The organism is Mesoaciditoga sp. (genome assembly GCF_054006115.1).
In genome coordinates this window covers 1-57,671 of the sequence record NZ_JBPNHS010000027.1, presented here as the reverse complement: position 1 = coordinate 57,671, position 57,671 = coordinate 1, and the positions used below count along the sequence as shown (strand labels likewise).

Sequence of the window (57,671 nt, the reverse complement as noted above, 5' to 3'; positions counted from 1 at the left end):
TAGTGCCACTTTTCACCATCGAATTCAGAAAAGTACCACCATCCCTTTCTTGCCCTTCTCAACAAAATCGTGGGTTCATCAACGTTCAAACATTCAGCGTATGGAAGAGCGGATATTTTCAAAGAGTTCGCGAAAGCCATGGCTTTAACGCTTGCAAGCCCACTTCTCAATCCAGTGAAATGTCCTGGTCCGCTTACGCATCCCATTCCATCCAAGTCTTTCAAGGAGATATTAAGACTTCTCAAAAGATGATCAATTTCAACCATCAAAAAATCCGCTCGTCGATTGTAACGTAAATTCAGCGTCGCGACTTCATTGTTCGCCTGTATCGCGATTTTTATCCAGTTAGACGAGGTATCCAAAGCTAAAAAATTCAATTCTATCATCCTTTCAAGTGCTACAATTATAACATTCACACGGCAAGGGGTACAATTACTTTCAACATTTCTTTTCTTCTGAAAGATATGACGAAGAAGCATTTAACATGAATACTTCACCTTTAACGAACACCTTTTTTGCACAAACAAGGTTGCTCAATGCAATCCTGACTTCGCAAGATCTCTCATTTCCATTGCGGAGAAAAATTATTTTTTCATCCATAAGTGGTAAAAGCGCTTCTGTAATTTGAGATTCCGTCATAGCCTGCGTTTTTAAGAGCTCAAGTATGGCTTTCTCCACCGTTTCATCTCCTATTCGTAGAGAAATAAAAAACATCTACGAATCGTAGTATACATCTTTTTATCTATTTTTACAAGATTAATTTGACAAAAAAATCTATATAATGTAGAATTAGTTGAGGTGATAAAATGCCATCATTTTTCTCTTCACGATTAAAAACTTTAAGAATAAAGAAAAATTTGAGCCAAAAAGCCTTGGGGAAAATGCTCGGCTTAAGTGATAAGACCATTTCCGCTTACGAAAATGGAAGAAATGCACCCGACTTTCAAACACTTGTTAAAATTTCCAAAATTTTCGGTGTAAGCGTTGACTATCTTTTGGGCGCAACTGATATAGAAAAATCCGAAACAACTTTAAGGGAATACACGTTAAAGGACATACCCGTTTACGATGAAAAATCCATACTTAACGAAGAAGCGATAGAACGAATAAAGCTTCCAATATGGGCTGAATGCTCATATGGCTTTATCGTACCTGATGACTCGGAAGAGCCGGTGCTTTCTGAGGGTGATGTGGCTTTGATAAAAAAGGGACCCGCAATGGATGGAGATCTGATTTTGTGGAAGGGAGAAAAGATTCAGATAAGGCGTTTGTACATTCAAGGCGACAACGTAATTTTGAAGCCCGAAAACTCGAAATACAAACCTTCCATAGAAGACGTTTTGAAAATTTCATCGTCCATTCTTGGAGTGATCGTGGGGAGATGGCAAAAATTCAAATGATGTGGCCAAAATTATGTTGGAGGGATTCCATGTGGACGAGGAAAAAATGGAATTGTTTTTTATTTTATGGAAAAAAGGGTATATTTGGACAAAAAATGGAAAGCTCAGATCGGACGGAAAAATAGAGTTGTGGAAATCTGCAATTGAAAGGATGAGTGAAAATGCTAAGAAAGAATTGGATAAATGAATTTTCTCCGCAAAATGCGTTTGAGATAGAATACGAACTGTCAAGATTTCATCGCTCGAAAGGCGGAAGAGGATATTCAAGTGCGGTTGAACTTGTAAAAAGCGTTGTGGGAGACTCAAACATTTTAAAGTACCCTGCGGGCGTAAATTGCGAAGGATGGAAGATTCCGAAAGGTTGGAATCTCAATGGCGGATTTTTGAAGGTAAATGGAGAATACGTTGTATCAGATCTAAGACTTTCACCAATATCTGCGATCTTCATGTCATCTCCTACCAATGGAGTTCAAACCCTTCAGCTGGTTGACGTTGGCAGCGGAGAAAAAGCAAAAGATTACGAAGGAAAAAATGTGAAAGGAAAAGCCATTCTTGCAAATGGAGACATTTCAAGAGTTTACGATCTTGGAGTGGAAAAATTTGGGGCAAAATGCGTACTTTCATACTTTATGAGATTTCAAGTCAAATCAATAGAAAGAACTCCAGATCTGCTATCACACGCGGTTAATTACACATCTTTTCCTTCCCACGTTAGAGAAGGTATTTTTGGTTTTGCGCTCAGTTATGATCAGTACAAAAAGATAAAAAAACAATTGAAAAATGGTAATGTAAAAATAAAAGCGCTTATAGATTCGGATGAAGGCAATAACGTTTTGGAGGTGTTGGAAGCTAGGTTTGGAAGGAGAAATTCTAAAAAGCCTGTGATCTTGACCGCCCATCTCTGTCATCCACGCCCCGGTGCAAATGATAACGCCAGTGGCTCGGCATTGTTGGCAGAAATCACGAGGGTTTTAAGAAAAGTTGAAATAGACAGGGAAGTAATTTCCCTTTGGGTACCAGAAATGTATGGAACTATATCGTATTTACAAGATCATGATTACGATTTTGAATTTGGAATAAATCTTGATATGGTGGGTGAAGATCAAGCAAAAACGGGGGCAGTTTTACAAGTATCGTCAACACCTTGGTCTATTCCTTCTATTGTAAGCGATTTGCTTTACGCTAATCTTCAAAATGATAACTTCAAAATGGTAACGGGACGGTATTTTGAGGGCTCTGATCACTTCATATTCACCGACGCGACGATAGGAGTTGGAGCAACTTCATTAACTCAGTTTCCGGATAGATTCTATCACACGAGTGAAGACACTCCAGACAAATCTTCGATTGAATCTTTCAAATGGATAGGTGAGGGCGTTCTTAACTCGTTGTTTGATGTTACCTATGATTTTCCAAAAACGGTTTCTTCAAAAGTGCAAGCAAATATTGCCAAAGAATTCGTTGAGAATTACGTAAAAAGTGAAGTGCCTTTGGTGAAAAAATGGATTTCTCACATGGCACAGGAGAAGATGAAACAACTGGAAAAGTACACAAAAGTGGAAACGTTGAAAAAAATGCTTGGCCCATATTCAAAGGAGGCGGAGGAAGCCCAGAATCTTGTTAAGCCTCAACATTTAAGAAAAGTAAAAGGTCCAATTCAAGACGTGTGGATGAATGAAAAGGATAGAAAATGGTTTTTTGAAGTGACCAGACGCATTCCTGAATTCAGGAGCTTCAAATATGAACTGTTGAATTTCATGGAATTGGGGATCTCACTTGAAAATTCGATAGAGCTTTCAAAGCACGAATTTGAAATTGGTCAAGATGTTCTCCAAGACGCAAAGTATTACCTTAATCGATTGGCTGAAGAAGGCATAATTTGATACGGGAGATGATTAAAGTGGAAGTGACGTTTGAAAAGTTAAGTGAATCGTCTCTAAGCAAAGTAGTGGATATGGTAAACGAAATATTTTCGGACTACGTCATTCCTATAAAGTGGGATGTCATTTCTTTTGAACTTGATGTAGAAGAAAATTCCATTTCACTCGAAAACTCGTTTTTCATACTTATCAACGGCAAAGAAATTGGTCTTTCCATAAATGCGATCAGACCTCCAAGGGCGAGAATAGACGCTTTTGGAATATTGAAAGAATTTAGGGGTCATGGTTACGGTACGGCACTTTTAGAATACTCGTTAGACACTTTAAAATGGAAAAACACGAATAAGACGTTTTTGGAAGTGGCACAAGGCGATCCAGCAGTTTCTTTTTACGAAAGGTATGGCTTTAGATTTGAAAGAAAACTGACGTCTTATTTTCTAGATAAAATCACTGAAGAAAAGCCTGTAAAATTCGAAGAGGCAACGGCAGAAGAAATATACGAAATGGCAGCGCTAAATGAAAAAGAAAAAAGGAGATTTCCGAATTGGCAAAGAGAGGCGCTAAGTTTGAAGAATGCTCAGCAGAGATACAACAACCATTTTATAGTGGAAAATGGTGAAAAAATTGGATACGTGGTGTGGGGAATAAATTCAAATGGTGCTTACATTGTAGACACTGCTCCAAAAAAATGGGACGATTACACTCGCTTTTTCAAACGCGTAATTGCCAACATTCAAAATGAATTTTTTCCAAAGAGTATTTTAATAATGAACGTTCCAGACAACGATCCACTCAATGAAGCTTGTGTTAGCCTTGGAATGAAAGCGTTTTTTGAACAATTAGAAATGGTGAGATTTTGAAAATAAGAGTGCCAAAATTCAAAGCCCCGGATGAATTCGAAATAAAACATACCCATGCCTCTGTTATTTTGGGGAGCTACCCGCTAAGTGTAAAAGTGGGGAATGCCGTTGAATTTGGAAGCGGGAATGGAGTAGCATCTATCATGATGGCATTGCTAAATGCGCATCTTAAGATAAAAGCCATAGATGTAGACAAAAAAGCGTGTGAAGAAGCGAGAGTTTTTGTGAATTTGAATCAACTAGAGGAAAGAATTGAAGTGATAAATATGGACGTTTTAAAAATAACAGAACTCATAGGATACGAATCGGTTGAATTCGTGTTTTTCAATCCGCCATTTCACACAAGCGGAAAGGTCAGCAAAAATGAAAGGAGATTTTTGGAAAGAAATGAAAACGCCTTCGAAAAATTCGTCATTTCATCCTTTAAAATATTGAAAAACAAAGGATATTTTAGGATGGTAACATCTCCGATGAATTTGTTAACGCATGTGGAATTGCTCGAAAAAAACAGGTTAATACCGAAATTTTTTGTTCCGATCTACGGGAAAAAAGAAGTGAATTCAAAACTGATTTTAATTGAGGGAGTTAAAAACGGGAAAAAGACAGGAGTAAAGGTTAAATTTCCCGTTTTTTTAAACACCGATCTGGTAAAATAAATATGTGTAAAGGTACCACCTTTGGACGATGATATAATTTAGTGAGGTGATCGCCAACATGAAAGAAGAAAAAGTGGATATTGCCGTCATAGGTGGAGTAGCAGCTGGTACGAGTGCCGCGGCGGCGGCTGTAAGAGAAAATAAAGAGGCAAAGGTTGTCCTTTTTGAAAAAGATAGATTTATATCTTACGGTGGTTGTGGAATACCGTACTACGTAGAAGGTCTAACGAAAAGTTACAAAGACATAATTGTGTTCACACCTGAAGATTTTAAAAGAAGTAAAGGTGTCGATGTTAGAATACTTCACGAAGTTACCTCAATAGATCCAAAAAACAAGAGCCTGAGGGTTAAAAGATTAGAAGATTCGGAAGAAATAAATGTTTTTTTTGACAAGCTCATAATTTCAACTGGCGCAAAGGCCGTTATGCCACAGATCGATGGCTTAAAAGAAGGCGAAAGGATATTCAAAGTTAGAACTCTTCAAGATGCCATAAGACTAAAAACTTTTTTGGATGACAGCGCCCCCAAAGATGCCGTTATATTGGGAGGCGGTTATATAGGCCTGGAAATGGCAGAGGCGCTGTCTGCCAATGGAATAAATGTAACAATCATAGAAATGATGGAGCATGTCATGCCAACGGCAGATGTTCAAATGAGTGAAACCATCGAGCGTGAATTACTGAAAAACAATGTTAGAATTATGACCAAAACGAAACTCAACTTTGTGGAAGAAACCGAAGAGTCTTTGAGGTTAAGTACCACCAATGGGGTTTTGGAAAGTGATATGCTGCTCGTTACAATCGGTGTTGCACCGGAATCGGAATTGGCAAAGGCAAGTGGAATAACAACTTCAATTAAAGATGCGATAGAAGTAAGAGCTGACATGTCTACGAATTTCAAGGATGTGTATTCCTGTGGTGATTGCGCAACGGCACCTCACAGGTTAACAGGTGAAAGCGTGTACATTCCTCTGGGCACAACGGCAAATAAGCAGGGAAGAATTGCCGGAAGAAACGCGGCTGGAAAGTACGAAGAATTCAAAGGAGTTCTTGGCACGGCGGTTACAAAGATATTTGCCCTTGAATACGCGAGGACTGGTCTTACATACCGCGAAGCTTCCGAAAAGTTTAAAGCAGGCATGACACTTGTAACTTCAAAGTCAAAAGCTCATTACTATCCTGGAAACAGAGAAGTTCAGATAATGTTAGTCTACGAAAAAGGAAGTGGAAAACTTTTAGGAGCACAGATGGCAGGCGGGGAAATTTCAAAGCGAATAGATGTCGTGGCTTCAGCAATAACGGCAGGTATGACAGTTGAAGAACTTTCAACTCTCGATATGGCGTACGCGCCTCCTTTTTCACCCGTTTGGGATCCAGTTTTGGTGGCGGCAAATGTCGCAAAAAAGGATGTTTAACGATGATAGTAATAATAGGAGACAAAAGTGATGAAGGTCTTTTAATGGATTTGGTCGAGTCGAAATTGAATGCCTTATGTCATGACGAAAAAATAGTTAGATTGAGGCAAGTTGAATCAAAAGATGTCTACAGTGCCTCTTACATCTTAGAACGAATTGCTTACTACCTTCCAAAGGGCACGATCTTTTTAAGCGTCGTAGATGCCTTTAACGAAAGCGCGAGAATACCCATCGTTCTTGAAACAAAAGATGAAAAAATTTTTGTTGGTTTCGATAACGGCATGTTCACGGCGGTTATAAAGAGCTACGGAATACATCAGATCAGAAGAATAAAAAGCCCCGAGGGATTTTCGCTGTCTTTTTTTAGATCTTCTCTGAACATATTGGTTCCAACCGTATCTGATTTGAAAACGGGTAAAAAGGTATCAGAAGTTGGAGAGCTTTACATGACATATTACAGTTTGAAATATCACAAAGTGCTTCTCTTTCCCTACAAAGTAGAGGGGGAAGTGGCGTTTTTCGATGGTCAAAATGTGGAGACGAATATTCCATTTTCTCTCCTCAAAAAGTTGGATATTGAATCTGGTGATGAGATAATAGTTAAAGGAAAAAGCGTACTTGTAAGTGAAGATGAGCGTGACAGAGAAAATAAATCGCTCATTCTTCGAGAAGGCGCCGCTGGGTACGCCGAGATAATATCACAATTCAGTGCCGCTGATATTTTAAAAGTTCAGCTTGGAGAGAAATTAACGTTGGAGGTCTTAAAATGAATGATGTTGCCGTAGTTACCGGTGGAAGTAGGGGGATTGGGTTGGCCGTGGTAAGAAAGCTTTTGAGTTTGGGCTACGAAGTGGTCGCCACTTACGTCCATTCTGCCGGTGAGCTTGAAAAAACAGGTGCCCACTCAATTAAAGCGGATGTGAGCATTCAAAGCGATGTGGAAAAGACGGTGGACTTCGCAAAAAAACTTGGAAGAATAAAAGTACTGGTGAATAACGCTGGTATAACGGCGGATGATCTCCTTATGCGAATGAAGGACGAAGAATGGGAAAAAGTCTTGGACGTGAATCTAACCGGTACATTTAGAATGACAAGGGCCGTCATTCGTGATCTGATAAAGAGCAAAGGAAGTGTGGTTAACATTGCTTCTGTTGTGGGGCTTGTTGGAACAATCGGTCAGGCAAATTATGCGGCTTCAAAGGGAGGAATAATTTCTTTTACCAAGAGTGTGGCAAAGGAGTACGCTAAGAAAGGCGTAAGGGTTAACGCGGTTGCACCTGGATTTATAGACACCGCGATGACTGAAAAATTAGATGAAGCCCACAAAAAACAATATCTGAGCTTGATCCCGCTTGGCAGATATGGAAGGCCCGAAGAAGTTGCGGAGTTGGTGGCCTTTTTAATTTCGGACGCGGCATCTTACATAACCGGTCAAGTTGTAAATGTAGACGGTGGCATGGTGATGTGAAAAGTGAAATTATTACCTTTTTCTAAGGCTGAAAGTCACACTCGCCTTGGAAATGGAATGTTCATTTTTTTGTTTTCGGTTGTTTTTGCCTTTGAATTTTTAATATATTTTTTCTTTCTTCCCCCGGCACTCCTATATTTTTTAGTGGTAATAGCTTTCGATGCAGCGTTCTACGTTATTACCATTCTCTTTGTTTCCCACTTCGTGGATGAACCAATATTGACTCTCATAGGAAGGGTGAGAAAAACTTCTTTAACCCTTAAACCTTCCCGAAAAAAAGGGATAAAGGGAGAATTTGGAGAGATCCTTAAAGAAGTGGACAGATTGGCTGAAACTCTGAAAAGAGAAAGAGATGGCTTACTTGAAACGTACAACGAGTACAGAAACATAGTTGAATCCCTTGAAGAGGGAATAATAATGACCACAGCCAATGGCGAAATACTCATGATCAATCATGGTGCCGAAAAGATATTTTCTACTCATCGAGCGAATTGGAAGGGTAAAAACATAAATGAATTTTTCAGATTTTATGAAATTATTCCTGGGGAAATAAAAAAGATCATATCTTCAAAAAAAACGGGGAAAAAGCTTATAATACGACAAGTCTCCATGGAAGTTAGAGGAAAGTTCAATGCGCTTTACATATTCGAAGACGTAACTGAAGTGAAAAATCTTGAAAACGCATTGAGTAGAGCTGAAAATCTCGCTTTGCTTGGAAAGATAACTGCAAGCGTAGCGCATGAGATAAAGAACCCGTTAGCGTCGTTAAAGTTATCGGTCCAGCTTTTAAAAAAGCAGCTTGGAAGTTCCAATTCGGAAATTTTGGAAACCATAAACGTACTTGATAAAGAAGTAAGAAGGCTTGAGGAAAGGGCAAAGGGTTTTTTGGAATTTTCAAATCCAAAATACGAATTCAAAGCTTTAAACGTGATAGAAGTCGTTACGGAAGCCGTTAAGCTCGCAAGAATAAGGGCAAGAGATAGAAATATTCAAATAACGACCAACTACTCCGATGAAAATGTGGTTGTATTGGGAGATATGAACGCGTTGAATTCGGCATTTTTGAATGTTTTAGTTAACGCGATGGATGCCTGTGAAGAAAATGGAAAAATAAACGTAAAAGTAAAAAAAGAAGAGAAAATGGTTACCATTTCCTTCACAGACAATGGAAAGGGAATTTCTCCAGATGCGTTAGACTACATATTTGAACCTTTTTTCACGTTAAAAAATGGTGGAACTGGTCTGGGAATGAGCATTGTAAAAAGGGTCGTTACTTCTCATGGCGGTAAGGTAAAGGTTATGAGCAAGAAAGGAGAAGGGACGACGGTGAATTTGCACATCCCACTTTTAGGTGATGATAATGGCTGAAATATTGGTAGTGGAAGATGATACAAGTCTAAATCGTCTCATCTGCAAGGCACTTGAGATGGAAGGACATACGACAAATGGCGTTAAGAGCTTAAAAGAGGCTAGAAAAGCTTTCGAAAATTCATGTTACGATTTGACAATATTGGACTTAATGCTTCCAGATGGAAATGGGCTCGATATCATCGAAGAAGCGGTAGTAAAAAGCGAAGTCATAGTTATAAGCGCTCATGGTGACATAAATACGGCCGTTAAGGCGGTCCAACTCGGCGCCTTTAATTTTATTCCAAAGCCTTTTGAATTGGCAAGTTTAACAACGGAAGTCGAGAGGGCTTTGGAGAGCAAAGCGCTGAAGTTGGAAAATCTTTCTTTGAAACTGCCAACCAAATTGGTGGGCGAAAGCGCTGCCATGAGGAAACTGCGCGACGTGATAAACACTGTCGCATCTAAAAATGTTACCGTTCTCATTCAAGGTGAATCTGGTAGTGGAAAAGAAGTCGTGGCAAAATCCATTTGGAAGTTAAGTGATAGGGCTAACGAGCCATTTGTGGCCGTTAATTGTGGAGCGATACCAGAAGAGCTTTTTGAGTCCGAACTTTTCGGCTACGAAAAAGGCGCTTTCACCGGAGCCATGAAATCAAAAGCAGGAAAAGTTGAATTGGCAAATGGAGGGATACTCTTTTTAGATGAAATCGGAGAGCTTCCGAAAGCTGTGCAGGTTAAACTCCTGCGCGTTTTAGAAACATCCGAAGTTGAAAGGCTCGGAGGAACGCAACCAAAAAGGGTGAACGTGCGTGTGCTTTCTGCCACTAATAGAAATTTGGAAGAAGCCGTGAAAAAAAATGAGTTTCGTGAAGATCTGTATTACAGGATAAACGTCGTCAAAATAGACGTTCCACCTCTTAGAGAAAGAAAGGAAGATATCCCAATGCTTGTTGAACACTTCACCAAGCTTTTTTCAAAGCAATTGAACGTCAAAGCAAAACCCTTTAGTCAGGAGGCGTTAAGTGCCTTAAAGGAATACGATTTCCCTGGAAATGTGAGAGAGCTTCAAAATATCGTGAGATCTGCGTTGGTCTTTTCAAATGAAGGAGAAATCAAAGTTGGAGATCTTCCAATTCAATTGGACAATCCTTCAAGAGAATACGTTAAAGTCCCGATAGGCATCTCTTTAGAAGAGGCTGAAAAATTGGTGATTGAAAGTACTCTGAAAAAGTTTGGAGACAACAAGACAAAAACGGCGAAAATATTGGGAATAGGTTTGAGCACTTTACACATGAAATTGAAGCAATGGGGGATTAAAAGTGAAAAAAAAGATTGAAGTTCTTGACAAAGGTTTTGTAGAACTGATAGATGTTTTTGGTGGAGATAAAGCAGCCGCGCGTGCGGCACGAATATCTTACATGTCTAAATCAGATCCACAGGGAGATAAAAGGCTTATAGAGCTCTTGATGACAAATGGTCATGAATCTCCATTTGAACACATAGTCTTTACCTTTCAAATAAAAGCTCCTATTTTTGTTGCAAGACAATGGTTCAGACACAGAATAGGATCTTTCATGGAACGTTCCGGCAGGTACACAAAATTCGATGAAGAATTTTACGTACCCAAAAAAAGTAGGGCGAATGGACTTGAGGAAGCGATGAGGGAACAAATGCAATCTGCGTTTAAAACTTACAAAGAACTCCTTGAGAATGGGGTGAAGAAAGAAGTCGCGAGAATGGTACTGCCGATGAGTTTGTACACTCAATGGTATTGGACCGTTAACGCAAGAAGTCTTATGAATTTTTTGAATTTGCGCGCGGATAAACACGCGCAGTATGAAATACAGCAATACGCGTTGACCGTGGCGATTTTCTTCAAGGAAACGTGTCCATGGACATACGATGCCTTCTTGAGAAAATATTACAAGGGCGATCTGTTGGAGGTGTAAAGTGGTGATATTGGGTCATAGGGGGTATTCTGGAGCTTACCCCGAAAATACGCTCCTTTCATTTCAAAAAGCCATCGAGTACAAAGCGGATGGTATTGAATTGGACGTTCACCTCAGCAAAGATGGACAAATGGTTGTATGTCACGACGAAAACATGTACAGAACTTACGGTAAACACGGTTGGATAAAAGATGAAACTCTTGACGAGATTAAAGGATACGAATCGATGGGACAGAAGATGCCAACACTTAAAGAGGTTTTTGAGATTATTCCAGAGTCGGTTATAGTAGACGTGGAGCTAAAAACAAATGTAATTCGTTACAAAAATTTGGAAGAAGATGTGTTGGGGCTTATCAACGATTACAACCCTGAAAGGGTGTGGCTTTCTTCTTTTAATCACGAAACGTTAGTCAAAATAAGAGAACTAGACAAAAACGTGAAACTGGGAATGCTCTTTGGAGAAGAACATCTTAAAACTTTAAAAGAGAGCATGAATTTGAGCCTCAAGATAAACGTTTTTTCGTACAACATTCCAACTTACGCTGTGGGAATTGAAGGATTTGACGATTTTTTCTCATTCGCAAAAGAAAACGACATAAAGGTCGTATTTTGGGACTCTAATACTGTAGAAGACTTTGACTTCGCAAAGAAATGTGGTGCCTACGCCGTTATAACGAACGAAGTAGAAAGAGCGGTTAAATTCTTCAAAGAGGAAAAAGAAAAGTGAAGGAATTGGTTTTGAAAGCTTTAAAAATTTTAGAAATAGAAGATGTTCCTCCATTTCCCCATTATTTCGAATGGGCTTTGACGCACAGTTCTTACGCCAATGAAAACGGTGTACCTTCTTACGAAAGGCTTGAATTTTTGGGGGACGCTGTAGTTGGTTTGGTAATAGCTCATCAGACTTTTGAAAACTTTCCAAAGATGGCAGAGGGCGATATGGCGAAAGTAAAAGCCGTTGTAGGAAGTGAACCGGTTTTATCTGAAGTGAGTAAAGAAATCGGTCTATCCAAGCTGGTGTTGATAGGAAAGAGCTTACGTTCATCAGATGATAGCTTAGAATCTATCTTTGCAGATATCTTTGAATCAACCATGGCAGCGATCTTTTTGAACTTTGGTTTTGAAAGGGCTTACAGCACGGTGGAAAAATTGCTTAAAGACAAGATAAACGCCGCCACTCAAAAAAAGATCTTCTTCGATTACAAGACCATGCTTCAAGAGTATACACAAGACAAATACGGCACCCTGCCGGAATACTTTCTTGTAGAGGAAAAAGGACCTTCACACAAGAAAGTATACACTTTCGAAGTAATTGTGAACGGACAGATTTACGGAAAAGGTATGGGAAAAAGCAAAAAAGCCGCGGAACAGGAAGCGGCAAAAGATGCGTTAAAGAGGTTGAAAAAAATTTGAAGATAATTCCAATTTTCTTTCCAAATGCAGGGTGCAAATACAGATGTGTGTTTTGCAATGAGTGGATGGCAACGATGAAAAGGACACCATTGTCGATTTGTGAAGAGATAAAAAAAGCTTACGCTTTTTACCATGGTGATGAAAATTCCGAAATTGCTCTTTACGGTGGTACTTTTACCGGCATAAAAGAATGGAAAGAAATTCTTTTAAAAGTTGAAGAATGCGCTTTGAAAATAGGTATAACCAGAATAAGAATCTCAACGAGGCCAGATGAAATAGAAGACGCCGAATTTTTATCCAATCACCACGTAACGTTTGTTGAAATCGGAGCCCAGTCTATGTGCGAAGACGTTTTAGAAGCTTCCAAACGTTATCATAGCGCAAAAGACGTGAAGAATGCCATCGAATCTTTAACTAAGGCAAACGTTAAAGTCTCAGTTCATCTAATGACAGGACTTCCGAAAGACACAAAGTCAAAATCTCTTTTTTCCGCTTTTGAGGTGGCAAATTTAAATGTGGACGCCGTCAGAATACATCCAACTTTAGTGCTGAAAGAAACGGAATTAGAGCGTTTGTACATTCAAAAAAAATACGTTCCCCAAACGCTAAAAGAAGCTCTTGATTGGGTATCTGACATGGTGGCAATTTTCTTAGATTCCAACATCACCGTAGAAAGATTGGGCATGTATCAGGATGCTCAAACCCTTCCCAACGTTGTTGCAGGACCATACCACCCATCTTTTGGAGAATTGGCTAGGGCAGCGCTGTACAGAAAATTTCTAATCTCCACAAATGCCTTAAAAGTTCACGCACCTGATAAACTCAGATCACAGATAGTGGGAAGAAACAAAGATTTAAAGGTTGATTTCAAAGAAGATGGTAAAATATGGGTTGAATCGGAAAACGCTACAATATCATTTAAAAAATGGCTAAAAGAACACATTGACAAGCTTAAGGAGATATCCAAATGCGACTCGTAAGGTTAGAAGTTGAAGGGTTTAAATCTTTTGGAAATTACGTTAAGTTTGATATTCCAAAGGGAATAACGTGTATCGTCGGACCAAACGGTTCTGGAAAGTCGAACGTTGTTGACGCCGTTAGATGGATATTCGGAGAGAGGGCAAGCAGTAAACTGAGAATGTCAAATGCTTCAGACGTACTTTATGCGGGTTCATCAAGTGTAAAAAAAGCGGAAAAGGCATGGGTGAAGGCCGTTTTCATTGATGAAAATAATAAGGAAATAAGCGTTGAAAGGATATTCACCGCGGATGGAAAAAATTCTTACTTTTTAAATGGTTCGGCCACAAGGTTGAAAGATATCAACTTACTTTTTACCGGTACTGGGACGGGAAAAGATCTTTATTCCATAGTCGGTCAGGGTGAAATATCCAATTTGGTTAACTCTTCACCGGAACAAATAAAGGCTCTGGTTGAAGAAGCGGCAAACGTTGCAACTTACAAAGCAAAAAAAGCGGAAACTCTTTCAAAGCTCTTTGGTGTTGAGGAAAACCTTCAGAGGCTCCAAGATATCATCTCTGAGGTTGAGAAAAGTCTTCGCTCTTTGAACTTGAAATCAAAGAGAGCAAAAAGGTACAAAGAATATGAAGAGGAATTGAAAAAATTGAAGAGAGCGTACTTTGGCCACTTCTATTTTTTGAATTCCACAAAGATGAATGACGTTGAAGAAAAATTGAAAAATCTCTCTGAAGAAATAGAAAAAGAACAGAAAGAACTTTTTGAGTTAGAACTTCAAAGCTCTGAGCTCAAAGAGCTTTCATCTGGAGTCGAAGAAGAGATAAAAAGATTTGAAAACGAACTTGAAAAGTACAGAGAAAGAGAGAAAACTCTGGCAAATCTTAAAGAACTGTACTCTTCAAAATTGTCAAATGATAGAACGAATTACGTTGAGCTAGGGACAAAAAAAGATTCCATGCGTTCTGAAGTTGATAGGAGTCTTGAGAGATTAGAAGAACTTAAAAGGCTTATTTCAAGCTTGGACGAAGATTATTCTAAAATGAATGAAGAGCTTGAAAAATTTGAAAAGGTTTACAACTCAAAAGCCGAAGAGATTTCTCGAATAGAAAAGAGAAAAGCCGAAATGGAATCTGAGATCTCCACCTTGACAAAACAAAAGAATTCCCTTGAAGTGGCAAAGTCAAAAGCAATAGAAAATGTAAAAGATCTGAAAAAACGCCTTGAAGTGTTGCGCGTGCAACTTCATGAAAAAAAGGAAAAGGCCGCTCAATTGCAAGACAGGCTAGATAAAATATTGAAGGAAGAAAATGATTATGCCAAGAAGCTTGAAGAGAAAAATAAAAAACTTTCTGAAATAGAACAAAAAAGGCGGAAAATCGATGAGGAAATAGAGAAACTTCAAAGACATCACAACGAGTTGAATTCACAAAAAATGGAACTCAACTCAAAAAGAGACATATTAAAAAGGAGTATTGAAGAATACGCGGGATATTCCAATGCCGTCAGGGCCGTGATGAACGCAAAAATAGACGGGGTTATAGACGTTGTCGCAAATCTTCTTGAGGTTCCAAAGGATGTTGAAACGGCGATTTCTGTTTTGCTTGGTGGCAGGGCTCAAAACGTGGTAGTAAAAGATTCACAAGTGGCCAAAAGATGCGTTGAATTCTTAAAAAGAAACAGAATAGGAAGAGCCACTTTTATACCGATGGATATGATAGATCTCAGAGAGCCAGTGATAAACGTTTCACTCATTTCCGCACCCGGTATGGTGGGATACGCGGCGAAATTGGTAAAAGCCGTTCAAGGATTTGAAGGACTGGTCAATTTCCTGTTTTCACATGATTTGATAGTGGAAAATCTTCAAAGTGCCATTGATTTAAAACGGGAAAAAGCTCTTCATTCCAGAATAGTGAGTTTGGACGGTCAAATCATATCTTCTTCCGGTACCATAACGGGTGGAAGTGTTGAGAGGTCTAACTTCGTTTCTCAAAGAAGAATTTTGAAAGACGTGGAAGGAAGAATCGTTGCCATTTCCCAGCAAATGAAGGAAATAGATGCAAGAATAGCCGATCTTCAAGTTGGCAGGGAAATAGCATTTAAAGAGAAAAACGATATCGAAAAAACCCTGCTTCAGGATAACCTTTCACTTAACAATTCCAAAAACACGAAAGAATCTATAATGGCCCAATTGGCTTCTTTACAAAAAGAAGTTGATAGCCTTGAGAAATTCCAAAAAGATTATCTAAAAAGGATGGAAAAAGACGAAAAAGTAGTTGAAGAATCCAATGTGAAAGTAGAAGAGATAAATTCAAAGCTTATGCGAATTCAAGAAGAGTTAAGTGGCGATAAAACTGAGACCTTGAAAAATCGACAGGAAATAGAAAGCCTGCAAGAAAAGATGATAGACATTAAGATGAATATGAACTCGCTAAAAGAAAGGGCTGAAGGTTATAAAAAGGAATCTTTTAGACTTTCAAAACGCATAGATGAAATAGAAAGCGAAATTTCAGAGATAAATGTCAGGATGGAAGAAATTGCAAATGATATGAAACAATCACAAGAAAGGCTTGAAAACGTTGAAAGAGATCTTTCTTCTGTAAGAAAAGATATGGAAGACCTCTTCAGTAGATCTAAAAGCTCTAAGGGCAACCGTGATCAAACACTTCAAAAATTGGAAAATCTTGAAAGAATGATAAATGAAAAAAAAGAAGAGATAGAAAGAAATCGTGAAGAGGCACACACATTGGAAATAGAAAAAGTGTCTTTAGAAAACGCTTTACAGAATTCACTGGAAGAACTGTTAAAAGCTGGTGGAAATACGCGAGAGTGCGCCGTCTTAAAAGAAGAAGAGCTAAACAATATAGCCGAAGAAATAAAAAGCTATGAAAAGAAGATGAAATTTCTTGGTCCGGTCGATCTTTCATCCATAGATGAATATTCTAAGGTTGAAAAAAGGCATGAGGAATTGTTGGAACAGAAAAAAGATCTGCAAAGATCTAAAGTTTCACTTGAAAATGTCATAGAGAAAACGGATGATGAAGCAAGGAATCTCCTTAAGGAAACTTTAAACGTGATAAACGAAAACTTTGGAAAGATGATATCCATTCTTTTTTCTCATGGTAGCGGTTACCTTTCTTTTACCACAGATGACGTGTTGAATTCACCAGTGGAAATAAACGTCAAACTTGTGGGAAAGAGAACACAAAAACTTTACATGCTTTCCGGTGGTGAACGATCGTTGGTGGGCCTTGCACTTATCTTTTCGCTCTTGATGATAAACCCAAGTGCTTTTTATATTCTCGATGAAGTAGATGCGGCTTTGGACGATTTCAGTACACAGCGTTTTGTTAATTTGCTCTCTGAATATTCCAAAGATTCAAATTTCATAGTTATGACGCACAACAAAATGGTTATGGAAAGAGCAAATACTCTTTACGGCATTACCATGGTAAACGGTGTATCCACGGTTATTCCTGTGGAGCTTTCTGAATTTTCTGAAACGAATGCGGGGTAAAAGTATGTTTGATAATTCTTTGATAAGGAACATTTCGATCATCGCCCACATAGATCACGGAAAATCAACATTGGCAGACAGAATACTTGAACTTACCAACAGCGTTGAGGCAAGAAAAATGCACGCTCAATACCTTGATACCATGGAAATAGAGCAAGAACGTGGAATAACGATTAAAGCTCAACCCGTTAAGATTTTGTACAATGCTAAAGACGGAAAAGCTTACGAAATAAATATTATAGACACGCCGGGACACGTAGATTTCTCTTACGAGGTTTCGAGAAGTTTGGCCGCGTGCGAAGGGGCTATACTTTTGGTTGACGCGACTCAAGGTGTGGAAGCTCAAACAGTTGCAAACGCTTACTTGGCTATAGAAAATAACTTGGAAATAGTGCCGGTGATAAACAAAATAGACATGCCAAATGCCAACATAGAGGAGACGAGACGCGAGCTTTACGATACGTTGGGAATAAGACCCGAAGAAACTCTCTTGGTAAGTGCAAAAACTGGCGAGGGTGTTTCAGAGCTCATGGAAGAGGTTGTCAAAAGGATACCGGCACCTTCAGGAAGCCCTGAAGACAAGTTGCGCGCCTTGATATTCGACGCAAATTACGATCCATACAAAGGCGTGGTGGCACACGTGAGAATATTTGAGGGAAAGCTTTCTACGAAAGACGTGATAGAAATGATGTCTACAAAGGCGACTCATGAAGTCGTCGAAGTTGGCATTTTTTCTCCCTACATGACACCAACGGATATTTTATCTGCCGGAGAAGTTGGATACGTTGCCGCTTCAATGCGAGAGGCTCGAGAAGCACGGGTTGGCGATACCATAACGCTGGCAGTAAATCCGGCAAAAGAGCCTTTGCCAGGATATAAAGAGGCTAAGCCGGTTGTTTACGCCGGCCTTTATCCAACCGATCCAAAAGATTATGAAGAATTGAGAAAGGGATTGGAAAGATTTAAACTCAACGACGCGGCATTTGTCTTTGAGCCGGATAATTCTTCCGCACTGGGATTCGGCTTCAGGTGCGGTTTTTTAGGGTTACTTCACATGGAAATAGTCGTTGAACGATTGGAAAGAGAATATAATCTTGACGTTATAGCAACCGCTCCAAATGTTGTGTACGAAGTTGAAATGAACAACGGTGAAATCGTTAAGATCACTGACCCTGCAAAAATGCCAAAAGAAGGGACGTATTCAAGGATAAGAGAGCCATACGTAGATTTGAGCATTATGACGCCAGTAGACACCATGGGTGCTGTGATGAATTTCATTCAAAATGAAAAGAGAGGTGAATTCGTTTCAACTGAGAATGCGGGTAAAAACAGGGTAACTTTGAACTTTAAAATGCCGATGGCTGAAATGATATTCGATTTTTTTGATAAAATAAAAGCTATAAGCCATGGATACGCTTCAATGGATTACGATTTTGCGGAATACAGGGAATCAAAGCTGGTTAAAATAGGAATTCTTGTAAATAAAGAACCTGTTGAAGCGCTGAGTACGGTTGTGCATGAAAGCAAAGCGTACAAAGTTGCAAAAGCGTTGGTTGAAAGCATCGCAGAAAAAATGCCACGTCAGCAGTTTGAAATACCAATTCAGGCAACCGCACGTGGTAGAATAATCGCAAGGGCGACGGTGAAAGCGTATCGAAAAGATGTTCTGGCAAAATGTTACGGAGGAGATGTTACAAGAAAGATGAAACTTTTGAAAAAACAAAAGGAAGGTAAAAAGAGAATGAGAATGCTTGGAAATGTGAGTATTTCAAAGGATGTATTTTTATCAATATTGAGCATCGGAAAGGAGGACAAAAATTGAAGATCTCAACAGAGCTCAAAATACTTATCGCATTGGTGGTTGGCGCCATCGCACTATGGGGAGTTTTCGCTTTAAGTGCTAATTTTGCCAAGACGGTAAACGATGTGCTTGTAAATGGAACTCACGCAAGCATAGATGAAATAGATCCGATTTACACGAATGCCCTTATGAATGCCGGAACTTACCAGATAATAGCAAAAAACGTGTCAGAAGCTGAGATTGCAAAGTCATTCTGGCTTACATACGTTGGAAAAGATGTGAAAAACGTTAGAATTTTGAAAAAAACAAAGCTTTCAAAAGAAGAGGTTAACCAGGCCTTTAAAAATTACACCTTTGTGAATGCTAGAAGTCTTGAATTTTTGAAGAAAAATGGTTATGTTACAAAGAATCTAAACGCCCAACAGTTAAACACTTTGCTCGAAAATTACAACATTTCAACCATTCAAACGATGCTAAACGCGCGAGAGAATATCCCGCAGTTCACAGCGTACAAATTAGAAGTTCAGTTGTCCTTTAAAGACGGAAGTACGAAGAATGTCAACGTTCTCGCAATGAGGGCAATTTCGTCCGCAACTGGTCAGCCTTACAAACATTTGAGATGGGTGGTAAGTAAGGTATATTGAAAATATCTGAAATGATATCCATTCAACGGGAATTGTCATCAAAAGTGGTTTTACAAAAACTTGTAGAACAACCAAAACTTGTGGCCGGTTTTGATCTTTCTTTTCTTTCAAAAGAAAAGGCATTGGCAGTGGGGGTTGTGCTGAGCTTTGAAACGTTGGAGATCGTTGAATTAAAGTGGACAATCTCTAAGGTGGAAATTCCGTACATTCCGGGTTTACTGAGTTTTAGGGAAGGACCGGCGATTTTAAAAGTTTATTCAATGCTAAAAAATGAGCCAGACCTGCTCTTTTTCGATGGACAAGGGATAGCCCACCCCCGCCATCTTGGCTTAGCCGCCCATATGGCCTTGGAACTTGGAAAGCCTTCCATAGGAGTTGCAAAATCACACCTTTATGGAACGTATGAAATGCCGAAAAAGAAAAGGGGGGAATATACCTACCTTTACGATAAAGATGAGAGAATAGGCGTTGTTTTAACCACAAAAGACAACGTCAAACCTCTCTTCATTTCTCCTGGAAGTTATGTGAGCTTGAATGATTGTTTAGAATACACATTGAAAACCTCAAGAGGATATAAACTTCCTGAACCAACACGCGTAGCGGATTTTTACACCAAAAAGCTCAAAAAAGAGGTGGTAAATTCTTGAAAAATAGAGATGAGGAAGATTTAGAAAAGCAAGCCGATACCATTTATTTAACTTCACTTTTGTTGGGACAAATAGTGATCTGGCTGTTAGTTGCCTTGCTCGTTTACGCTGGAATTCGTATAGGCATTCAATCATTTGACAGGAATTTTACAAAGATGATAGTTATATTTTCTCTGACGGCGGGTTTGGTATTTTTATCCATTTTAATAGTGAAAAAAGGAAAAAAAAGAATAAGAATGATCAACAGTAAAAGAGGTTGAAAATGGGGAACAGAAGAATAATTTCTCGTGTGTCTCTCATTACCATAGAGGAGATACTTGATAACGTGGCAACTGGAGTTTACTTTGTAACCTGAACGCCTCATTCTTTACTGGAATAAAGGCGCCGAAGAGCTTACTGGTTTTAAAGAAAGTGAAATCGTTGGAAAGAAGTGCTTTGAAACCCCTTTGAAACACTTAGACGATAATGGGGAAAATCTTTGCTTTGGCAGATGCCCACTCGTAGAAGCTGTGGAAAAGGAAGTAAAGGTTGAAAAGAAAGTGTGGGTTCACACAAAAAATGAAGGGTTAAAGCATATTTTAGTTAGAACCATTCCCATGCGTGATAAATTTGGAAATGTAATAGGAGCCGTTGAAACTTTTGACGATATATCTGAATATGATAAGCTTGAGGCTTTAAATAAAAAGCTAAAAACCCTCTCCACAAGGGATTCACTCACAAATCTTTACAACAAAAGAGAAATGTTTACCCACCTTGAAAAGGCGATCGCGGCTGTCAAACGCGGCAAACAAATGTACGCTGTGCTCTTAGATTTGAATAACTTCAAAAGCGTAAATGACAAATGCGGTCATATAGAAGGAGACAGAGTGATAAAGAAAATTTCGGACGAACTTCAAAGGCTCGTTCGAAAGGAAGATGAGGTTTTTCGTCCGCGTACAAGCCGCTTTGGTGGAGATGAATTCGTTGTAATCTTTGAAATAGATCCCTCGACAGATGTGAATGTCATGATAGAAAGAATCAAAGATATAAAGAAAAAGCTCGCCGTAAAAAGTTGTGCCGGAAAGATCACTGCCGCAGTTGGTGTAACCAAAATACGTGAAGATGACGACAAAGACAGCATTTTAAAAAGGGCTGACAAGGCAATGTACGAATCTAAAATGAAAAATGAAGTCGTCTTTCTGTAATAAAAGAGAATAGGCTTTTTACTTTACGAACACCCAGTTTCCATTTCTTGCAGATTCGAAGAGAGCGTCTATCACTTTCATGTTACAAAGAGAATCATTTTGTAAGGAAAAAAGTGAGCGCTTCTCTTCGATTGCCCTTGCAAAGTATTCGAATTCCAAAAGGTAGTGATCGGCTGGACCAACTTTCACATTTCGGCTTCCAATGTGAGTTTTCACAAACAAATTGGCTGGAACATCTGGAAAAGTGTTAAAAGGAATTTCGACTTTCACCAAACCATCGGTTCCATATATCTCCACGCTTTGGGAAGGAAAAGCTTGAGTAGCTACGGTAAAAAGTGAATTTTTTCCATTGAAATCCATAATTCCAGAAACCAGCGTGTCTACTCCAAACTTTTTATCTCTTTCCAAAAGAGAAAGCACCTTTGTTGGTTCTTCATTGAAAATCCACCTTGCACTTGAAACGGCATACACGCCTATATCTAAGAGAGCTCCTCCACCGTATTCCAAAATGTTGCGTATGTTTTTTGGATCTTTGTTGTCGTAAGAAAAATAGCAGTTAATTGACACCGCTTTGCCAATTTCTCCACTTTCAACTATTTCTTTTACCCTTATCCATTGTGGGTGATGCTTATACATAAAAGCTTCCATAAGCAAAACACCGTTCTTTTGTGCGTATTCAAAAGCGCTCTTCGCTTCTGCGTAACTCAAGGCAATGGGTTTTTCACACATTACATGCTTATGGGCATCAACCGCTTTTTTTATGTATTCCAGGTGTAGATGGTTTGGAAGCGGTATATAAATCGCATCAACATCCTTGTCTTTGAGAAGTGATTCGTAAGATCCGTACGCCCTTTTGACTTCGCACTTTTGGGCAAAAGCTTCTGCCTTTTCCTTACTTCTGCTTGCAATGGCGATTATCTCCACACTGTTTGATTTTTTCAAAGGAAAAAGTACTCTCTTTACAAAATGATGCGAAATCCCTAAAACCCCCAGTTTTAGTTTTTTCACAAAATTCACCCCTGAACAAGAATCTCATTTTCAATTTTACACTAAAAATTTCATAATGAGAAATTGAAAAGCACTTCCCTCTTAAGTAAAAAAAGGAAGTGCTTTTTTAAGAAAAGCGAAGTTGAATGGAGCTCTTTTTAATTCAATTTGAAAACTTTTTAATTTCTCCTGAGATTTCTACACAATTTTCCAGAGTTCTGTAGGTTGTGCTTTGTTTTTCCATGAATTCTTTCAGTGTTTCTGGATCAAACTCGAACTTGTCATTTATCTCTACAACGTAAGTTATTTTAACAAGTTTTGGGATACTCGGATCCCTGTACCCTTTCAACTCCATATGCACATCCGAATCTGTTAACTTCTTTTGTTTTTCATTGAAATACCTTTGAAGGTTTATGAGAAAGCAAGCTCCTAACGCCCCAATTATGGTTTCCACGGGAGAATGAGCGGCAGGATGACTTCCGGTTGGGCTCACAGAAACGGTTGTGACGATCTCCCTTCCTTTGTTTAGCGCCAAAGTTTCGTCCGCTTTGAACTGCGTTTCTATCAAAAATTCTTGCAGTTTTACTTCGTTACTTTCCATACTCTTGACCTCCTTTATTATAGTCATATGCTCAAAATACATTTTACCATCTGTTCTATGAGATATTATGAAGCAAAAAGAAGAAATGGTTAAATAACAACGTTGGAAATGTTAAATGTGAAGTGTTCTAGTCTACTTATAAAGTGTAGAAAGTATTAAATGTTCATCTTCTTTTGTTTTCGTAGGGTCCAATTGGATTATTCTATGAAAGCGGAATTCTACATTCTTGAAAGCTTAGTTCTACATGAAAAATTGTCAATAGAATGAACGCTAATGTTTCTCATTTTACCCATTTCAAAAGTGATTCATCTAAAACTCATGATTTTGAAAATCAATTTAAATCGACACGTGTATACACAGGTGTTATAATTTTAAAAACATGAGTGGTGGTGAGAAAATTTGAAAAAGGGAGAAAGAAGGAAAAAGATAGTTGAGCTGCTTTCAACAAGCGCAAAAGAACTTAGCGGAAAGTATCTTGCAACTCTTCTTGGGGTAACCAGACAGGTTATAGTGCAAGATATCTCTATTCTAAAATCTCAAGGATACGATATAACTTCCACGGCGCGGGGATATGTTTTGGTGAACTTTAAGAATGAAAAAAAGGGTATTACCAAGATAATAGCCGTAAAACATCCCAGAGAAAGAATAAGAGAAGAATTGGAATGTGTGGTTGAAAATGGTGGAAAAGTTTTAGACGTTATAGTTGAACATCCGCTATATGGCGAATTGCGCGGAAATATATCCATAGGAACATTGGACGAAGTTGAAAAGTTTATGAGTGCTCTTAAAACGTCTAACGCTACTCCCCTTCTCTCCCTGTCGAATGGCGTTCACCTTCATACAATTGAAACGGATAACGAAGAAAGTATGGAAAGGGTGTTAAAAGCTTTAAGCGAAAAGCATTTTCTTTTGAAATAGAAAGGGGACAATCGGTATGGCTAAAGAAAGTAGAGAATACGAAAATTTGGTAGAAAAAGTGCAAGAACTGAAGAAAGCCCGCAATGCCATTATATTGGCGCATAATTATCAAATTGGAGAGGTTCAAGATGTGGCCGATTATGTTGGGGACTCGTTTGAATTGAGCCGAATTGCCGCGAAAACAGATGCGGAGGTATTGGTATTTTGTGGTGTGAAATTCATGGCCGAAAGCGCCAAGATTCTTTCACCTGATAAAAAAGTGTTGTTGCCTGTGAAAGACGCGGGCTGTCCTTTGGCGGACATGGCAAACGTAGAAAAGATAAAAGAAATGAGAAAAAAGTATCCCAATGCCGCCGTGGTCGCTTACGTGAACTCATCCGCGGCTGTGAAAGCGGAAAGTGATATTTGTTGCACATCATCAAACGCAGTGAATATCGTTAATTCTTTAAAAGAAGACACGGTGATATTCTTGCCAGACAAAAATTTAGGCTCATACGTTGCCAAGCATACGAATAAAAGAATCATTCTTTGGGATGGATATTGTCCTGTTCATAACTCGATAACCGTTGAGGATGTGAGAAAGGCAAAAAATGAATATCCAGACGCTGAAATTTTGATTCATCCTGAGTGCCAAAATGAAGTGATTGAGATGTGTGATTACGTGGGCAGCACTGCAGGAATACTGAAATACGCAAAAGAGAGCGATTCAAAATCGTTTGTGGTTGGAACTGAAAAGGGAATAATTCATAGGCTAGAAAAAGAAAATCCAGATAAAAGATTCTATCCTTTGCAAGAAAATTTTATATGTCCTGATATGAAGAAAATTACATTAAAAGATGTTGTGGAATCCTTAGAAAAAATGGAATATGAAGTGGAAATAAACGAAGAAACGAGAAAAAAAGCTTACAATGCTTTAGAAAGGATGTTGAGGCTTTCAAAATGAATGAGATATTCGATTTTGTGATCATAGGAAGCGGCGTCGCTGGCCTTTACAGCGCGCTAAATTTTTCCGAAAATGCGAAGGTTTTGCTTTTGACCAAAAAGCGTGTAGAAGATTGCAATACCAATCAAGCTCAAGGGGGAGTGGCCGCTGCCATTGATGAGGGAGATTCATGGGAATTACACATGAACGACACATTAAAAGCCGGTGCGTCGTTGTGTGAAGAAAAAGCGGTCGAAATTTTAACAAGGGAAGGACCAAAAGAGATAAAACGATTAATGAATATGGGGATGGAATTTGATCACAAAAATGGAAAAATAGATTTCACTTTAGAGGGCGCTCATGGAAAAAGAAGAATTTTACACGCTGGAGGAGACGCAACAGGAAAGAAGCTAAGAGAATTCTTAAGTGAAAAAGTTGGAAAGAAGAAAAACGTCAAAATCGTGGAAAATGCGCTTGTATTAGAACTTTTAAGGAACCATTCAGGAAGAGTAAATGGTGTTCTAACTTTTGAAAGAGGAATTTTTAAGTTTTACAAAGCGCGGGCTGTCATTTTAGCGAGTGGAGGATGTGGCGCTCTGTACGAAAGTACTACGAACCCTGACGTTGCCACCGGTGACGGGATAGCCATGGCTTACGAAGTTGGAGCCGAAATTATGGACATGGAATTCATTCAATTTCATCCTACAGCACTTTACAATCCTAAAGGATTATCGTTTTTGATTTCTGAAAGTGTAAGAGGAGAAGGAGCGACGCTCTTAAATGAAAAAGGGGAAAGATTTATGCCCAAATACCATGAAAAAGCGGAACTTGCACCTCGTGATGTTGTTTCGCGCGCTATAATGTCAGAAATGAAGCGCTTGAAAACTCCTTATGTCTGGTTGGATGCAACTCACCTTGGAAGTGAATACATTCAAGAGCGTTTTCCAACTATTTTTAAAACACTCATGAAGTACGGCATTGATATGCGAAAAGATCGTATACCGGTAGCCCCGGCCGCCCATTACACCATGGGCGGAGTTAAAACGGATACTTTTGGAAGAACGAACATTCCAGGTTTGTACGCTTGCGGCGAAGTCGCTTGTACAGGCGTGCATGGGGCAAACCGTTTGGCAAGCAATTCTTTACTTGAGGGACTTGTATTTTCCCATCGGGCCGTTTTAAGTGCTCAAAAAGAAGAGTTGGAAAGCGATGATGGAGTGGAAATTCAAAAAATAATGCAAAAGTATGAAAAACGTTCGAAGATGGCTTCAAAAGCTAAAGAAATTCAAAAAGAATTGCGTCATAAATTATCTCTTTACGCCGGTGTTGAAAGAAACGAAAACGATCTGCGTACCTTTTTGAAATGGGTGAAAGAAAAGAATGAAGAATTGGAAGAAGGGTGGAATGAAGATATCTGGAAAACGCGCAAAGCTCTCACAGTAGGAGCTCTAATTGCAAAAGCGGCGTTGTTAAGAAATGAAAGTAGAGGGGCACACTTCAGAAAAGATCATCCTGAAAGCAAAAAAGAGTGGGAGCATTTTCATATTATTACAACGAATAAGGGGAGATGAACGACAGATGTTCTGGAATGAAAAAATCGTTGAAGATATAATAAACAGGGCCATTTTAGAAGACGTTGGAATGGGTGATGTGACCTCTGAAAATCTCATTTCATCTTCTCATACAAGTGAAGGGTACATACTGGCAAAGGAAGACGGAGTTTTAGCGGGATTGAAAGTTGCAAAAATGGTATTCTCAAAGATGGACGAATCGATTGAATTTAAAAGCATTATTGAAGATGGCCAAGAGATGAAAAAAGGTGATCGAATTGCGAAAATTAACGGGCCAACGCTTTCTATATTGAAAGGAGAAAGAGTCGCCTTGAATTTTCTGCAGAGAATGTCCGCTATTGCAACTAAAACTCGAAAATATGTGAATCTGGTAAAGGATCTTGGAGTACGTGTAACGGACACGAGAAAAACCACGCCGAATTTAAGGATTTTGGAAAAGTACGCTGTAACAGTGGGTGGAGGTTCAAACCATCGAATGGGTTTGTACGACGCCGTGATGATCAAAGACAATCACATAGCCGTGGTAGGGTCCATAGTAGAAGCTGTAAAGAAAGTACGCGCCAGTATTCCACATACCGTAAAAATAGAGATAGAAACGGAAAATTTTGAAGAAGTTAAGGAAGCCGTATCAGCAGGAGCGGACATCATAATGCTTGACAACATGAACATTGAATTGATGAAGAAAAGTGTAGAGTATATAAATGGAAGGGCAATCGTGGAAGCTTCAGGTGGCATAACAGAGAGAAATATTCGTGAAGTTGCAAAGACTGGCGTTGACGTCATATCTGTGGGTGCTTTAACAACAAAAATCGATTCATTGGACATAAGTTTGGAAATAGTAGGATGAGAAAATTCAAGGGCGATGTTTTGGAATAAAAATAAAACCAGGATTTTTTGAAACAGAAAATAGCGACCTTTAAGGTCGCTGTTTTAAAACACTTTTCAAATAATCAGCCAAATTTCTAAACGCTTTTGCTCTGTGACTTATTAGATTTTTCTCACTTTGTTCAAGTTCGGCGGTGGTTTTATCGTATCCCTCAGGTATGAATATGGGATCATAGCCAAAACCGTTTTTTCCTCTCATTTCGTACGATATCTTTCCTTCCATCACACCCTTAAAAATATGTGGACTTCCATCGTAAAAGACGGCGACGCAGGTGAAGCGTGCGGTGCGTTCCTCATCCGGCACATTTCTTAGCATTTTTAGAAGGGCCATATTTTTCTCTTCGTAGCTCTTTTCTTCCATAAAACGCGCGGATTTTATTCCCAACAAATCAGGTAAAGCGTCTATAATTAGTCCACTATCATCCGCAATTGAAGGAATTTTGGTTTTTTCATAGGCAATCTTGGCTTTCTTTAAGGCGTTTTCTTCGTACGTTTTTCCATCCTCTTCCACGTTGAACTTCATGGCTAACAGTTCAAATTCATCAAGAATGTCTTTTATTATGTCTTTGATCTCCATTACTTTATGGGAGTTTGAAGTTGCCAGTACTATTTTCATTTCTCTTTGCTTTTTCCTTTTTTAGTTTTCTTAGACACAGACTTTTTTTCTTTTTTCGTTTTTTCCTTTTCAAGCGCTTTGGAAACTTTTTCAAGTTCTTTGCAAACTAAATAGTTAACACTTCCGCGCGGGTAATTCATAGCTTTGTTCATCTTTCCAGCTTTCTTTCCCATCGCTAATTCTATGGCTTCATCTACGGTATCAACTGTCCAGATATGGAATTTACCCTTTTTTACAGCCTCCACAACTTCATCTGCAAGTACCAGATCGTCAACGTTGGAAGATGGAATTATAACTCCCTGTTCACCGTTTAAACCTTTATCCTTACAAACTTTAAAGAATCCTTCTATCTTGTATGGAACCCCTCCAACAGGTTGAACTTCTCCATGCTGGTTTATCGAACCAGTTACGGCAATACTTTGTTTTATAGGCACCTTGGAAATTGCCGAAATCAGCGCCAGAGTTTCGGCAACAGAAGCACTGTCACCATCTACCATTGAATAAGTTTGTTCAAAACTGAGCGTGGCTGATAATGAAAGCCTATTCTTTTGAGCATATTTGGAAGCAAAATAACTGGAAAGTATTAATACCGCTTTGGTGAAGATCTTTCCGGACATGTTTGCTTCTCTTTGGATATCAACAACACCATGCTCGCCAAGGTAGGTTTTAGCGGTTATCTTTACCGGCATGCCGAATGGATGCTCCGCCATTTCAAGAACAGTTAAGCCGTTTATCTGTCCAATTTTTTCCCCTGAAGTCTCAATCATTATTTCGTTCCTTTTCACGTATTCAAGCATATGATCTTCTTCAAGGGAAGTTCTTCTGTTCATGGCATTTAGAGCTTCTTTTACAGAGATTTGAGAGATCATTTTTTTGTTGGCTCTACGAGCCTTTTTATCACTCTCAATTAGAAGTGCCATAATCTTATTTATCTGAGCGGAGAGTTTGTCTCTTCTTTCAGCGAGTCTCATACCGTACTTTACAATCTCTTCTATCGCGCTTCTGTTAAGATTGAGAAGTTTTTTATCACTCACAATTGACTTTATCAAAGAAAGATAATAATCCATTCCATGATCGTCCAAACTCAATTCCCAATCAAATGGCGCTTTTATTTTGAAAAATTTTCTGAAGTCCGGCTCATATCTGTAAAGAAGGTCATAAACCCAGGGTTCACCTATCATTATTATTTTAGTGTTGACCTCGATTGGTTCAGGATTGAGCGTAACGGTTATACCGTAACCAAGATGATCTTGTATGTTTTCTATTTTTACCCTTCCACTGCTTAAAAATCTTTTCAATCCATCCCAGCTGAATGGAGATCTTAATATATCTTCGGCATTTAAAATCAAGAAACCACCATTTGCTTTGTGAACTATACCGGGTCTTATGAATCTGAAATCCGTTTGGAGAGTTCCCATAGTGGAATAGTACTCCACTTTTCCAAAGAGATTTGCGTAAGTCGGGTTGAATTCTTCTATAACTGGTGCTCCCTTTGTTTCAGAGTTATCCACTATGATGTTAACATCATATCTCACCATGAATTTCTCTTTGTCCACTTTTTCGTCCCTGAAGATGTTCAGATTGTTCAAAATATCTTTTTTTATCTTTTTTATGTGATCTACAACGTCAGAATTGCCTCTGAATTTGGCTATAAATTCGTCGAAAATTGGATCTATCGCGAACTTCGCGATTTCCTCATCGAGTTTTTCTATTTTGGATTGCAGTTCTCTATCCAAATTCCTTGATTTGTGCATAGTTCCATCTATAAGCCTTTTGACTTTTAGAATGTTGTCCTCGTATTTCTTTTTTATCTCAGGTGCCAACTTTTCGTATTCTTCCTGAGTTAAAGGTTTACCATACGCCATTGGAACGGTTATTATTCCTGTCGGCCCTATCTGTACCATAAACCCAAGTTCAAGGCTTTTTTTGTTTAATTCGTCCCATATCTCCTTTTTTTTGCCAGCGTATTTTTCTTCCAACTCACCGTGCTTTTTTTCATAATCAGAACTGTTGAAGGCTTTCAGGATGGAATTCACCACTTCTTTTTTTAGACCATCTATCGTGTCTTTAAATTCTCTTGCTCTTCCCGCCTTTAAAGAAATGGCACGTGGCGAAAGGGGATCTACAAAGTTGTAAACGTAGATCCAGTCGTCTGGCGTTGGCATGGTTGAAGCGACGTTCCTTAAAACCTCCCTTACGAAGGTATGCCTTCCACTTCCGGCTATTCCGGAAACGAATACATTGTAATTTTTATTGTCAAGTTCCAAAGCATCCTGCAAGGCGTCATAAGCCCGTTGCTGATATTCCAAACTCGAAGATATCTTAAGATGGCGAGTAGATTTTGGAATGTCAAAACGAGCCAGATTTATTTCCAAATCGCGTGAGGAAATCTCTTTCATATAACATCCTCCTTTTTGCTTTTTCACCCACATATAACGTGAGTAGTCTGTCTTTAGTTTCATTATATAACATGCAGACTTCAAAATGAGGCTCGCTAACGTATATTTGTGTTAAAATTAGTTTGAAATGGCAAAGGCGAGGAGGGGAAAAAATGAAAAAGGTTACTTCAAGAGATCTTTTGGGATTTAAATTCGTAGGAGATCCGCAGATAAGCCCAGACGGTTCGAAGGTGATTTTCACGGTAAGCCAGGCAAATGAAAAGAAGAACGATTATTTCAAGCAACTCTTTATGTACGATGGCAAGACGATAAAAACTTTCACTAGCGGTCCAAGCGATGGAAATGCAAGATGGTCACCAAATGGCCAAAAAATAGCTTTCATCTCAAAAAGAAGTGAAGAAAAGGGCAATGACCTCCTGATCATAGATGCAAATGGAGGTGAAGCTCAAAAACTTGCACATTTTGAAAACGGTATTGCGAATTTCGAATGGTTGAACGATAAAACCATAATTGCTGGAGTTGTTGAAAAGGGAAAAAGAGATCCTAAAGATGACGTTCACATAATAGAGAAAATACCTTTTTGGATCAACGGTGAGGGATTCATTTATGACACTTCCATCCAACTATACACCATAGATCTCAAAGGAAAAAAGAAAAAGCTAACGAATGAAAAGGGAATTATTGAATCTTACGCTTGCTCTCCAGATGGAAAAAAAGTGGCCTTTGTTGAAATAATTGACATGGAGAAGACCCCAATGATATCTGATCTCTTCGTTATGGAAATTGGTAAGAAAGCTGTAAAGTTGACAAATTCCGATATGTCTATAGGCAATATAGCGTGGGATCCCACTTCAGAACAAATTGCATTTACGGCTTCCAATTTAAAGCACGGTTCTTTCACAAATCATAGGGTATACAAAATTAAAGCCGGGAAAAATGCGAAAATTAAAAAGCTTTGCGACATGGATCTTTCGAAATGGAATTCCGTTAACAGCGATAGCAGAATATCTTCCCCCACACCGTTTTACTGGGTAGATAAATGGATATACTTTACCGTGACAGATGGTCCGGCAGCCAAGATATACAGGGTAAAAGCGGACGGAGGAAAAACGGAGGAAGTTATTGGCGGAAAAAGATGTGTGGATGGTTTTAGCATTTCCAAAAATGGGGTAAAAGCTTTTACAGCCATGGACTTCACTTCGTTGGATGAACTTTACGTATTGAAGGGTAAAAAGGAAAAACAGGTTACCCACTTAAATTCTAAGTATTTGAAGAAACTAACACTTTCTGAGCCGGAGCATTTTTACGTAAAGACGTCTGATAACAGAAAAATAGACGCATGGCTCATGAAGCCCATAGATTTTGACGAGAAAAAGAAGTATCCGACTGTACTTGAAATTCACGGAGGTCCAAAAACTTCTTACGGTTACGGATTTTTCTTAGAATTTCAAATTCTCACTTCTCACGGCTACGCAGTGCTATTTTCAAATCCCAAGGGAAGTGATGGATACGGTGAAGAATTTTCCAACATCTTTGGGGCTTATGGAAAAAGAGATTATCAGGATCTCATGGAAGTAATGGACGAAGCCATTAAACGATTCAAATTCATAGATGAAAAGCATTTAGGTGTAACAGGTGGTTCTTACGGTGGTTACATGACAAATTGGATAGTTGGACACACAAACAGATTCAGAGCGGCTGTTACCCAGAGATCTATAAGCAACTGGACTTCATTTTTTGGAACAACGGATATAGGATATTTCTTTGGTCCCGAACAACTTGGCGGCGATCCCTGGACAAATGCAAAAGGATACACCGAGATGTCTCCTCTGACTTATGCTGATAAAGTAAACACTCCCTTGCTATTCATTCACTCCATGGAAGACAAGAGATGCTGGATGGCGGAGGCTTTACAATTTTTCACCGCTTTGAAGTATTTTGGGAAAGAAACCAAATTAGCTCTCTTTCCAGATGAGACTCATGAGTTGTCTCGTTCCGGAAAACCTTTACACAGAATAAAGAGACTTGATCTCATTCTCGATTGGTTTGAAACCCACTTGAAGGAGAGAAAAAATTGAAGGTTGTAGCCACGAACTCAAAGGCAAGGAGAAATTTTGAAATTTTAGATAAGTACGAGTGTGGAATAGAACTCAAGGGTACGGAAGTAAAGTCTCTGCGAGCTGGTAGTGTTAACATAAATGATGCATACTGCATAGTGAGAAGGGGAGAACTTTTCGTTGAAAACATGCATATTGCACCATACAAAGCGGGCAACGTTTTTAATCACGATCCCCTGAGACGGCGAAAGCTTCTTATGCATAAAAGAGAAATTGTAAAGCTTGCAAGTAAAGTGGAGCAAAAGGGATTAACGTTAGTTCCGCTAAAAGTTTACTTTAACGATAGAGGAAAAGCAAAGATTGAAATTGCTTTGGCAAAGGGAAAACATCTTTACGACAAGCGAGAAGATATCGCAAAGAGGGATCAAGAGCGTGAAATAAGGAAAAAAATGAAATACCAACTTTAACAGAGGGAGGAAAAAATGTTTCCAGAGCTGATAATAAATACCGATGCCCTCTCTTACAATTCCCAAAAGGTATCTGAACTTTGTCATAAAAACAACGTGAGATTGGTAGCCGTTACCAAAGTGCTTTGTGGGAATCCTAAAATTGCCGCGATATACCTGGAAAATGGAGCAGACGTTATAGGGGATTCAAGAATAAGAAATATCGTAAAAATGAGAGAAAAAGGCATAAAAGGTCCTTTTATGCTGATAAGAATACCAATGTTTGAAGAAATACCACTCGTGGTTAAGTACGTTGACGTTGTTTTGGTATCCGAATTGGATATGGTTAAAGAAATATCAAAACACGCTTTTAATTTGAGAAAAAAACAGAAGATATTGTACATGGTAGATGTTGGAGATTTGAGAGAAGGTGTATGGTACACAAAGGCCTACCAGGAAATATACAAAGCCTCAAAATTTCCATTTGTAGAGCTTTACGGAATAGGAACGAATTTAGGATGTTACGGTGGCGTAATACCAGATGAAAAAAGGATGAACATACTAGTTAACATTGCTGAACAACTCGAAAAGAAAGGAATAAAAGTGAACGTGATCAGCGGAGGAAACACTTCCGCCATTTATTTGATGGAAAAAGATCAACTCCCCCCTGAGATAAATGAGTACAGAATCGGAGAGGCAATCGCGTTGGGAACGGATATCACAAATGGGAGGATTTTTGAATTTCTCAGGCAGGACACCTTTACACTTAAAAGCGAGGTAATAGAGCTTAAAGTTAAACCTTCAGTTCCCGAGGGAAAGATAGGCAAAGATTCAATGGGAAGAACACCGCATTTTAAGGACAAAGGCATGAGAGTTAAAGCGATAGTCGCTTTAGGCGAGCAGGATGTGGCGTCCGATGGGCTGATTCCTATGGAAGACGGGGTGGAAATTTTGCATGCTTCCAGCGATCACATGGTTTTAGACGTAACGGAATGCAAAAGAAAGGTAAAAATCGGCGATAAGATGAGCTTTAGGTTGAAGTACAGTGCTTTGTTAAGAGCGATGACATCTCCTTACGTTGAAAAAGTTTTCAATTCAGACAACGGTAATGTCTAAAAATGCAAAGGAGAATTTGGACGATGCAGGAAGTTAACACAAAGGAATTCATTTCTTTTTTTGACTCTTTAAACGTTGGGGTTCTTATCCATAAAGAAAAAATTCTTTACGCTAACGATTACCTCTTAAAGCTATACAAGGTAGAATCTTTCGAAGATGTAAGAAACAGAGATCCGATTGACTTCGTGTTTGATGAATACAAGGAAGCTTTTCAAATCAATTCGAAAGCGATAATGGAAGGTAAAAGTTTGCCACCCATTATTGAGAAAACGCATGACGCTCAAGGCAACGATTTGTGGGTTGAAATGGTTCTTTCAAATGTTTTATTCAACGGCGAAAAGGCCATATTGGTATTCATTAAAAGCGTAAACGAAAGAGTTCAAAGGGAAGAGAAGCTCTCTCAAGTGTACAAACTTGAATTGATAAAAGACTTTTCCGTGCTTTTAAAAAAGAAAGATTCACTTAAAGAGATCGGCAAAAGAACCTACGAATATTGCCATGAAAATGAAATAGCCGACTACCTCTACATCGCATCCGTAAAGAAAGACAACATTTTCATAGAGTGGTCTCATCTGGAATACGCCGAAATATTACATCAAGAACTCCCAAGAAGCCAAAAAAAGGGCATTCTGTGGTACATAGTGGATACTGGAAAAGAATTGTACCTTCCTAACGCATTTGATTTCGAAATAGGGGATTACAAATTAGTCCACCTTTCAAGTCTTTCACGAGAGATACCGGTTTCCTACTTTGGTGTTCCAATAAAGGAAGGGGAAAGGGTAAGAATGATTGTTTCCTTCCTGAAAAAGGGCTATGGAGCTTTTTCTGAGATCGATTTCACATTTTTTAAGGTTGTGGCGGCACAAATAGAAGTTGCAACTCAGTTCAACGTTATCACGCAGGAACTGGAAAGAGAAAGGGAAAAGTTCAGAGAATTGGCAATGGAGGATGCCTTAACGGGGGTTTACACCAGGCATTTCTTCAACGAATGGATTCAAAATTACTATGAAATAATCAGAAGAAAAAATGAGTATGCCTCCATAGTCATGATAGATGTGGATCACTTTAAAAAGATAAATGACAATTACGGGCATCTCATCGGTGACAAAGTTCTAAGAGCCGTGGGAAATGTGTTGAAAAGCAGTACGAGAAGAATGGACTTGGTGGTAAGGTACGGTGGAGATGAATTTCTTATGGTCTTTCCACAGACGACTCAAAAGAGAGTCGATGAAATTTTAAAAAGAATTCAGTCAAAGCTTTCAAGTTTGAAAAAAGAATTCGGTTTTGAAATAAGTTTGTCTTACGGCATCGCTTACATGAGTCCAGAAAAAGATTACAAACAAGCTTTGCAAAGTGCTGATGAAAAAATGTACGAAATGAAGAATTCAAAGTGAGAATAGAGCATTTTGACGCATTGAAAATGAGATTTTATGTTGCGCGTGAACAATCTCAAAAAACAATTTTTTCGAAGTCCTGTCAGAACGGATTCGCTATTCTCTTTCCATCTTACAATTCAAAATACGAGGCACGCTTAGACACTTGTCCGTGAGCGTTGCGCTTTTTCGGTGTGTCCTGCGCCTTTCAATCTCATATTTTGAATCTTCAGCCGGAGAGCTCATATGTTCTAAACAAGTGCTTCGAGTATGAAGTTAAATCTTTTCTTGAAATACTTTGTAACATTGACACACAGGTTGAGATTTTTAATCCGTTTTTAATGCTTTGTGTTATTGGTATGATATACATATAAGAAAGCCGACGCGCAAAACGTCGGCAGAAAGTAAAAAGAGAAGCCAACTTTCAAATTTTCAAGAAAGTATTCGATAAATAAGTTGAGCGTATATCCTCGAAACCATTAAGAGATCATCCAATTTTATTCTCTCATTTGGTTGATGCTCAAGCGATTCTCTTCCCGGGAAAAGTGGGCCGAATGCGACAGCGTTAGGAATGGCCCGAGCGTATGTTCCACCACCTATCGAAATCAAGAATGCTTTTTCTTTTGTCACATCTTCATAAACTTCTGAAAGCAGCTTTATAAGATCGCTATCTGGCGAAACGTAAAGAGGCTTTTGATTGTGTTGTTTTTCCACTTTCATTCCTTTTAAAGCCGTTTTAATTTGAGTTTCTATCATGTCTACGTTGAAAAAGATGGGATAACGAATGTTTATAACTATTCTTAAGTTCTCTTCATCCGCCTGAATGGTTCCAAGATTAAGTGTCAATTTTCCAGACGCTTCATCTGATCCGGCAATGCCCAGGCTTTTCCCATTAGGCTCGTAGCCTATCTTTTCGTTTATGATTTTTATACTCTCATCCGCAAGATCGGCATGAACTAAAAAGTCCAACAATGTGGCTATGGCATTCACGCCTTCTTCTGGTTTTGAGCCATGGGCGGATTTTCCAAAAGCTTCCACTGTCAACTCTCCATTATTGTAATTGGCCTCTATTTTTGCACCGTTCTTGGGCGCAAAATCGTTTATCCGTTTGATAAGATCTTTGTCTTCCGTTTTCACAACGGCTTTTGCGTGCGCAGCCACCATGTTTGAAGCTTCTCCACCTCGAATGGATACGACACTGCTTTTACCTCGTTTGGACGATATTTCAAAGTTCACTATCCCTTTTTCACAATTTATTATTGGAAAATCCGCATCTGGGGTAACACCCCATTCTGGCATTTCTTCATGTTTGAAATAGTAGTCGAGTCCCTTCCAACCCGTTTCTTCGTTTGTTCCAAATATGATTCTTACACGGGATTTTGGCTCTACGCCAAATTTTTTCACTGCGATAAGGGCAAAAAGCGCCGCCATAGTTGGTCCTTTATCATCTATCGCGCCCCTTCCCCAAAGGTAGCCGTCTCTTATAATTCCACCATAAGGATCAACGTTCCATCCATCTCCTTCCGGAACGACGTCTAAATGCCCTAATATTCCAAATAGTTTTCCACTTTTTCCATATTCGACATGTCCAGCGTAATTATCAACGTTTTTGGTCGCCAGACCGTATTCTCCTCCTACTTTAAGGGCGTACTCTAAAGCTTCCTTTACTCCTATTCCAAAGGGAGCATCTCCCTCTTTTGGATTTTCAACACTTTTGAACTTTATTATCTCGCTTGCCGCCTTGAAAAGATCGTCTTTTAAAGACAAAACCACATTGTCAAGTTCTTTATTCACCTTAATTACCTCCTTTTTTGTTCACTTTCTCTTCTATTTTACACCTTAACGAAATTCTATTTGCATAACTGATGCGTTGGTGTATAATACCCAAAATGAAGTGGAGAACAAGTAAAAAAGTGGTATTTTACTCTTAGCATGGTGCTATAATCTTTTCCATATTGAAAATTTAATTCTAGGTAGGAGGTAATTCCTTTGGAAAAAGAATTAAGGGATAAAATAGAAGAGGTCGTTTCTTTGATACAAGATCATGAGATCAGAGATTACTCTTCTCCAGATGTCGTCTGGGATGATGATATGGGTTACATGATCGAAAATGAAGGAGATGTTTTGGAAGATCTCGTATGGAATGGATTGACGGAATCAGAATCTAAAACGATGCTGAAAGATTACAAAGAAGAACTGAAAAAAGCAAGTGCATTGGTAAATAAACTTATAGAGGAAAACTTGATAGCGTCGGAAGATGAGATATGGGATTACATTGATGAAGACGATGATGATTTTTACGAAGATGATGACTAAATTAGCTAAATAGGTGGGCTAAAATGAGAAAAGCTACCGATCTTAAAAAATTATTGATAGAAGCCAACAGTATGCACGCATCGGATGTGCATTTAACGGTTGGAATGCCACCAGTTTTTAGGATATATGGGGAACTGGTGCCGCAAACTTTTTATGAGCCGTATACGCATGAAGAGCTTGAGTTGATATTGACAGAACTTTTGTCATCTTTGAATATGAGCTTTGATAAAAAAGAGAAAGATTTTTCATTTGGTTTGGAAAAAATTGCGAGAGTTAGAGGAAACATCTTTTTGGAGCGTGGAAATATTGCAGCAGCTTTCAGACTTATAACTTACAATATTCGCAACTTCGATGAATTAGGCCTTCCGCATATTCTTTCCGAATTTTCAGACCATGTGAATGGTATAGTTTTAATAGCCGGGCCAACTGGAAGTGGAAAATCCACCACTTTAGCTGCTATGATAGACAAGATAAACAAAGAACGCCCAGTTCATATAATCACGATTGAGGATCCTATAGAGTACATCTTTCAAAGTAAAAAAGCGCTCGTTCACCAGAGACAACTCGGATACGATACGAATTCGTTTTCAGATGGTTTAAAGTACGCCCTAAGACAGGATCCAGACGTTATCTTAGTGGGAGAAATGAGAGATCTAGATACTATGCGATTGGCTTTAACCGCAGCCGAAACGGGTCATTTGGTTTTTTCAACCATACATACGAACTCGGCAGGTTCCGCTCCAGAAAGAATTATAGACGTATTTCCCGAGCATCAGCAAAAACAGGTGGCTATTCAGTTGGCAAACACGTTGGTAGGTATAGCTTATCAGAGATTACTTCCAGGTGTAGATGGAAAATCGTACGTGCCGATAGTCGAAATTCTTAACGCAACAACTGGTGTTAAGAATTTAATTCGTGAAAACAAAGTTCATCAAATAGATTCGTTAATAGAAACGGGATCCAAATTTGGAATGATCACATTTGACGATGCATTAAAAAAGGCCATAGCTGCCGGCAAAATAAGGAGAGAAGATGCTTTGCTCTTTGCCAGGATGCCTTCTAAACTTTGATGGATAAAAAGCCCGCATCAATGCGGGCTTTTTATTACGATTCTTTATTATCTTCTTTTGTTTCTGAAAGCCTTTCGTTTACAAAGCGCAATTCTTCTTCTAACCAACGCTTTTGATCCTCAAAATAACGCCTTTCATCTTCTTTTGAAACACCATAATAAGGATAAGGAGCGTAATATCCTCTAAATCCCCATCCGGCTCCTCTAAAGCCGTAACCACGTCCCCATCCTCTTCCATAACCACGTCCCAAGCCTAATCCCAATCCTCTTCCTCCTGCCATGTAACCGGGTACATTGTTTCCATTACAATATCCCAATCCTCTGCCCGTTCTTGGGCCATAACCTAAGGGTCCAGTTCTGTCTCCCCAGGGCATACACGATCGCCTCCTTAAAGAATATATATGTTTTACGCATATATATTATCACTTTACTTCCCATTTGTCAAGATAGCATCAATTACTTTTGACGTGGAAGCGTACCATTTGAAATCCTTGTAATTGAAGAATTTAACTCCTGCGTTTATGGCAAATGGAATTTTTTCCTTATTGAGAGAAGAACTAACAAAACTTGCGAATTCAATTTCTTCTTGAAGTGAATAATCTCCCATCGGAGCACCGTCTGGCATTTTGAATGGTTTCTTTGCGTGATTAAAATTAGTTGGCATCCAGGCACCATTCCATGAGTATAAATCATGTGACTCGCACCATTTTTTGGCGAATTCTATTTTCTTTAAGATGAGGTTCTTTTCGTAATTGGTTCCGGTAGTCCAGATCTTTGATTTATTTCTTTTGCTTGGACCCGCGGCGTAAAAGTGCCATTCGATCATTATGTATTTGTCTCCCTTTGGATACCATAAATTTGGGAGAAGGTAAGGATTTGAAGTTTCGTTTGGGCTGAGAAATAGTATTCTGTACTTATCTACGTCCCTTATCTCATTCACGGCTTTTTGATAGAATTCATTGAGAAGGGAGTTGTTTTTAGATATATTTCCCGAAGTTTCTATGATGAGATCATATGAAACAACGTAAGGATAATTTTTGAATATCATTGCGACTTCCTTCCAGAAATTCAGCGCATCATTTAAAGTTGAGGGATTCGGGTTTTCCCTGAATTTCGTTGCCGTAAAAGTTATTACTGGTATTAGATGCGCTTTGAGACAGTCCTTTATAACCATGACAAGCTGTTGTTTCAAGGTTAAACCATCTTTTTGTATACTGTCAAGTGGAGCATCTTTTACCCTTATTCTTACATGCGAAAATCCCCTTTGCTTGAACAACATTGGGATGTTTATACCTCTATCCCGGGCAATCTTGTACGCTTCCATGATCTTAGGAAAAACGACCCAATTAACGTCTATTCCCACACCTAACATCTTTTGATAACTTTGAGGAGTTATCGGTGTTGAAGTGGTAAAGAGATTTGAAGCATTTGCAATTGAAAGAACAAAAAGCACAAAAAATAAAGACAAAATCTCCACTTTTTTCATGAATTCATCTCCCCTTCTTCATGCATCTTTATCTTTAATTTAGATGGAAAAATCATCGTGTAAGTTCATTTTAGTGAGTATAAACGCACATTGAAGTTACCAATCGAGTTAGTTCAAACTCTAAAAATGCCATTAAAAAAGCGCCTTTCGGCGCTTTTTCTTTAAAATGTGGTTGAATTCCATCCCCACATGTACCCTTGCGAATCCGAAAAACTTATGTAAGTTCTATCCGCCTTTACACCTATTTCTTTTTCAAGCAAATCGCATATCGCCTTGGACAGCTTCGGAGTTTGAGAAGAAGTTAACCCTATACTCCTCAAATCAACAAAAGCGCATTTTTCTGTACTTCCACCAAATGTCATCGTTTTTTCTTCCACGGAAACCATCACGTACATTTCCGGTTTTCCAAGCTCATTAGCCACCAAAGAAGAGAGTTTCTTTGCCAACGATTCCTTATCACCAATGTTGGCGTTGGTTTGTAATCCACAGTAAGGCATTTTTACACCCCCAATCATCATTTGATGCTAATTAAAGTATATCTCTAAATGCAGTTCTTTACAAGGATTTTATCCTTCCAATTTTGTTTAGATGAGCCCTTAACCAAGATTCGTAAGCGTTTGTTGGCTTAATGCTTGAAATTCCAACCATTCCATGATGAAGATTCGCATGCATCATTTTCCCATTTCCAACGTAAAAGGCAACGTGATCTGGGAAAAAAATGAGATCTCCAAAATCAAGTTCCGCCTCACTTACATCTTTTGTGGCTTTTTCTTGCAAAACAGAATAATGAGGAATTGAAATGCCAACGTAATCGTACAATCTCATGGTTAAGCCAGAACAGTCAATGCCGTACGTGCTTGATCCTCCCCAAAGATAAGGTGTCCCTAGAAACTTTTTCCAAATTCTTTTCAACTCATCTTTTTTTATCTCTTCTATCTCTTTTGAAAGGGCTACATCTTCTTTTTTTATCTTTACCGTACTTCCATTTGGAAATTCACAGAACCAATATACGTCTTTCTCAATGGCGGGCAATTTCACTCCCAGAGGAAGACCATACTCATTTTTTCCAAAAGTTACATTTGAAAACCTCTTTGTAATAGTTATCTCTTTTGCATGTTCTTTCCACTGGAGGAAAGTTTCTTCACTCATGAACTCTAACGTTGAATATCTCATCCATCCCCAAAAACCGCTCTTCATATCTTTAGCCAGAACGTAATCTTTCAAAATATCAAGTATTTTTACACTTTCTCCAAAAATAAGCTGGTGAACATTTGAAGAGAAAAAATCCGGTTTGCTCTTCATATCACATGTTGAAGACTTAACGATGGCTATTCTGTGAGAAGGATCTACATCATCTTCCATAACTTTGATATTAAGATTTATTTTTAAGGTATCTTTTGAAATCTCAGACACCACTTCAACTACTTTTTGATAAGATTCGAATGTGTCTACCTTTCCGATTATCGTTATTTTTGAAGCGTTTTCTTCAAAATTGAGATCGTACTTGCATGTTCTCTCATCACCTAACTTACCCTTTAGTTTCTTTGCAATTTGGTACGCATTCACATGATCATCCCTTTCTAATTTTGAACTTGTACTTATCTCCACGATAAATGGATTGGGTGTATTCAATGCATTCTCCATTCTCAGTGTAGGTGAATCTTTTTCTTAAAGCAACGCAATCTCCGGTCTTTATGCTAAGTAAACGAGCTTCTTCAGCACTTGCATGTCCCACTTCCAAAGTTTCGTAAGCGTACTCAAATTTTATCTCCAAAGTCTTCTTTATGTAATCATACAACGATGCTTTAGACATGTCCATTTCCAAAATGTTGAGCAGTCGAGTATCAACACCTGGATTTATGTAAGCCCATTCGATAACATACGGCACTCCATCAAGAAGCCTCAACCTTTTTAAAAGTATCATCTTAGATTTCGATGGAAGGTTGAGCTTATCGGCGACAAAAAAAGGGGTATCAACGAGGGTGTTTTGCATAACAATCGAGCTTGGAACATGGCCGCTTTCCCTTGCCTCTTCGGTAAAGCTTCTAAGTTCCATTAGGTTTTCAACATTCTTTCGGCTTCTCACCTTGGTTCCCTTTCCCCGATGCTTTTCAATCAAGCCATCTTCAACTAATTTTGAGAGCGCTTGCCTTACAGTTAATCTGCTCACACCATAACGTTTAGCGAGAGAGGTTTCAGAGGGCAAATATTGTCCCACCGTAAACTCTCCATTTTCTATCTTAATCTTTAAAAGTTCGTACAGCTGGTGATAAATCGGTATTGGACTACTTCTATCGATCGTTTTCATGAATCATCATCTCCACTTTTAATTTTCACACCATATAATATATTTTTCATCCTAATCCCCTCTATACCTCTATAAATTAAAGATTGCATTTTCTCATAACTCTTTTTATTTTACTACCTTTTTCCAAGGACCCACTTCACACCTTTTTTACCTTCATTGGTAAAGTGGCCCTTTACTCAGTTAACTCTTTGAAATGGCTCAACACGTAATTTTGCAACCTCGGTCGGAATTCTATGATCTTTTCTAGGTTTTTTCTTCTGCTGATATTGACCCTGTTCGTAAGAAGGATCACCACAACATCGTAAATTGGATCTATCCATATGGAAGTCCCTGTAAAGCCTGTATGACCATAAGCTTTTTCGCTCATAAGATCCCCACACGAGCTTGCGTAAGATTTCATATCCCATCCAAGCGCCCTTCGAATAGTGCCGTTTGAAAACGATTCGGCGGTAAAAGCGCTTATCGTTGCCTCTGAAAAGATCTTTTTACCTTTGTACTTTCCTTTATTCAGCAACATCTTAGCGTATTTATAAATATCCTCAGCGGTGGAAAAAAGTCCCGCGTTTCCGCTTACTCCTCCAAGATAGTACGCCAGTTCGTCGTCCACTTCTCCTCGAAGGATCTTTCCATTTCTTTTTGAAGTTGGTGCAATTTGAGGCAACCATTTTTTGGATGGCGTAAAAGAGGTGTGTTTCATTTCAAGCGGAGCAAAAACTTGTTCTTTCAGAAAATCATCAAAGCTTTTAGATATCACTCTTTCCACAATTTCCATGAGCGTTATGAAATTCAAGCAAGAGTAGACATACTTTTTCCCGACCGGATTTTCCAGTTTTGTAAGGTTGATCGCATCGAGCAGTTCCTTTCTGCCATTTTTCCTTTTCCATGCGTTTGAATACGGGGGAAGGCCGGAAGTATGAGTCAAAAGATGCCACACACGAATGTCTTGTTTTTCCTGAGTGTCAAAACCTTCCACAAAAAAACGCACTCGATCGTACAGGCTTATTTTTCCTTCTTCAACAACTTTCATAATGGCTGGCGTTGTGGCTATAACCTTTGTCATCGATGCCAAATCGTATATCGTGGTGACATCGTTCTTCTCTTTTCTTGGCTTAACGGAACGATAACCATAGGCTTTTTGAAAGATGATCTTTTTTGAGTTTCCAACAAGTAAAACGGCACCTGGAAAAATCCCATCATCAACGGCTTCTTTGAAAAGCTCATCTAACCTTTTCATGTTTTTTCCTCCACGAATCTATTGCCATTAAGGCCGCTCCCACATCCGCTCCAAATTTCGGAATGATGAATCGTCCCTTTGGAAATGAATTTCTGAAGCCTTCTTTTACTTTTTCAAGAAAATATTCGGAGTTAAAGAGACCGCCAGTGTAAGAGAAGGCAAAATTCCCAGCAAACCTGCATCTCTTTTCAACGGCTTCCATCATCTTCATGGATTTTTCTATACCGTATTTCACTATTTGAACGGCCACTTTATCACCTTTTAGCGCCTCTTCAAAAACGAGTTTGGCAGCGGATGCGATTTTGGACTTTTCAAAATTCGAGTAGTAAAGGTAAATGATTTCTTCTATGGAGTTCAAATTGTAAAATTCCACAAGTCTTTGCCTTAACGTCGTTTCTGGTCCAATGCCATCCCTGTTTTCAAGTGCCGCTACCGCTGCACGATTTGAAAACCAAAATCCCCCACAGTATTCGTCGAACATATATCCCCATCCACCGGCCCTGTGCACTTCTCCGTTGGAATTTCTACCTATGACAAGTGACCCCGTGCCCGCTATCATCAACACGCCTACTCCACCGGTTGCACCCCATAAGGCGGTTATTCCATCGTTGGAAATTGCAAAGTCTTTTACGCCTATCTCCTCAAAAATTTCAAATATCACCTTCTTGTCGGCTGGCCTATCTACGCCACTTAGTCCGGCTCCCACGGTATCAAAGTCAAATCCCATTGAAACACGTTTTACCCCTTCTTCAATAGTTTCCTTGACCTTTTTGGCTCCTACAAGATGGTAATTGCTTGGAGAATTTATTTCCAACGACTTTAAAATGCCATCTTCTTCGTCATAGAGAACAAATCTTGTATGAGTCCCTCCACCATCTATTCCAACGGCACGCATTTTAACTTCTCCAATGAAGCAGGGGCAATTTCCCGGTGAAATTTTCACCATTAACCAACATTTCGGCAAAAACACGCTGCGAAAGAGGAGAGTAATTGTAAAGCGCCACAGAATTTTTTACGCCTTTTAGAAAACAATCGTAAGGGTTCCTTAAAGCAACAACAAGGATTTTATCTGGTTTCAACAAAACCATCTCTTTCACTAATTCCCTTTCTTCACTTACTATGTTGGCATTTAAGGTGCATAAAAGCACATTACCGTTGAATTCTCTTACTTTGGATATAACCTCTTTTATCTCATTTTTTGTTGGCTTTGGAGAAATACCAACGCTTGTAACGGGAAAGTGAGAATGCTTTTTCAGCACTCGCTCTATTTCAAGCACCTTTTGTTTTTCGCTTTCATCAACTTTTACCAATGCCATACTTGTCGGAAAAACTATCATCAACGGATTTTCCATTATCTTTTTAACAAGTCCACTTTCGTTTTTACAAAGCGTTATGGATTTTCTCGCGATATCTTTTGCTATTTCTAAGGAACTTTCGTTACCAATTTCGTTTTCTATTGCAAACGGCCCGTCAAAAAGTCCAACATTCATTTTCATTTCAAGCACTCTTCGCACGGAGTCGTTAAGCTTTTCTATGCTGATCGAACCATCCAATACTTTTTCTTTGATCTTTTCAAAAGTTTTCACTTGTTCTTCGAAAGTGTGGCACATCATAACAACGTCCGCACCATTTTTGAAGGATATCCATGCCGCTTCGCTACCAGACAAAGAGTTGGTTATTCCACCCATTTCAAGGTCATCGGTAACGTTTACGCCTTTGAATCCCATCTTGTTTTTTAACAAGTCAATCATCACATTTTTGGAAAGAGTGGCTGGAAGATTTTTTTCTTCACACAAGGCCGGATAATAAACGTGAGAGGGCATTATGGAATCAATTCCCACTTTCATCAATTCCCCATATGGATATAACTCTATTTTTTCCAACGTTTTCATGTCTCTATCAACGGTTGGCATTTCCAAGTGCGCATCTTTTGCACTGTGTCCTTTTCCGGGAAAGTGCTTCGCGCAGGCTGCAACTTTTCCATCATGGAGTCCTTTTACAAATTCAGAAGCGAATCTGGCGACAATTTCAGGGTCATCGGAATAGCTTCTCACTCCAATGCCTGGATTTTGAGGTAAATCGTTGATATCAACGACGGGGGCAAGATCCCAATTTATTCCGACGGCCCGCATCTCTTTAGCCATTATCAATCCAGTTAGGTAAGCGTTATGGACATCCTGGGTTGCCGCCGTCGCCATGTTTCCTGGAAAAGTGGTAAACGGCTCCGTAAGGCGGGTAACTATTCCACCTTCTTGATCCACAGCTATAGAAAGAGGAATTTTTGACATTTCTTGAAGTGATGACGTGAGTTCCTTCAATTGTTCCGGGTTTTCGATGTTTCTCTTGAAAAGTATCACATTTCCCAGGTGGTATTTCCGAATCAAAGTCTCTATTTCTTTAGACGGTGTGGTGCCGTAAAAACCACATATCACCACTTGTCCAATTTTTTCTTCAAGGCTCATGGAATCAAGCGTTTTTTCGATAAAATTTTTCATAAAAACACTCCTTTACTCATCACCTGCGTCGATGTTACAAAGCATTTCAAAAAAGGATTATCTCACCTTCGAAAAAATTGCCTTGGCCGTTTGGAAAGCGGATCCTAAATCAAAAACGTTGTACTCAAATGTTGCTCACATGTTTTCATAAAAAATTTTTGTAATGTCCCTTGTAATATCTTTCGTAATGTTCACGCACAGCATAAGTCCTTTATTTAAAAGAAGATTATTTTTCAAACTTCAAAACAAAAATCCGATTCTTCACTTTTCATAAAGGTGGCATGCTACTTTATGACCATTTCCAACATCAATAAGTTTTGGTTCAACCTTTTCACATTTTTCAGTGGCGTAAGGACAACGTGTTCTAAATCTACATCCACTTGGAATGTTAATTGGACTTGGCACTTCGCCGGTCAACGTTTTCTTTTTACCTTTTTCGCCCTTTCTCGCTTCAAAGCGCGGCAAGGATTCAAGAAGGGCCCTTGTGTATGGATGAAGCGGATTTGAGAAAAGCTCTTCGCTTTCAGCCATTTCCATTATTCTTCCAAGGTACATAACGGCTATCCTGTTGGATAGATATTTAGCGAGCGAAATATCATGAGTTATGAAAACGTATGTGAGGTTAAACTTTTCTTGGAAATCTTGGAGTAAATTCACCGTTTGAGCTTGAACCGAAACATCCAGCGCCGATGTAGGCTCGTCCAAAACTACCACTTCCGGTTTCATAGACATGGCTCGAATAACGGATATTCTTTGGCGCTGACCACCACTAAGCTCATGAGGATAGCGTCCAAAATAATCTTGAGATAGCCCTACTTCCTTTAACAACCGTAAAAGATAGTCTCTCATTTCTTTTTTATTATATTCCTTCGAAATCTCCAGCCCTTCACGTAATGCCTTTTCCACGGTAAAACGTGGATCCAATGAAGAGAGAGGGTCTTGAAAGATCATTTGGATTTTTTGTCTTACTCTTAACGGAATTTTTCCGTTTGAAATGTCGTATTTGCCCGTATTGCTAACATACCAAACTTTTCCAGCCGTTGGTTGGTAAAGCCCGACAATAACTCGTCCTAAGGTCGTTTTACCTGAGCCTGATTCCCCAACAATTCCGAAAGTTTCTCCTTTTGTTAGCGACAAAGATACGCCATCAACCGCTTTAACATAGCCAATAACTTGCCTAAAGATCCCTTTCCTTACCGGAAAATGCATTTTCACATTTTCTATCTTCATGATCTCTTTCGTGCCTACTTCATTTTGAAGAGTCATGGTTGAGTAGAGCTCCTTTCTCTTTCAAAACCTTCCAACATGCCACAAACCTTCCGGGAAAGACTTCGACATATGGCGGTTCTTTTTTTTCACACTCATCCATTTTCGCGTAACATCTTGGATGGAATCGGCATCCTTTCGGAAGGGCGTAAGGGCTTGGAACCATCCCAGGAATGGCTTGAAGTTTTTCACCCTTTTGCGTATTCAATTTTGGAATAGCCGCTATAAGACCTTCCGTATAGGGATGAAGCGGTGAAGAGATGACCTCCTCCAAGCCGCCACGCTCCATTATCTTTCCAGAATACATGACAATTATCTTATCCGCCAATTCAGCAGCCACACCCATATCGTGGGTGATAAGTATTGTAGATGTTTTGAATTTCTTTTGCATATCGGCAATGACGTTTATTATTTGCGCTTGAATACTCACATCTAACCCTGTTGTAGGTTCATCTGCTATAACAAGTTCCGGGTTGTTGAGTAAAGCGCGGGCTATCATCGCCCTCTGGATCATTCCGCCACTGAATTCATGTGGATACTCATCAACCCTTTTTTTCGCCTCCGGAATTCCAACGAGCTCAAGCATCTCTACGCTTTTTTCGTACGCTTCAGCTTTCGACATTTTTTCGTGCTTTTGAAGGATTTCCGTGAATTGTTGGCCAATCGTGTAAAGTGGGTCAAAAGCCGTCATTGGTTCCTGAAAGATCATGGATATTCTTTTCTGACGAATTTTTTCCATATCTTTGGGCGACATTTTTAAAATGTCTTTTCCATCTAGTAGAATCTCACCGCTGATCTTCGCACTTTTGGGCAAGAGACGCATTATACTACGTGCCGTTACGCTTTTCCCACAGCCGGTTTCCCCAACGATCGCGACTATTTCCCCTTTGTCAACATCAAAAGAAATACCATCCACGGCCCTAACGATTCCATCTAGCGTGTTGAAGTACGTCCTTAAATTCCTTATCTCAAGCAGCTTCATTTTCTACCTCCTACGATCTCTTTGCCACTTTGTATGGATCGAGCGTGTCTCTTAAGGAGTCCCCCAAGAATGTGAAAGCCAAAACGGTGATAACGATGAATATGCCTGGAATCATCAACCACGGATAAAGTGCGATCGAGCTTATGCTTTGCGCTCCAGAAAGCAACAATCCCCAACTTGCCATTGGCTCTTTAATACCCAACCCCAGAAAGCTCAAAGCGCTTTCACCTAAGATCATTCCAGGAATTGATAATGTCGCAACAACTATGAGATATCCCATAACATTCGGGATTATATGTCTCCAGATTATCCTCAAATTGCTTTGCCCCACAAGTTTTGCAGCGAGCACGAATTCTCTTTCTCTTAAGCTTAAAACCATTCCTCTTACAACACGTGCTACTCCCATCCATCCAAGGAACGAAAGAACGGTAACAACTCCAAAATACACCCATGTGCTTGGCCACGACGGAGGGATTATCATACTCAAAGCCAGCCACAACGGCAAGCGGGGAAAAGACATTAACAACTCTATCAACCTCTGAATTATCAAATCAACGGTTCCTCCAAAATATCCAGAGATGCTGCCAATCAACGCTCCTAAAACCAAACTGATGGCAACGCCTATCAATCCAACGCTCATTGAAACTTGTCCGCCGTACAGCACTCTGCTGAAAAGATCACGTCCATATTTATCCGTTCCAAATAAAGCCAGCATCATCTTTGCATCAGGTCCAAGACCAAATAAATGCACGTTCGACTTGAACAAGCCAAAAAAGCTCCATTCTTCCCCTTTTGCAAGGAAATGAATTGGATATCTCTTGGTGAAATCGATTTTTCTTTCCATGGCAAAAGTGACCGGATTACGTACTTGTTTTAAGCCATAAACGAAGGGCACCATGTGAAAATGTCCCTCCCTATCGAAGAAGTGAATATGAACAGGGGGAATGTATATGTAATTATTGTGCATTGTTGTCATGTTGTAAGGAGAAATAAAGCCGGCAAATATGACGAGTAAATACAAAATTATTAGAGTTACCATGCCAATGAGTCCCAATTTATTTTTGAAAAAGGCGTGGATCATCTTCTGCCTCTGGGTCAATATTTTCTGCTCTGACATCTTATCCCTCCTTGTTTAAGAGTACCGTATTCTTGGATCGACAGCCGCCAGCAATATATCGGCGATAAGATTTCCTATTTGAAGAAGTAACCCAAGCATGAGCAAAAATGCCATAACAAGATACTCATCATGATTTAAAAGCGCATTGTAAAAGAAAGGTCCCATAGTGGGGATGTTCAAAATGATGGAAACGATGATAGTTCCGCTGAACAAGGCGGGAAGTGACATGCCAGCGATTGTGATCATTGGATTTATCGCGTTCTTCACAGCGTGTTTCCATGTTATTCTCTTTTCCTCTAATCCGGCCGCTCTCAAAGATACTATCATGGGGGAATTCAACACATCTAACATGTTGTTCCTCATAACTCTCATGAGTCCGGCTATGCCACTTGTTCCTATAACGATGGTTGGAAGCCATATATGCTGAAGCATGTTTATAAACTTCGCCATACTCCACGGTGCACCTATGAATTGTTGCGAAAATAAACCACCAATCGAGGTGTTGCCAGTTTGTAGCATGAGGTACATAAGCAAAACGGCAAAGAAAAAGTCTGGAATTGAAAGCCCTACGTAGCCTAACACAGTTGCAAAATAGTCTCCCACTTCATATTGGTGGAGGGCGGAATATATGCCTAATGGTATGGCTATTACCCAAGTGAATAACATCGAAAACAGTGAAACGACCAGTGTCCATCCTGTTCTATCCCAGATCAATTTCGACACTGGAATCTGATAAGCAAAAGAATAGCCAAAATCACCCTTCAACACCTCTTTCAACCACATGAAATACTGCACTACGGCTGGCTTATCCAACCCAAGCGTTTTTTTCAATTGAATAACCGTTTCAACTGAAACACGAGGATTATCCATATATTGGCTTATGTAGCTTCCCGGTTCTAATTTCACAACTATAAAACAGATGATGGAAATTGCGAACATCATCGGTATCATTATGAGCAATCGTCTAACTATGTAAGAAAACGTTTTAAACACCTCCAAAAAAGTGCGAGAGGGCTCTTAAGCCTTCTCGCACTGAGTTTATTACTTGAAGTAAACAGTAATCGCAGAATGAACTATGATCCCATCTTTGTTTTTGAAGAAGTTGCCAAGATCTTTCTTAGCCGCCATCAAGCTGTTTCCTTTGCAAATGAATATGAACGGCAACATGGTTTCGTATACTTCTTGCCATTCATCGTAGTATTCTTTTCTGACCTTTTGATCCATCGTAGATTGACCTTTTTCAAAATCATTCCATATTACCTTTTCCCACCAGTACATGTTACTAAACACTGGTTTGTGCTCCTTTTTATTTAGCGTGGAAAGATGAGAGTAGTAAAGTGGGTTTCCTGGTTGCCATATGGCTTTTCTCAACTGCGGATCTGGTTGGTCTCCAAAAGCAAGGAGAGCCACTTCGTAATTGGCAGCGAGTGCTTTTTGGTAAGCGATACTAACGCTTAATGGTTGGATATCCACTTTTATTCCAACCTTTTTTAGATCTTCTTGTAATATCATGCTTATACCAGAGTATATCGGAGAATTGCTTCTAGTCAAAAGCGCAAATTCAACTTTCTTTCCATCAGGGAACCTTCTTATTCCGTCAGGACCCATCTTAAGGCCTAAGCTATCCAAAATACCGTTAGCCGCTTTAAGATTGAACTTTCTCGCTATCTTTTCAACTTTTGGATCGTACCAGTATGTGCCAGGAAGTACTGGACCTACACGAGGAGAAGCGAGGGTGTTGTAAACTTCATTGACGATTCTATCTCTATCAACTGCGTATTCCATTGCCTCTCTGAAAGAAAGATTGTTAAACAGGGCATGAAGATCCGGATCTTTTACATCAAAGTTAAATGCAATGTGAATAGGGCTTGGAGTTGGGTTCATTGATTTAGCATTGTAAACTTTGAAAGGAGCTCCGTTAAGCTCTTTTTGCTTGAGGTATGGGAAATCTCCAGGTGAGATGCTGATCCAATCGAATTGTCCGGATTCAAACATAGCCAATGCCGTTTCTGGATTTTTAACGATCAAGAAGACCACTTTATCGACGTATGGAAGTTTGTTACCCCATGGATCGGTTTCCCAGAAATCCGGATTTCTTTTAAGAACAACTTTCTGTCCGGTCACGTATTTTTCAAGTATACATGGACCTAGAGATGGTATCTTGGAAGGATCTGTATCCACTCCCCATGCCTTGTTAAACGCGGATGGATCTTTAACTTTTGGATTGAAAGCAGGGAGATATTGGGCAAGTGAATGTTTGGGCATTATCAAAGCAGGAGTCAAAACCATGAAGAACGCGCCATACGGAGATGGAAGGATCGCCTTTACCGTGTAGTTGTCCACTTTTTTCCAAACTATAGGCTTACCATTTATGGTAAACCTCGCGACCTCATTTCCTAGAGCATTTGGGTTCATAAGTACGTAATTCATTGTAAAAACTACATCATCGGCTGTAAATGGAACACCATCTGACCATTTTACATGCCTCAAATAAAAGGTAACCTCTTTCCCATCCTCGGAAACTTTCCAACTTTTAGCAAGAGCCGGCTCTATTTGCTTGGTGATAGGATCAAGCTGAACAAGGGGGCTGAAAAGAAAATCATCAATTGCATAAGCCGCTCCACTCAACGTTCCATAATAGTTAAATGATTCTGGCTCTGAACTAAGACGCAACGTAAGCGTGCCTCCGTACTTACCTTCTGATTGGAACAACGCTTTGTTCAAAACAAATGGTTGCCATGACGCTGCTAGCGCTATCACACTGGTAAGTGCAAGCACCAGCATGATCACAAAAAGGCCCTTCCTCATTTTTTGAAACCTCCCTTTTCTCAAATTTTTCGGCATTTTGCCGATGCAATTTTATTCGCACTTCAATACATTCATCCAACATGTTCAATACATACCATCTTGTACATACAATAGTACTTATACATAATAAGTAAAATTATAATTTTTGTCAAGTTTAATTAAATAAAACATCAAGTAATATTAAGCATTTAATCGGTTTTATGGCCAAATATCTTCATTTTTCTTCGATTTATTTCATTTTTCTTCAGATTAAGGATTAACCTTGTTTTTGTACGTTAGAGTTAACACACTCCGTTACCAACGTTTAAGTGGTGTGGGTGTTTTCGCATCATTTCTATTTTTATGCCCATGATCTTTAAACAATCGTTATTAATTGCGCTCGTAAAATTGCATATTCAAAGGAATCAAGAGCAATTTGAAGAAAAAAGCAGAAAAAAGTAGATTTTCCTGAATTATTGCCATTAAACACATTAAACTTATTTTAATAAGTCGTAAAGATACTTGACAAAAAATGTAAATACTTATATCATAAGTAAGTATTCTTGTATAAACAAGATAGCAACGGTGGTGAAATTTTGAAAAAATCGGAAAAAATTGAAAAACTTGAAACTGAAACGCCAAACTCTAAATCGGTAAATATAGATATCATGAGCCCTTTAGAAATAGCCGAATTGATGAATGAAGAGGACAAAACGGTTGCATATGCTGTTGAGAAAGCACTTTCTTCCATAGCACGGCTTTCAGAAGAAATAGCAAAGGCAATTCAAAATGGAGGCAAATGTTTTTACATTGGTGCCGGTACATCTGGACGTTTGGCCGTCATTGACGCGGCTGAAACCGTGCCAACATTCAATTTGCCCTATGGAACTTTTACCGCCATATTGGCTGGCGGAGCCGAAGCTATGACAAAGGCCGTCGAAGAAATTGAAGATGATGAAGAAGCTGGAGTAAATGAGATAAAAGAGCACGGAATTTCATCAAAAGATGTGGTTGTAGGGATTTCTGCTAGTGGGCGAACACCTTATGTAATAGGTGCTTTGAGAGAAGCAAAAGCGAGAGGTGCCTTAACAGGATGTGTAACCAACGTTAAAGACTCTAAGATGTCACCGCTGGTTGACATTGCTATAGAGGCAGTAACAGGACCTGAGGTGATAACTGGATCAACAAGGCTTAAGGCTGGCACTGCTCAGAAAATGGTGTTAAACATGTTGAGCACGATTTCCATGGTAAGGTTGGGGAAAGTTTATAAAAATCTCATGGTAGATGTTACCCCTATAAACGAGAAATTGGTAGACAGGGCCATAAGAATAATAGTAAGTGCTACTGGAATTTCGTGCGCAAAAGCCTCCGAACTATTGAAGAAATCAAATATGAGACCAAAAGTGGCAATTGTTATGGCTTTGACTGGCAAAAACTCAAAAGAAGCGGAAGAACTTTTAGCACTACATAACGGAAAGATAAGAAACATTTTAACGGGAAATTCAAATAATGGTGGATGTTCCACCTAATAAAATAAGGAGGGGATTTAAGTGCGTAGGGTAATATTTTTCTCTGCTCTAATGGCTTTGTTGATAGTCACCATGATGGCATCAACAACTGTGCAAATTTGGTCATGGCGTTCGCAAGATGCTCCTGTATGGAAAGAAGTGCAGAAGGAAATGAATGCTCAGGGAATAGATGTTAAGATCGATTTTCGTTCTTTCCTCCCTACTGAGTACGATTCGAAAGTTCAAATAGCGCTTCAAAGTGGAAAAGGTCCAGACATCATTTACTCAAGGAGACTTCCTGGCCAAAGAACACAAGCTTTAATAGATGCCGGCTTGCTTATTCCAATTGACGACAAAGTATCTCTTTCCCATTTTAACACCAGTGTTTTGAATTTTATAAAGGCTTCCAATGGGAAACATTACGGGGTTCCGTTCGCCGTTCAAGTTGTTGGAATCTTCTACAACAAGGACATATACAAAAAATACGGGCTTAAAGTGCCTAAAACATGGAGCGAACTGGTTAAAAATGCGGAAATTTTGAAGAAAAACGGCGTTACTCCTTTCTTCGTTCCTGGCAAAGCCGGATGGGCGCTTGCCATGCAACACGCGATGACTGGTGTGAGTGTTTTGGGACCATGCTGGATAAAGAGCCTCTTAGATGGACAAACCAATTTCCTTGATCCGGCTTGGGTACATCTGAACAAGCTGCTCAACGATTTAAAGCCTTATTATCAAAAAGGTTTCATGGGAAACACCACGGATGATCTCAATGCTGCATTTGCATTTGGCCAAGCTGCCATGGTGTTCTATGGAGTTTGGGGATACGGACAGTGGAAAGAACTGAATCCAAGTATTAACGTGGGATACTTCATGGTTCCACCAGATTGTGAATACGCCAAGCCATGGGCATATGTTTTCATGGATGGCAGCCTCGCCCTTACATCCAATTCCAAACACGAAGATATGGCAATAAAGGTACTTCAATTCGCCGCGACGCCAAGATTTGGAACGATCTTTGCAAAAGAAACACTTAACATTCCAGCCGTTAAAGGTGCGACGATGCCAAATGTGCCGCTTCTTCAAGAAGTTCTTAAAATTGCAGAAGAGCATGCCGCTCCTTACGTTTATTGGGTTGGATCGGTGTTGACTTCCCATTCTCCTTCTCTTTACACCGATGTTTTGAGTCCCGGAATGCAAGCAATGTATGCTGGGAAGATCACGGCGGAAGAATTTGCAAAGATGGCGCAAGACAAGATATCCCAATGGTATAAACCGCTGATGAAAAAGTAAAAATACTTGATTTCAAAACAGGCATGACGCATGTCATGCCTGTTTAAGAAAGGGGAATATTCGTGAGCATAAAAAAGAAATACATTCTTCTTTTTGTTCTACCTGCTTTGACTCTTTACGTCACATTTGTAATATATCCATTTATATATAGCTTCATCTTGAGCTTTTACAGATGGCCCGGAGCAGGGGCACGAACGTTTGTGGGATTGCAAAATTTCAAAGACGTGCTTTTCGGAAGTTTTGGAAGCGAATTCAGAAACGCCTTTTTGCACAACATTTATTATTTTATCTTGGTTACGATTTTAGAATTAGGACTTGGATTTTTGCTCGCCATCTTTTTGGTCTCCATCGTAAAAGGAAAGCGCTTTTTCCAAATGATGGTGTATTTGCCTAATATTATATCCATGATCCTTGTAGGGTTTATATGGTCCATGATGCTTAACCCCCAAATTGGATTGGTTAACCAGATTCTCACTCATATAGGATTAGGAGGGTTAGCGCGACCGTGGTTAGGTGATCCTAATCTTGCGTTGAACACCGTTATAGCCGTCAACGTGTGGAGAAACTTAGGCTTTTACGTTTTAGTGTTTACCGCCTCACTATTGGACATCCCGCGTGAACTGTTGGAAGCTGCTTACATAGATGGAGCTTCCAATTTTAAAGTGATAACCAAGATACTTTTTCCTTTAACTTTACCAACTTTCCAAACTTTGTCTATTTTGCTTTTCATATGGACGTTTAACGTTTTTGATATCGTTTACGCTTTGGAAGGTGCACAAGCCGGGCCGTTTAGAAGTACAGACGTGTTGGGAACGTTATTCTATCGAACGGCCTTTGGTGGACTGGGAAGCAGTCGGGCGGACTTTGGGTTGGGTGCAGCCGTAGCTGTTCTGATATTTGTGGTGGTAATGCCACTTTCATTGGTCTACGCTTACATAGTTGATAGGAGGAGCCGTAATGCTTAAGGTTGGAAAATTGGGGAAATGGGCAATTTACATCATCTTAACGATATACGTTGTTCTCATAGCGACTCCGTTTGCCATGATATTTATAAACTCTTTTAAGAGCTTGAGGGGAATATTTTTAAGTCCTTTTTCGTTGCCTTCAAGTTTTAACATCCAAAATTACGTTGAAGCATGGAAAAGTGCAAATTTGTTCAACGCTTATATAAACAGTTTTTTGATATCTACGCTCTCCGTGGGGGGAATTCTTGTTTTGTCTTCAATGCTAGCTTATGTGATATCGCGTTACGAATTTCCGTTTAGAAGAACTATTTACCTTTTTATAATAGTTGGATTGGCACTTCCGGCCCGTCTCGCAATCATCCCAATTTACGTGATGCTTGACAATTTCAACCTCTTAGATACCAGAACAGGATTGATCGTAGTTTACATTGCGACTGGCATATCTTTTGCGACTTTTTTGATGAAGAGATTCATGGATGGTATTCCAAAAGAAATAGAAGAATCGGCAAGAATAGATGGGGCAAGCCCCTGGACCATATTCCTCAAAATAGCACTTCCTCTGACAAGACCCGCCATGATAGTTGTTGGACTTGTGAATTTCGTTGGAATATGGAACGATTTCTTCTTCCCTTTAATCATAATAAATAGCAGAAACAAAGAAACCGTTCCACTTGCGATATCCATATTCTTTGGGGAATTCTCAAATAAATGGCAACTCATTTCGGCGGCGTTGAGCTTGTCCGTTTTGCCAATAATGATAATATTCTTCTTGCTTTCTAGATATTTCATATCAGGTATGACAGAAGGAGCGATAAAGTGAACAAGGATAATTTAAAAGTTTTCGTTTTTTTTCTTCAAGTTGCTGGAATTTCCGAAGAAAATATAAGATCTCACATAGAAGAGTTCAAAAAGTTCGATGGAACGATGGAAGATTTTTCGCGAGAAAAATTAGTTGAAGAATGCGAAACGCTGTTTTTAAAGAGGATACTGATAAGGTTTTCGAAAGTTTACGATGATCCTGAATTGAGAAGAAAAATCAGCGTTGCTCTTGATAAAGGTTCTCCTAAAAATGTAAAAGGAGATCTTCACATTCATACAAATTGGAGCGATGGCACTTATCCTTTGGAATTTTATGTGAAAAAAGCGGAAGAACTGGGTTATAAATACCTTGCTATAACCGATCATTCCCTTGTAAACAAGGGAACGGTTCAGATGGATGCCCGAAAATTTCTGAAACAGTTGAAGTACATAGAGGAAATCCAAAAAAGCACCCCTGTGAAGATCATAAAAGGGGTAGAAATGGATATAAATGAGAATGGAGAACTTGACTATTCAGCAGAAATCATGGAGAAAGCCGATTTCATTCTCGGAGCTGTTCATTTTGACTATGGGAAAGGCAAAGAAAAGGCACTCGAACTTTTAAAGATCTTGCTTGAAAATGAGTATGTAAAAGTGATAGCCCATCCTCTAAACAAAGTAGGAAAAGATCTCTTCGGTTCCCACTTAGATGAAATCGTAGAAATTGCTAAAAGAAACAAAAAGGCTTTTGAGATAAGCTTGGTTCCAGATAGAATGCGTGAAAGTGAGTTTCTGGTTGAAAATCTTAAGGACAAAGGCGTTAGGCTTTCTTTAGGAACTGACAGCCATAGCGTAAAGCAGATGGAGTTGATGTCTATCGCGAGCTTATGGTTGGACAGGTTGAATGCCAATTTGATTGCGAATTTTTACGATGATCCTTTGGCATTTTTAAAATCCTGAATGAGATTGGCAATTGGAGGCTTGTTGATAAATGAAAGTAGAAT

At 39.2% G+C, this 57,671-nt stretch carries 55 protein-coding genes (1 of these 55 running past the window's edge); 35 read left to right on the top strand and 20 right to left on the bottom strand.

Translation table 11 applies throughout. From position 1 onward, the window contains the following. Positions 1-377, bottom strand: the 5' portion of a protein-coding gene (gene tsaB / locus ACXJIN_RS05900; RefSeq protein WP_456400395.1) for a tRNA (adenosine(37)-N6)-threonylcarbamoyltransferase complex dimerization subunit type 1 TsaB. The gene continues 253 nt to the left of window position 1, outside the view; only the first 377 of its 630 coding nucleotides appear in the window; the start codon lies at positions 375-377; the stop codon falls past the left edge of the window. Between the two features lie 61 nt (positions 378-438). Next, on the bottom strand, positions 439-678 hold the full coding sequence (locus ACXJIN_RS05895) for a hypothetical protein (RefSeq protein ID WP_456400393.1): 240 nt from the start codon (positions 676-678) through the stop codon (positions 439-441). A 128-nt stretch (positions 679-806) separates the two neighbouring features. Between ACXJIN_RS05895 and ACXJIN_RS05890 the strand changes: the two genes are divergently transcribed. The 20 genes from ACXJIN_RS05890 to ACXJIN_RS05795 all read left to right on the top strand — a co-directional run bounded on the left by ACXJIN_RS05890 (position 807) and on the right by ACXJIN_RS05795 (position 21,155). Beyond that, entirely contained in the window at positions 807-1,400 is a 594-nt protein-coding gene (locus ACXJIN_RS05890) for a helix-turn-helix domain-containing protein (protein WP_456400391.1), read from the top strand. 31 nt (positions 1,401-1,431) lie between these two features. After that, complete coding sequence (locus ACXJIN_RS05885; RefSeq protein WP_456400389.1) at positions 1,432-1,587, top strand: hypothetical protein; 156 nt, start codon at positions 1,432-1,434, stop codon at positions 1,585-1,587. Beyond that, a complete protein-coding gene (locus ACXJIN_RS05880) occupies positions 1,562-3,283 on the top strand; it encodes a DUF4910 domain-containing protein (RefSeq protein WP_456400387.1) in 1,722 nt (573 codons plus the stop codon). The genes ACXJIN_RS05885 and ACXJIN_RS05880 overlap by 26 nt, the downstream gene beginning before the upstream one ends. 17 nt (positions 3,284-3,300) lie before the next feature. Beyond that, positions 3,301-4,140: a GNAT family N-acetyltransferase gene (locus ACXJIN_RS05875; RefSeq protein ID WP_456400385.1), complete on the top strand. Its 840-nt coding sequence runs from the start codon at positions 3,301-3,303 to the stop codon at positions 4,138-4,140. Then, the gene (locus ACXJIN_RS05870; protein ID WP_456400383.1) at positions 4,137-4,796 is read left to right on the top strand and encodes a methyltransferase; all 660 of its coding nucleotides are present in this window, start codon (positions 4,137-4,139) and stop codon (positions 4,794-4,796) included. The genes ACXJIN_RS05875 and ACXJIN_RS05870 overlap by 4 nt, the downstream gene beginning before the upstream one ends. Positions 4,797-4,854: 58 nt before the next feature. Beyond that, positions 4,855-6,210, top strand: a complete 1,356-nt coding sequence (locus ACXJIN_RS05865; protein WP_456400381.1) for an FAD-dependent oxidoreductase — start codon at positions 4,855-4,857, stop codon at positions 6,208-6,210. Positions 6,211-6,212: 2 nt separating this feature from the next. Next, positions 6,213-6,980, top strand: coding sequence for an SAM-dependent chlorinase/fluorinase (locus ACXJIN_RS05860; RefSeq protein ID WP_456400379.1), 768 nt, complete (start codon positions 6,213-6,215; stop codon positions 6,978-6,980). After that, on the top strand, positions 6,977-7,678 hold the full coding sequence (gene fabG, locus ACXJIN_RS05855; protein WP_456400377.1) for a 3-oxoacyl-[acyl-carrier-protein] reductase: 702 nt from the start codon (positions 6,977-6,979) through the stop codon (positions 7,676-7,678). Before ACXJIN_RS05860 ends, fabG begins: the two co-directional genes overlap by 4 nt. A gap of 3 nt (positions 7,679-7,681) precedes the next feature. Next, positions 7,682-9,046 (top strand): sensor histidine kinase, encoded by a 1,365-nt coding sequence (locus ACXJIN_RS05850; protein ID WP_456400375.1) that lies wholly within the window; start codon positions 7,682-7,684, stop codon positions 9,044-9,046. Further along, complete coding sequence (locus tag ACXJIN_RS05845; RefSeq protein WP_456400373.1) at positions 9,039-10,364, top strand: sigma-54-dependent transcriptional regulator; 1,326 nt, start codon at positions 9,039-9,041, stop codon at positions 10,362-10,364. The genes ACXJIN_RS05850 and ACXJIN_RS05845 overlap by 8 nt, the downstream gene beginning before the upstream one ends. After that, positions 10,348-10,977, top strand: coding sequence for an FAD-dependent thymidylate synthase (gene thyX, locus ACXJIN_RS05840; protein ID WP_456400371.1), 630 nt, complete (start codon positions 10,348-10,350; stop codon positions 10,975-10,977). Before ACXJIN_RS05845 ends, thyX begins: the two co-directional genes overlap by 17 nt. Before the next feature lies 1 nt (position 10,978). After that, the gene (locus ACXJIN_RS05835) at positions 10,979-11,704 is read left to right on the top strand and encodes a glycerophosphodiester phosphodiesterase family protein (protein WP_456400369.1); all 726 of its coding nucleotides are present in this window, start codon (positions 10,979-10,981) and stop codon (positions 11,702-11,704) included. Beyond that, positions 11,701-12,390, top strand: coding sequence for a ribonuclease III (gene rnc, locus ACXJIN_RS05830; protein ID WP_456400367.1), 690 nt, complete (start codon positions 11,701-11,703; stop codon positions 12,388-12,390). Before ACXJIN_RS05835 ends, rnc begins: the two co-directional genes overlap by 4 nt. Next, on the top strand, positions 12,387-13,370 hold the full coding sequence (locus ACXJIN_RS05825; RefSeq protein ID WP_456400365.1) for a radical SAM protein: 984 nt from the start codon (positions 12,387-12,389) through the stop codon (positions 13,368-13,370). Before rnc ends, ACXJIN_RS05825 begins: the two co-directional genes overlap by 4 nt. Further along, complete coding sequence (gene smc / locus ACXJIN_RS05820) at positions 13,358-16,879, top strand: chromosome segregation protein SMC (RefSeq protein WP_456400363.1); 3,522 nt, start codon at positions 13,358-13,360, stop codon at positions 16,877-16,879. Before ACXJIN_RS05825 ends, smc begins: the two co-directional genes overlap by 13 nt. Positions 16,880-16,883: 4 nt before the next feature. Then, complete coding sequence (gene lepA / locus ACXJIN_RS05815) at positions 16,884-18,701, top strand: translation elongation factor 4 (protein ID WP_456400361.1); 1,818 nt, start codon at positions 16,884-16,886, stop codon at positions 18,699-18,701. Further along, positions 18,698-19,324 (top strand): hypothetical protein, encoded by a 627-nt coding sequence (locus ACXJIN_RS05810; RefSeq protein WP_456400359.1) that lies wholly within the window; start codon positions 18,698-18,700, stop codon positions 19,322-19,324. Before lepA ends, ACXJIN_RS05810 begins: the two co-directional genes overlap by 4 nt. Then, complete coding sequence (gene nfi, locus ACXJIN_RS05805) at positions 19,321-19,971, top strand: deoxyribonuclease V (protein WP_456400357.1); 651 nt, start codon at positions 19,321-19,323, stop codon at positions 19,969-19,971. The genes ACXJIN_RS05810 and nfi overlap by 4 nt, the downstream gene beginning before the upstream one ends. Further along, positions 19,968-20,231, top strand: a complete 264-nt coding sequence (locus ACXJIN_RS05800; protein WP_456400355.1) for a hypothetical protein — start codon at positions 19,968-19,970, stop codon at positions 20,229-20,231. The genes nfi and ACXJIN_RS05800 overlap by 4 nt, the downstream gene beginning before the upstream one ends. A gap of 102 nt (positions 20,232-20,333) precedes the next feature. Continuing rightward, entirely contained in the window at positions 20,334-21,155 is an 822-nt protein-coding gene (locus ACXJIN_RS05795) for a sensor domain-containing diguanylate cyclase (RefSeq protein ID WP_456400465.1), read from the top strand. 18 nt (positions 21,156-21,173) lie between these two features. On the opposite strand, the gene ACXJIN_RS05790 is transcribed toward ACXJIN_RS05795, so the two are convergent. Both ACXJIN_RS05790 and ACXJIN_RS05785 read right to left on the bottom strand, forming a co-directional pair. Continuing rightward, complete coding sequence (locus ACXJIN_RS05790) at positions 21,174-22,163, bottom strand: Gfo/Idh/MocA family protein (RefSeq protein WP_456400353.1); 990 nt, start codon at positions 22,161-22,163, stop codon at positions 21,174-21,176. 142 nt (positions 22,164-22,305) lie between these two features. After that, a complete protein-coding gene (locus ACXJIN_RS05785; RefSeq protein ID WP_456400351.1) occupies positions 22,306-22,743 on the bottom strand; it encodes an OsmC family protein in 438 nt (145 codons plus the stop codon). Between the two features lie 399 nt (positions 22,744-23,142). On the opposite strand from ACXJIN_RS05785, the gene ACXJIN_RS05780 reads away from it, so the two are divergent. From ACXJIN_RS05780 to nadC, 4 genes are read left to right on the top strand one after another with little or no spacing between them, the layout of a single operon-like run. Further along, positions 23,143-23,661, top strand: coding sequence for a transcription repressor NadR (locus ACXJIN_RS05780; protein WP_456400349.1), 519 nt, complete (start codon positions 23,143-23,145; stop codon positions 23,659-23,661). A 16-nt stretch (positions 23,662-23,677) separates the two neighbouring features. Then, positions 23,678-24,604: a quinolinate synthase NadA gene (gene nadA, locus ACXJIN_RS05775; protein WP_456400347.1), complete on the top strand. Its 927-nt coding sequence runs from the start codon at positions 23,678-23,680 to the stop codon at positions 24,602-24,604. Further along, positions 24,601-26,154: an L-aspartate oxidase gene (gene nadB, locus ACXJIN_RS05770; RefSeq protein ID WP_456400345.1), complete on the top strand. Its 1,554-nt coding sequence runs from the start codon at positions 24,601-24,603 to the stop codon at positions 26,152-26,154. Before nadA ends, nadB begins: the two co-directional genes overlap by 4 nt. A gap of 7 nt (positions 26,155-26,161) precedes the next feature. Further along, a complete protein-coding gene (nadC, locus tag ACXJIN_RS05765; protein ID WP_456400343.1) occupies positions 26,162-27,001 on the top strand; it encodes a carboxylating nicotinate-nucleotide diphosphorylase in 840 nt (279 codons plus the stop codon). Between the two features lie 69 nt (positions 27,002-27,070). Here the strand turns inward: nadC and rdgB are convergent, their stop codons facing one another. Beyond that, entirely contained in the window at positions 27,071-27,655 is a 585-nt protein-coding gene (gene rdgB, locus ACXJIN_RS05760) for an RdgB/HAM1 family non-canonical purine NTP pyrophosphatase (RefSeq protein ID WP_456400341.1), read from the bottom strand. Further along, positions 27,652-30,054, bottom strand: coding sequence for a Lon protease family protein (locus tag ACXJIN_RS05755; protein ID WP_456400339.1), 2,403 nt, complete (start codon positions 30,052-30,054; stop codon positions 27,652-27,654). Before ACXJIN_RS05755 ends, rdgB begins: the two co-directional genes overlap by 4 nt. Before the next feature lie 152 nt (positions 30,055-30,206). Between ACXJIN_RS05755 and ACXJIN_RS05750 the strand changes: the two genes are divergently transcribed. The 4 genes from ACXJIN_RS05750 to ACXJIN_RS05735 are packed head-to-tail and all read left to right on the top strand — an operon-like array spanning position 30,207 to position 35,067. Beyond that, entirely contained in the window at positions 30,207-32,132 is a 1,926-nt protein-coding gene (locus tag ACXJIN_RS05750; RefSeq protein ID WP_456400337.1) for an alpha/beta hydrolase family protein, read from the top strand. Continuing rightward, positions 32,129-32,578 carry an SsrA-binding protein SmpB gene (gene smpB, locus ACXJIN_RS05745; RefSeq protein WP_456400335.1) on the top strand — a complete coding sequence of 150 codons (450 nt, stop codon included), beginning with the start codon at positions 32,129-32,131 and terminating at the stop codon, positions 32,576-32,578. Before ACXJIN_RS05750 ends, smpB begins: the two co-directional genes overlap by 4 nt. 15 nt (positions 32,579-32,593) lie before the next feature. Then, positions 32,594-33,673 (top strand): alanine/ornithine racemase family PLP-dependent enzyme, encoded by a 1,080-nt coding sequence (locus ACXJIN_RS05740; RefSeq protein WP_456400333.1) that lies wholly within the window; start codon positions 32,594-32,596, stop codon positions 33,671-33,673. 23 nt (positions 33,674-33,696) lie between these two features. Beyond that, complete coding sequence (locus ACXJIN_RS05735; RefSeq protein ID WP_456400331.1) at positions 33,697-35,067, top strand: sensor domain-containing diguanylate cyclase; 1,371 nt, start codon at positions 33,697-33,699, stop codon at positions 35,065-35,067. 411 nt (positions 35,068-35,478) lie between these two features. On the opposite strand, the gene pepV is transcribed toward ACXJIN_RS05735, so the two are convergent. Further along, positions 35,479-36,840 (bottom strand): dipeptidase PepV, encoded by a 1,362-nt coding sequence (gene pepV, locus ACXJIN_RS05730; protein WP_456400329.1) that lies wholly within the window; start codon positions 36,838-36,840, stop codon positions 35,479-35,481. Positions 36,841-37,035: 195 nt separating this feature from the next. Between pepV and ACXJIN_RS05725 the strand changes: the two genes are divergently transcribed. Continuing rightward, a complete protein-coding gene (locus ACXJIN_RS05725; RefSeq protein WP_456400327.1) occupies positions 37,036-37,362 on the top strand; it encodes a hypothetical protein in 327 nt (108 codons plus the stop codon). A gap of 23 nt (positions 37,363-37,385) precedes the next feature. Next, positions 37,386-38,432 carry a type IV pilus twitching motility protein PilT gene (locus ACXJIN_RS05720; protein WP_456400325.1) on the top strand — a complete coding sequence of 349 codons (1,047 nt, stop codon included), beginning with the start codon at positions 37,386-37,388 and terminating at the stop codon, positions 38,430-38,432. Between the two features lie 34 nt (positions 38,433-38,466). Here ACXJIN_RS05720 and ACXJIN_RS05715 read toward each other — a convergent pair whose 3' ends face one another. The 13 genes from ACXJIN_RS05715 to ACXJIN_RS05655 form a co-directional block, all read right to left on the bottom strand. Beyond that, a complete protein-coding gene (locus ACXJIN_RS05715; protein ID WP_456400323.1) occupies positions 38,467-38,805 on the bottom strand; it encodes a DUF5320 domain-containing protein in 339 nt (112 codons plus the stop codon). Between the two features lie 53 nt (positions 38,806-38,858). Then, complete coding sequence (locus tag ACXJIN_RS05710; RefSeq protein WP_456400321.1) at positions 38,859-39,917, bottom strand: glycoside hydrolase family 5 protein; 1,059 nt, start codon at positions 39,915-39,917, stop codon at positions 38,859-38,861. A gap of 161 nt (positions 39,918-40,078) precedes the next feature. Further along, positions 40,079-40,414: a phenylpyruvate tautomerase MIF-related protein gene (locus tag ACXJIN_RS05705; protein ID WP_456400319.1), complete on the bottom strand. Its 336-nt coding sequence runs from the start codon at positions 40,412-40,414 to the stop codon at positions 40,079-40,081. Positions 40,415-40,472: 58 nt separating this feature from the next. Continuing rightward, positions 40,473-41,483: a C40 family peptidase gene (locus ACXJIN_RS05700; RefSeq protein WP_456400317.1), complete on the bottom strand. Its 1,011-nt coding sequence runs from the start codon at positions 41,481-41,483 to the stop codon at positions 40,473-40,475. Between the two features lie 4 nt (positions 41,484-41,487). Next, positions 41,488-42,225, bottom strand: a complete 738-nt coding sequence (locus ACXJIN_RS05695; protein WP_456400315.1) for a GntR family transcriptional regulator — start codon at positions 42,223-42,225, stop codon at positions 41,488-41,490. Positions 42,226-42,397: 172 nt separating this feature from the next. After that, positions 42,398-43,459, bottom strand: coding sequence for a serine hydrolase domain-containing protein (locus tag ACXJIN_RS05690; RefSeq protein WP_456400313.1), 1,062 nt, complete (start codon positions 43,457-43,459; stop codon positions 42,398-42,400). Next, entirely contained in the window at positions 43,443-44,354 is a 912-nt protein-coding gene (locus ACXJIN_RS05685) for a BadF/BadG/BcrA/BcrD ATPase family protein (RefSeq protein ID WP_456400311.1), read from the bottom strand. Before ACXJIN_RS05685 ends, ACXJIN_RS05690 begins: the two co-directional genes overlap by 17 nt. A 1-nt stretch (position 44,355) precedes the next feature. Continuing rightward, positions 44,356-45,954: a beta-N-acetylhexosaminidase gene (nagZ, locus tag ACXJIN_RS05680; RefSeq protein ID WP_456400310.1), complete on the bottom strand. Its 1,599-nt coding sequence runs from the start codon at positions 45,952-45,954 to the stop codon at positions 44,356-44,358. 261 nt (positions 45,955-46,215) lie between these two features. Next, positions 46,216-47,184: an ABC transporter ATP-binding protein gene (locus tag ACXJIN_RS05675; RefSeq protein ID WP_456400309.1), complete on the bottom strand. Its 969-nt coding sequence runs from the start codon at positions 47,182-47,184 to the stop codon at positions 46,216-46,218. A 19-nt stretch (positions 47,185-47,203) separates the two neighbouring features. Then, positions 47,204-48,202: an ABC transporter ATP-binding protein gene (locus tag ACXJIN_RS05670; RefSeq protein WP_456400308.1), complete on the bottom strand. Its 999-nt coding sequence runs from the start codon at positions 48,200-48,202 to the stop codon at positions 47,204-47,206. A 10-nt stretch (positions 48,203-48,212) separates the two neighbouring features. Next, on the bottom strand, positions 48,213-49,319 hold the full coding sequence (locus ACXJIN_RS05665; protein ID WP_456400306.1) for an ABC transporter permease: 1,107 nt from the start codon (positions 49,317-49,319) through the stop codon (positions 48,213-48,215). A 15-nt stretch (positions 49,320-49,334) separates the two neighbouring features. Then, positions 49,335-50,312, bottom strand: coding sequence for an ABC transporter permease (locus tag ACXJIN_RS05660; RefSeq protein WP_456400304.1), 978 nt, complete (start codon positions 50,310-50,312; stop codon positions 49,335-49,337). 48 nt (positions 50,313-50,360) lie between these two features. Then, entirely contained in the window at positions 50,361-52,127 is a 1,767-nt protein-coding gene (locus tag ACXJIN_RS05655; RefSeq protein ID WP_456400302.1) for an ABC transporter substrate-binding protein, read from the bottom strand. A gap of 572 nt (positions 52,128-52,699) precedes the next feature. Between ACXJIN_RS05655 and murQ the strand changes: the two genes are divergently transcribed. The 5 genes from murQ to ACXJIN_RS05630 all read left to right on the top strand — a co-directional run bounded on the left by murQ (position 52,700) and on the right by ACXJIN_RS05630 (position 57,627). Then, complete coding sequence (murQ, locus tag ACXJIN_RS05650; protein ID WP_456400463.1) at positions 52,700-53,635, top strand: N-acetylmuramic acid 6-phosphate etherase; 936 nt, start codon at positions 52,700-52,702, stop codon at positions 53,633-53,635. A gap of 21 nt (positions 53,636-53,656) precedes the next feature. Beyond that, positions 53,657-54,904, top strand: coding sequence for an ABC transporter substrate-binding protein (locus tag ACXJIN_RS05645; protein WP_456400300.1), 1,248 nt, complete (start codon positions 53,657-53,659; stop codon positions 54,902-54,904). 62 nt (positions 54,905-54,966) lie between these two features. Next, a complete protein-coding gene (locus tag ACXJIN_RS05640; protein WP_456400298.1) occupies positions 54,967-55,869 on the top strand; it encodes a carbohydrate ABC transporter permease in 903 nt (300 codons plus the stop codon). Beyond that, entirely contained in the window at positions 55,862-56,689 is an 828-nt protein-coding gene (locus ACXJIN_RS05635) for a carbohydrate ABC transporter permease (protein ID WP_456400296.1), read from the top strand. The genes ACXJIN_RS05640 and ACXJIN_RS05635 overlap by 8 nt, the downstream gene beginning before the upstream one ends. Next, the gene (locus ACXJIN_RS05630; RefSeq protein ID WP_456400294.1) at positions 56,686-57,627 is read left to right on the top strand and encodes a PHP domain-containing protein; all 942 of its coding nucleotides are present in this window, start codon (positions 56,686-56,688) and stop codon (positions 57,625-57,627) included. The genes ACXJIN_RS05635 and ACXJIN_RS05630 overlap by 4 nt, the downstream gene beginning before the upstream one ends. The last annotated feature ends 44 nt before the right edge of the window (positions 57,628-57,671 follow it).

Coding starts and splice junctions, on each gene's coding strand:
- ACXJIN_RS05890 (WP_456400391.1), top strand. CDS start 807: ATGCCATCATTTTTCTCTTCACGATTAAAAACTTTAAGAATAAAGAAA.
- ACXJIN_RS05880 (WP_456400387.1), top strand. CDS start 1,562: ATGCTAAGAAAGAATTGGATAAATGAATTTTCTCCGCAAAATGCGTTT.
- ACXJIN_RS05865 (WP_456400381.1), top strand. CDS start 4,855: ATGAAAGAAGAAAAAGTGGATATTGCCGTCATAGGTGGAGTAGCAGCT.
- ACXJIN_RS05860 (WP_456400379.1), top strand. CDS start 6,213: ATGATAGTAATAATAGGAGACAAAAGTGATGAAGGTCTTTTAATGGAT.
- fabG (WP_456400377.1), top strand. CDS start 6,977: ATGAATGATGTTGCCGTAGTTACCGGTGGAAGTAGGGGGATTGGGTTG.
- ACXJIN_RS05845 (WP_456400373.1), top strand. CDS start 9,039: ATGGCTGAAATATTGGTAGTGGAAGATGATACAAGTCTAAATCGTCTC.
- smc (WP_456400363.1), top strand. CDS start 13,358: ATGCGACTCGTAAGGTTAGAAGTTGAAGGGTTTAAATCTTTTGGAAAT.
- lepA (WP_456400361.1), top strand. CDS start 16,884: ATGTTTGATAATTCTTTGATAAGGAACATTTCGATCATCGCCCACATA.
- ACXJIN_RS05785 (WP_456400351.1), bottom strand. CDS start 22,743: ATGGAAAGTAACGAAGTAAAACTGCAAGAATTTTTGATAGAAACGCAG.
- nadA (WP_456400347.1), top strand. CDS start 23,678: ATGGCTAAAGAAAGTAGAGAATACGAAAATTTGGTAGAAAAAGTGCAA.
- nadB (WP_456400345.1), top strand. CDS start 24,601: ATGAATGAGATATTCGATTTTGTGATCATAGGAAGCGGCGTCGCTGGC.
- nadC (WP_456400343.1), top strand. CDS start 26,162: ATGTTCTGGAATGAAAAAATCGTTGAAGATATAATAAACAGGGCCATT.
- rdgB (WP_456400341.1), bottom strand. CDS start 27,655: ATGAAAATAGTACTGGCAACTTCAAACTCCCATAAAGTAATGGAGATC.
- ACXJIN_RS05755 (WP_456400339.1), bottom strand. CDS start 30,054: ATGAAAGAGATTTCCTCACGCGATTTGGAAATAAATCTGGCTCGTTTT.
- ACXJIN_RS05750 (WP_456400337.1), top strand. CDS start 30,207: ATGAAAAAGGTTACTTCAAGAGATCTTTTGGGATTTAAATTCGTAGGA.
- ACXJIN_RS05740 (WP_456400333.1), top strand. CDS start 32,594: ATGTTTCCAGAGCTGATAATAAATACCGATGCCCTCTCTTACAATTCC.
- ACXJIN_RS05735 (WP_456400331.1), top strand. CDS start 33,697: ATGCAGGAAGTTAACACAAAGGAATTCATTTCTTTTTTTGACTCTTTA.
- ACXJIN_RS05720 (WP_456400325.1), top strand. CDS start 37,386: ATGAGAAAAGCTACCGATCTTAAAAAATTATTGATAGAAGCCAACAGT.
- ACXJIN_RS05715 (WP_456400323.1), bottom strand. CDS start 38,805: ATGCCCTGGGGAGACAGAACTGGACCCTTAGGTTATGGCCCAAGAACG.
- ACXJIN_RS05710 (WP_456400321.1), bottom strand. CDS start 39,917: ATGAAAAAAGTGGAGATTTTGTCTTTATTTTTTGTGCTTTTTGTTCTT.
- ACXJIN_RS05705 (WP_456400319.1), bottom strand. CDS start 40,414: ATGCCTTACTGTGGATTACAAACCAACGCCAACATTGGTGATAAGGAA.
- ACXJIN_RS05695 (WP_456400315.1), bottom strand. CDS start 42,225: ATGAAAACGATCGATAGAAGTAGTCCAATACCGATTTATCACCAGCTG.
- ACXJIN_RS05690 (WP_456400313.1), bottom strand. CDS start 43,459: ATGAAAAGGTTAGATGAGCTTTTCAAAGAAGCCGTTGATGATGGGATT.
- ACXJIN_RS05685 (WP_456400311.1), bottom strand. CDS start 44,354: ATGCGTGCCGTTGGAATAGATGGTGGAGGGACTCATACAAGATTTGTT.
- nagZ (WP_456400310.1), bottom strand. CDS start 45,954: ATGAAAAATTTTATCGAAAAAACGCTTGATTCCATGAGCCTTGAAGAA.
- ACXJIN_RS05675 (WP_456400309.1), bottom strand. CDS start 47,184: ATGAAGATAGAAAATGTGAAAATGCATTTTCCGGTAAGGAAAGGGATC.
- ACXJIN_RS05670 (WP_456400308.1), bottom strand. CDS start 48,202: ATGAAGCTGCTTGAGATAAGGAATTTAAGGACGTACTTCAACACGCTA.
- ACXJIN_RS05665 (WP_456400306.1), bottom strand. CDS start 49,319: ATGTCAGAGCAGAAAATATTGACCCAGAGGCAGAAGATGATCCACGCC.
- ACXJIN_RS05655 (WP_456400302.1), bottom strand. CDS start 52,127: ATGAGGAAGGGCCTTTTTGTGATCATGCTGGTGCTTGCACTTACCAGT.
- ACXJIN_RS05635 (WP_456400296.1), top strand. CDS start 55,862: ATGCTTAAGGTTGGAAAATTGGGGAAATGGGCAATTTACATCATCTTA.